At 33.6% G+C, this 40,766-nt stretch carries 37 protein-coding genes and 1 rRNA gene (1 of these 38 only partly in view); 16 read left to right on the plus strand and 22 right to left on the minus strand.

Annotated elements, in window-relative coordinates:
- The 3 genes from infB to rimP form a co-directional block, all read right to left on the minus strand.
- On the minus strand, positions 1-2,672 hold the 5' portion of the coding sequence (infB, locus tag GCQ56_RS14435; protein ID WP_152735195.1) for a translation initiation factor IF-2. It extends 346 nt beyond the left edge of the window; only the first 2,672 of its 3,018 coding nucleotides appear in the window; the start codon lies at positions 2,670-2,672; its stop codon lies off the left edge, out of view.
- A 63-nt stretch (positions 2,673-2,735) separates the two neighbouring features.
- Positions 2,736-3,977 (minus strand): transcription termination factor NusA, encoded by a 1,242-nt coding sequence (nusA, locus tag GCQ56_RS14440; protein ID WP_152735196.1) that lies wholly within the window; start codon positions 3,975-3,977, stop codon positions 2,736-2,738.
- Between the two features lie 11 nt (positions 3,978-3,988).
- Complete coding sequence (rimP, locus tag GCQ56_RS14445) at positions 3,989-4,453, minus strand: ribosome assembly cofactor RimP (RefSeq protein WP_152735197.1); 465 nt, start codon at positions 4,451-4,453, stop codon at positions 3,989-3,991.
- Positions 4,454-4,800: 347 nt separating this feature from the next.
- Between rimP and GCQ56_RS14450 the strand changes: the two genes are divergently transcribed.
- The 6 genes from GCQ56_RS14450 to GCQ56_RS20640 all read left to right on the plus strand — a co-directional run bounded on the left by GCQ56_RS14450 (position 4,801) and on the right by GCQ56_RS20640 (position 10,432).
- A complete protein-coding gene (locus GCQ56_RS14450; protein WP_152735198.1) occupies positions 4,801-6,057 on the plus strand; it encodes an HD domain-containing protein in 1,257 nt (418 codons plus the stop codon).
- Between the two features lie 224 nt (positions 6,058-6,281).
- On the plus strand, positions 6,282-7,322 hold the full coding sequence (gene lpxD / locus GCQ56_RS14455) for a UDP-3-O-(3-hydroxymyristoyl)glucosamine N-acyltransferase (protein ID WP_152735199.1): 1,041 nt from the start codon (positions 6,282-6,284) through the stop codon (positions 7,320-7,322).
- Positions 7,323-7,370: 48 nt separating this feature from the next.
- Entirely contained in the window at positions 7,371-8,762 is a 1,392-nt protein-coding gene (locus GCQ56_RS14460) for a bifunctional UDP-3-O-[3-hydroxymyristoyl] N-acetylglucosamine deacetylase/3-hydroxyacyl-ACP dehydratase (RefSeq protein ID WP_152735200.1), read from the plus strand.
- A gap of 65 nt (positions 8,763-8,827) precedes the next feature.
- Positions 8,828-9,610 carry an acyl-ACP--UDP-N-acetylglucosamine O-acyltransferase gene (gene lpxA, locus GCQ56_RS14465; RefSeq protein ID WP_152735201.1) on the plus strand — a complete coding sequence of 261 codons (783 nt, stop codon included), beginning with the start codon at positions 8,828-8,830 and terminating at the stop codon, positions 9,608-9,610.
- Between the two features lie 346 nt (positions 9,611-9,956).
- Positions 9,957-10,310, plus strand: coding sequence for a transposase (locus GCQ56_RS14470; RefSeq protein WP_227006084.1), 354 nt, complete (start codon positions 9,957-9,959; stop codon positions 10,308-10,310).
- Positions 10,310-10,432 (plus strand): hypothetical protein, encoded by a 123-nt coding sequence (locus tag GCQ56_RS20640; protein WP_255473222.1) that lies wholly within the window; start codon positions 10,310-10,312, stop codon positions 10,430-10,432. The genes GCQ56_RS14470 and GCQ56_RS20640 overlap by 1 nt, the downstream gene beginning before the upstream one ends.
- A gap of 199 nt (positions 10,433-10,631) precedes the next feature.
- On the opposite strand, the gene thiL is transcribed toward GCQ56_RS20640, so the two are convergent.
- The 19 genes from thiL to GCQ56_RS14555 all read right to left on the minus strand — a co-directional run bounded on the left by thiL (position 10,632) and on the right by GCQ56_RS14555 (position 30,499).
- Positions 10,632-11,678: a thiamine-phosphate kinase gene (gene thiL / locus GCQ56_RS14475; RefSeq protein ID WP_152735202.1), complete on the minus strand. Its 1,047-nt coding sequence runs from the start codon at positions 11,676-11,678 to the stop codon at positions 10,632-10,634.
- A gap of 115 nt (positions 11,679-11,793) precedes the next feature.
- Positions 11,794-12,333, minus strand: a complete 540-nt coding sequence (locus GCQ56_RS14480) for a redoxin domain-containing protein (protein WP_152735203.1) — start codon at positions 12,331-12,333, stop codon at positions 11,794-11,796.
- A gap of 12 nt (positions 12,334-12,345) precedes the next feature.
- Positions 12,346-13,125 carry a hypothetical protein gene (locus GCQ56_RS14485; protein ID WP_152735204.1) on the minus strand — a complete coding sequence of 260 codons (780 nt, stop codon included), beginning with the start codon at positions 13,123-13,125 and terminating at the stop codon, positions 12,346-12,348.
- 4 nt (positions 13,126-13,129) lie between these two features.
- Positions 13,130-14,554: a carboxypeptidase-like regulatory domain-containing protein gene (locus tag GCQ56_RS14490; protein WP_152735205.1), complete on the minus strand. Its 1,425-nt coding sequence runs from the start codon at positions 14,552-14,554 to the stop codon at positions 13,130-13,132.
- 14 nt (positions 14,555-14,568) lie between these two features.
- Positions 14,569-15,948 carry a carboxypeptidase-like regulatory domain-containing protein gene (locus GCQ56_RS14495; protein ID WP_152735206.1) on the minus strand — a complete coding sequence of 460 codons (1,380 nt, stop codon included), beginning with the start codon at positions 15,946-15,948 and terminating at the stop codon, positions 14,569-14,571.
- Positions 15,949-16,030: 82 nt separating this feature from the next.
- Positions 16,031-17,422 carry a carboxypeptidase-like regulatory domain-containing protein gene (locus GCQ56_RS14500; protein WP_152735207.1) on the minus strand — a complete coding sequence of 464 codons (1,392 nt, stop codon included), beginning with the start codon at positions 17,420-17,422 and terminating at the stop codon, positions 16,031-16,033.
- Positions 17,423-18,128: 706 nt separating this feature from the next.
- Positions 18,129-18,617: a hypothetical protein gene (locus GCQ56_RS14505; RefSeq protein WP_152735208.1), complete on the minus strand. Its 489-nt coding sequence runs from the start codon at positions 18,615-18,617 to the stop codon at positions 18,129-18,131.
- A gap of 85 nt (positions 18,618-18,702) precedes the next feature.
- The gene (locus GCQ56_RS20790) at positions 18,703-18,930 is read right to left on the minus strand and encodes a helix-turn-helix domain-containing protein (RefSeq protein WP_152735209.1); all 228 of its coding nucleotides are present in this window, start codon (positions 18,928-18,930) and stop codon (positions 18,703-18,705) included.
- Positions 18,931-18,948: 18 nt separating this feature from the next.
- Entirely contained in the window at positions 18,949-20,022 is a 1,074-nt protein-coding gene (locus GCQ56_RS14515) for an efflux RND transporter periplasmic adaptor subunit (RefSeq protein WP_152735210.1), read from the minus strand.
- An 8-nt stretch (positions 20,023-20,030) separates the two neighbouring features.
- Positions 20,031-21,281 carry an ABC transporter permease gene (locus GCQ56_RS14520; RefSeq protein ID WP_152735211.1) on the minus strand — a complete coding sequence of 417 codons (1,251 nt, stop codon included), beginning with the start codon at positions 21,279-21,281 and terminating at the stop codon, positions 20,031-20,033.
- On the minus strand, positions 21,274-23,439 hold the full coding sequence (locus GCQ56_RS14525; RefSeq protein ID WP_152735212.1) for a peptidase domain-containing ABC transporter: 2,166 nt from the start codon (positions 23,437-23,439) through the stop codon (positions 21,274-21,276). The genes GCQ56_RS14520 and GCQ56_RS14525 overlap by 8 nt, the downstream gene beginning before the upstream one ends.
- On the minus strand, positions 23,429-23,965 hold the full coding sequence (locus GCQ56_RS14530) for a peroxiredoxin (RefSeq protein ID WP_152735213.1): 537 nt from the start codon (positions 23,963-23,965) through the stop codon (positions 23,429-23,431). Before GCQ56_RS14530 ends, GCQ56_RS14525 begins: the two co-directional genes overlap by 11 nt.
- 9 nt (positions 23,966-23,974) lie before the next feature.
- Positions 23,975-24,697 carry a hypothetical protein gene (locus GCQ56_RS14535; RefSeq protein ID WP_152735214.1) on the minus strand — a complete coding sequence of 241 codons (723 nt, stop codon included), beginning with the start codon at positions 24,695-24,697 and terminating at the stop codon, positions 23,975-23,977.
- 109 nt (positions 24,698-24,806) lie between these two features.
- A complete protein-coding gene (locus GCQ56_RS14540) occupies positions 24,807-26,183 on the minus strand; it encodes a carboxypeptidase-like regulatory domain-containing protein (protein WP_152735215.1) in 1,377 nt (458 codons plus the stop codon).
- 111 nt (positions 26,184-26,294) lie between these two features.
- Positions 26,295-26,462: a hypothetical protein gene (locus tag GCQ56_RS20320; RefSeq protein ID WP_193323797.1), complete on the minus strand. Its 168-nt coding sequence runs from the start codon at positions 26,460-26,462 to the stop codon at positions 26,295-26,297.
- A 415-nt stretch (positions 26,463-26,877) separates the two neighbouring features.
- Positions 26,878-28,431 (minus strand): carboxypeptidase-like regulatory domain-containing protein, encoded by a 1,554-nt coding sequence (locus tag GCQ56_RS14545; RefSeq protein WP_152735216.1) that lies wholly within the window; start codon positions 28,429-28,431, stop codon positions 26,878-26,880.
- Between the two features lie 87 nt (positions 28,432-28,518).
- On the minus strand, positions 28,519-28,656 hold the full coding sequence (locus GCQ56_RS20325) for a hypothetical protein (RefSeq protein WP_193323798.1): 138 nt from the start codon (positions 28,654-28,656) through the stop codon (positions 28,519-28,521).
- A 162-nt stretch (positions 28,657-28,818) separates the two neighbouring features.
- Positions 28,819-29,016: an HTH domain-containing protein gene (locus tag GCQ56_RS14550; RefSeq protein ID WP_152735217.1), complete on the minus strand. Its 198-nt coding sequence runs from the start codon at positions 29,014-29,016 to the stop codon at positions 28,819-28,821.
- A 235-nt stretch (positions 29,017-29,251) separates the two neighbouring features.
- Positions 29,252-30,499: a carboxypeptidase-like regulatory domain-containing protein gene (locus GCQ56_RS14555; protein ID WP_152735218.1), complete on the minus strand. Its 1,248-nt coding sequence runs from the start codon at positions 30,497-30,499 to the stop codon at positions 29,252-29,254.
- A 636-nt stretch (positions 30,500-31,135) separates the two neighbouring features.
- On the opposite strand from GCQ56_RS14555, the gene sufB reads away from it, so the two are divergent.
- From sufB to GCQ56_RS14605, 10 genes are all read left to right on the plus strand, one after another.
- The gene (gene sufB, locus GCQ56_RS14560) at positions 31,136-32,587 is read left to right on the plus strand and encodes a Fe-S cluster assembly protein SufB (protein ID WP_152735219.1); all 1,452 of its coding nucleotides are present in this window, start codon (positions 31,136-31,138) and stop codon (positions 32,585-32,587) included.
- Between the two features lie 161 nt (positions 32,588-32,748).
- The gene (gene sufC / locus GCQ56_RS14565) at positions 32,749-33,501 is read left to right on the plus strand and encodes a Fe-S cluster assembly ATPase SufC (protein ID WP_152735220.1); all 753 of its coding nucleotides are present in this window, start codon (positions 32,749-32,751) and stop codon (positions 33,499-33,501) included.
- Between the two features lie 71 nt (positions 33,502-33,572).
- Positions 33,573-34,934: a Fe-S cluster assembly protein SufD gene (gene sufD / locus GCQ56_RS14570; protein ID WP_152735221.1), complete on the plus strand. Its 1,362-nt coding sequence runs from the start codon at positions 33,573-33,575 to the stop codon at positions 34,932-34,934.
- A 62-nt stretch (positions 34,935-34,996) separates the two neighbouring features.
- Complete coding sequence (locus GCQ56_RS14575; protein WP_227006085.1) at positions 34,997-36,220, plus strand: cysteine desulfurase; 1,224 nt, start codon at positions 34,997-34,999, stop codon at positions 36,218-36,220.
- Between the two features lie 35 nt (positions 36,221-36,255).
- The gene (locus tag GCQ56_RS14580) at positions 36,256-36,678 is read left to right on the plus strand and encodes a SufE family protein (RefSeq protein ID WP_152735222.1); all 423 of its coding nucleotides are present in this window, start codon (positions 36,256-36,258) and stop codon (positions 36,676-36,678) included.
- Positions 36,679-36,682: 4 nt separating this feature from the next.
- A complete protein-coding gene (locus GCQ56_RS14585) occupies positions 36,683-36,994 on the plus strand; it encodes a metal-sulfur cluster assembly factor (RefSeq protein ID WP_152735223.1) in 312 nt (103 codons plus the stop codon).
- 104 nt (positions 36,995-37,098) lie between these two features.
- Entirely contained in the window at positions 37,099-38,031 is a 933-nt protein-coding gene (gene queG, locus GCQ56_RS14590) for a tRNA epoxyqueuosine(34) reductase QueG (RefSeq protein ID WP_152735224.1), read from the plus strand.
- A 67-nt stretch (positions 38,032-38,098) separates the two neighbouring features.
- On the plus strand, positions 38,099-38,938 hold the full coding sequence (locus GCQ56_RS14595; protein ID WP_152735225.1) for an alpha/beta hydrolase: 840 nt from the start codon (positions 38,099-38,101) through the stop codon (positions 38,936-38,938).
- A 10-nt stretch (positions 38,939-38,948) separates the two neighbouring features.
- Positions 38,949-39,938 carry a GSCFA domain-containing protein gene (locus GCQ56_RS14600; RefSeq protein WP_152735226.1) on the plus strand — a complete coding sequence of 330 codons (990 nt, stop codon included), beginning with the start codon at positions 38,949-38,951 and terminating at the stop codon, positions 39,936-39,938.
- Positions 39,939-40,653: 715 nt separating this feature from the next.
- Positions 40,654-40,766 (plus strand): 16S ribosomal RNA (locus GCQ56_RS14605); the annotation flags it as partial.

A 40,766-nucleotide genomic window follows, 5' to 3' on the forward strand; every position in this document is an offset into this window, starting at 1 on the left:
ATTGCATCGTAGATAATTGAGTACAGACGGATATCAATTTCTTCCTTCTCAGCAAGCTTACGCGCTCCGATAGATGGACGAACCTGGAAACCTACAATAATCGCGTTAGACGCTGTTGCAAGCATCACATCCGATTCTGAAATCTGACCAACTGCTTTGTGAATAACATTCACTTGAATTTCTTCAGTAGAAAGCTTGATTAATGAATCAGAAAGTGCCTCGATAGAACCATCCACATCACCTTTCACAATTACATTCAACTCCTGGAAGTTTCCAATTGCAATACGACGACCAATCTCATCAAGGGTAATGTGTTTCTGAGTACGAAGACCTTGCTCACGCTGTAACTGTTCACGTTTGTTAGCAATGTTACGAGCTTCTTTTTCACTCTCCATTACATTAAAGTTGTCACCGGCTTGTGGAGCACCATTTAAACCAAGAATCAATGCTGGTTCTGATGGACCTACTGTATCAATTTTATTACCACGTTCGTTAAACATCGCTTTAACGTGACCGGTATAACTACCTGCTAGTAATACATCACCAACTTTAAGTGTTCCGGCTTGTACCAATAATGTAGTTACATAACCACGACCTTTATCAAGTGATGATTCAATAACAGAACCAATTGCACGTTTGTTAGGATTAGCCTTAGCTTCAAGCAATTCTGCTTCCAATAAAACTTTCTCTAATAACTCTTCGATGTTAACACCGTTTTTAGCTGAAATTTCCTGACACTGATACTTACCACCCCAATCTTCGGTCATGTAATTCATGTTGGCAAGTTCACTTTTAATGCGATCAACATCAGCACCCGGCTTATCAATTTTATTAATTGCAAATACAATTGGCACACCTGCTGCACTAGCGTGATTAATCGCCTCAATTGTCTGTGGCATCACGTTATCATCTGCTGCTACAATAATAATTGCAATATCTGTTACCTGAGCACCACGAGCACGCATCGCCGTAAAGGCTTCGTGACCTGGAGTATCAAGGAAAGTAATTTTTCTACCATCTTCTAAAGCTACATTATATGCACCAATATGCTGGGTAATACCACCGGCTTCACCAGCAATTACGTTAGCATGACGAATGTAGTCCAAAAGTGATGTTTTACCATGGTCAACGTGACCCATTACGGTAACAATTGGTGGACGATCAACCAAATCTTCATCAGCGTCAACTTCTTCTTCAATTGATTCCTGAAGTTCAACACTTACAAATTCAGCTTTGTAGTTAAATTCTTCAGCAACAATGGCAATGGTTTCTGCATCCAACCTTTGATTGATCGATACAAATAAACCTAATCCCATACAAGTTGCAATAATGTTGGTAACCGGCACCTCCATCATTGTTGCCAATTCGTTAACCGTAACGAATTCGGTCAACTTCAATACGTTCTTTTCTGCTGCTTGCTGTTCAGCTAATTCAGCTTGTTTTGCACTTGCAATTTCACGTTTTTCTCTACGGTGCTTTGATCCTTTCGATTTACCTCCTTTAGAAGTTAATCTTGCAAGAGTATCTTTAATTTGCTTTTGTACATCTTCTTCGGTAACCTCTTTTTTAACAATCTTTTTCTTCTTAAGCTTGTTAAATTTTCCAGTACCTTTTTGTCTGGTGCCTTGCTGATTGCCTTGACCACCTTGCTGGCGACCTTGTCCCTGACCTTGTCCTGGCTTATTTTGTCCCTGGTTAGCTACATTAACTTTTTCGCTATCCTTTTTAATTCTCTTGCGCTTTTTGCGCTGTTGATTACCAGCTTTATCTTTATTGTTACTTGGTTTCTTCTCTACTGGAAGTTCAATTTTACCAACAACAGTAGGACCAGATAGCTTTTGTGTAGAAGACTTAAAAATTTCTTCTTTTCCACCCACTTTATCAGCAGGAGAATTTTCCTGTTTCAAAGGATGTTGTTGAGCTGAAGCCTTCTGCTTTTCTCTTCTCTCCACTTCTTTTTCAGCTTTGGTCTTTTTGGCAGGTCTTGTTTTTTGATTTAGAGCATCTAAATCAATTTTCCCTACCACTTTAAGCTCTTCCTTGCTATCTTGTTTAGAAGTTTGAGCTTTTTCCTCTTTCTTAGGACTTTCCATTTTAACGCTTTGGTCATCTTTAGCGGACTTCTCAGTCGGCTTCGATGGTTTTTCAGTAACTTCTTCTTTTACAGGCTTTGGAGTTTCCACTTTTTTAGGAGCTTCCTTCTTTTTAGGTTCTTCCACTTTTTTCTCAGCTTTTACAACCTTTGGCTTAACTTCTTCAACCTTTTCTTTTTTAACCTCTACTTTTTCCTGTTTTGGCTTTTTCGCTTTTGGCTTTAATGCGTCCAAATCGATTTTCCCTACCACTTTAACAGGGGCTTCAGCAGGAGTTTCCTCCTTAGTTTTTTCAACAGTTTCTTCTTTGGCAGTTTCTTCTGAGTCGGAATCCAACGAAATTGTCTCTTTCTTTTCTCTGGTACTTTTCAAGTTTACCTTTTCCGATTCTTCCTTCAGTTTTAAATCTGAACTGTACTCTTTAGCCAGAATATTATATGCATTCTCTGAAACTTTAGTATTTGGATTTGAATCAATCTCAATACCTTTTTTGTTCAGAAAATCAACTATAGTAGATATTCCAACATTGAATTCTCTTGCTAGTTTACTAAGTCTTATATTTTTATTGACTTTTGCCATATTTAGAAGTTAACTGTTAAAATGTGCCGTTTCAATAATTTATGCGGAATTCCCTAAATTGGTTTATTCAAATTCAGATCTAAAAATATTTAAAATATCATTAATAGTTTCAATTTCTAAATCTGTTCTTTTTTCCAATTCTTCAGCGGAAAGTTCCAATACGCTTCTTGCTGTATCACAACCGATTTTCTTCAACTCATCGATTACCCAAGCTTCAATCTCATCGGTAAATTCTGAAAGATTAACATCTTCCTCTCCTTCTTCCTCTGATTTTTCACGATATACGTCAATTTCGTATCCGGTAAGCTGACTCGCAAGTTTAATGTTTAAACCACCTTTACCAATTGCTAATGATACCTCTTCAGGATTCAAATATACATCAGCACGTCCATCTTCTTCCAAAATTTTGATAGAAGATACCTTTGCAGGGTTTAATGCTCTTGTGATAAACAATTGTTTATTGGCAGTGTAATTTATTACATCAATGTTCTCATTTTTCAATTCACGAACAATTCCGTGAATTCTTGATCCCTTCATCCCCACGCAGGCTCCTACTGGATCAATTCTTTCATCGTATGATTCAACCGCAACCTTTGCTCTTTCACCAGGGATGCGTACAATTTTCTTAATCGTGATTAATCCATCGAAAATTTCTGGTACTTCCAACTCGAACAATCTCTCAAGGAATACAGGAGACGTTCTGGAAATAATAATTAATGGACTATTGTTTTTAACCTCAACACGAATAACAACAGCTCTGATAGATTCTCCTTTTCTGAAATAGTCAGAAGGAATTTGTTCTGTTTTTGGAAGAATTAGTTCATTTCCTTCATCATCCAAAATCAAAATTTCTTTTTTCCAGATCTGATAAACCTCACCAGTGATAATTTCACCAATACGGTCTTTGTAATTGTTAAAGATGTTGTCTTTTTCCAATTCAAGAATTCTTGCAGAAAGATTCTGACGTAGGGTTAGAATTGAACGTCTTCCGAAATCCAAAAACTTAACTTCGTCGGTTACCTCTTCTCCAAGTTCGTAATCTTCATCAATTTTCTTCGCCTCAGACAGTGAAATTTGAAGATTCTTATCTTCAACTTCTCCATCTTGCACAACTTCACGGTTTCTCCAGATTTCCAAGTCACCTTTATCTGGATTGATAATTATATCGAAATTTTCATCGGTACCATAGTTCTTTAATAGAAGATTTCTAAATACATCTTCTAAAACACTCATCATGGTAGCACGATCGATGTTTTTCAATTCTTTAAATTCTGAAAAAGTCTCAATAAGATTCATGTTATTCAGCTGTTTACTTGTTAAAAAGTAATGATATCTTTTGTTGATTTAATTTGATCAAAAGCGAAAGTGTAAGGAGTAAGAATGACTTGCTTTTTCTTTTTGCCTTCTACTTTTACTTTTTCTTCAATCTCAACTGTTATTTCGTTTTCACCTACGGTGATTAATTTGCCTTTTTGTTTTAACCCTTCTGTAGTAAGGACCTCAACTTCTCTACCAATATTTTTGTGGTATTGTTGAATTACTTGAAAAGGTTGACCGATTCCAGCCGAAGCAACCTGAAGTTCAAAATCTTCAATTTCTCGATCAAAGTTTTTTTCAATTGCTCGACTTAACTCAATACAGGTGCTAATTGGTACACCTTTCATGCTATCAATCATTACTGAAATGGCATTGCCAGTTGAAACGCTTACGTCAACGATGAACAGTTCGGTTTCAGCGATTTCCTTTTCAATTATTTCAAGTACAATTTTTTTATCAATCATATATCAGTTAATGTCAATAAAATAGGGGACTTTCTGCCCCCTAAAGTACACGTTATTCTTACTTTTCGATGCAAAATTAGAGATAAATGTTTTAAAAAACAAATGGCATTCCTCTAAATTATTGTATTCTAACCGCTAAAGAAAATTTTTTGAATAAAAATAGCGTTATTATAATGCACTTTTTGATTTTTTGGGAGCTTAATAGTCAGTATGGTAAACAATTAGATTCGAAGCTGTAATTGATCATCATTTTATGTCTTAATAAGCTAACAAACATTTTTTTATATCCATAGGCATTCTTGATGGGATGTTATACATTTGTTCATATCTCATAATATTAAGTGCTTATGTCCGATAACTCTCCAATTAAGAAAAAAATTGTAAATGATCCGGTTCACGGATTTATACACATACCTTCTGGTATTTCTTATCATTTAGTTGAACATCGTTTTTTTCAACGATTAAGAAGAATAAAGCAGTTAGGACTTACCTATTTGGTTTTTCCGGGTACCTTTCACAATAGATTTCAACATGCTTTGGGTGCGACTCATTTAATGGGATTAGCTATAGAAACCTTACGCTCAAAAGGAAATGAAATTACTATGGAGGAGGAAGAAGCGGTTTACGCTGCGATTTTACTTCATGATATTGGACATGGACCTTTTTCGCATGCACTAGAATACAGTATTGTAAATGGTATTACCCATGAAAGGCTTTCTGAATTGTTTATGGAGCATTTGAATGATCAGTTTAATGGAGAGCTAAGTGTGGCAATACAAATCTTTAAGAATAAATATCCCAAGCATTTTTTAAATCAGCTGGTTTCGAGTCAATTGGATATGGATCGTTTGGATTATTTGCGAAGAGACAGTTTCTTTTCCGGTGTTACAGAAGGAGTTGTTGGTTCAGCCAGAATTATTAAAATGCTTGACGTAAGAGATGATAATTTGGTGGTTGAAGCAAAAGGAATTTACTCCATAGAAAAATTTTTAATTGCAAGAAGGTTGATGTATTGGCAGGTTTACCTTCATAAAACTGTAATTGCTGCCGAGGAAATGCTGGTGTATGTTCTTAAGAGAGCAAAATATTTGGCTGAACGTGGTGAGCATTTATTTGCTACACCATCACTGCATTATTTCTTGTATAATAAAGTTGGAGAAGAACAGTTTGAAAGTTCGGATAGAGTATTGGCTAATTGGACTGCTTTAGAGGTGTTTGCGAATTTAGATGATGATGATATAATGGTCTGTATTAAAGTATGGGCGACTCATGAAGATACTGTATTATCGTATTTGTGTAAATGTATTCGCGATAGACAATTGTTTAAAATAGAAATTCAGAAAACGGATTTCACATCGGAATATATTGAGAAAACCAGAAAAAGAATAAAAAATTATTTCGGCTGCTCTGAACACGCACTGGATTTTATTGTTATCAATGGTGATATTAGTAATAATGCCTATAGCTCGGGTGATGATCATATAAGCATCTTGAATAAAGATGGATCTCAATGTGATATTGCTGAAGCTTCGGATATGCTAAATGTTGATTCTCTCTCTAAAACGGTTAAAAAATATTATTTGTGTTACCCTAAAATAGATTGAAGTTAAGTTACCTTAATGTAATTGTTCAAGCGAGTGAATATCAGCAAGTAAACTATTCTGAATAAGGGGTTAATGGGAAAAAAATTTTATGTGCATGAAATATTTGTTAGATTTGCAGAAATTTTTTTCGTATTAATCAGATATATTGGATGATTAGTGCCTGGAAACAAACCGGCATTTCAAATATAAATCTGCTTGATATAAATCTGAAAAAAGCAGAACAAATGAATTTTACAGCCCAAGATATTGCAGAATTTCTTAATGGAGAAGTAGATGGCGACGGAAATGTTGCTGTAAACAATGTATCCAGAATTGAAGAAGGCAAACCAGGTACTCTCTCTTTTTTAGCAAACCCTAAATACGAGCATTATATTTATACAACCGATTCATCAATTGTATTGGTGAATAAAGATTTTAAGGCAGAGAAAGAAATTTCGGCAACTCTGGTAAGGGTTGATGATGCTTATCAGTCTTTAGCAAAATTGCTTGAAATGTATGAGCAAAGTAAGCCTCAGAAAATAGGAATTGAAGAGCCATCGTATGTAAGTAAAACTGCAACGGTAGGCGATAAGGTTTATGTAGGTGCTTTTGCATACATTGGTACCAATGTTAAAATTGGTGAGAATGTAAAAATATATCCTCACTCTTATATTGGTGATAATGTAATTATTGGTGACAATACCATTTTAAACTCAGGAGTGAAAATTTACGAGAACTGTAAAATTGGTTCAGATTGTATTTTCCATTCTGGCGTAGTGATAGGTGGAGATGGATTTGGATTTGCTCCGTCATCAGCCAATGACTATAAGAAAGTTCCTCAGGTAGGAAGTGTTGTTATTGAAGATCATGTTGAAATTGGTGCTAACACTTGTGTTGATAGAGCAACAATGGGAGCTACTATTATCCGTAAAGGGGTAAAGTTGGATAATCTTATTCAGGTTGCACACAATGTTGAGATTGATGAGAACACTGTGATTGCATCTCAAACAGGTATCGCAGGAAGCACTAAAATTGGTAAGAATTGTATGATTGGTGGACAAGTTGGTTTTGCCGGACATATAAGTATTACCGATGAAGTGAAAATAGCAGCTCAATCGGGACTTGGGAAAAATATTAAAAAGGTAGGTGCTGTAGTACAAGGATCGCCTGCATTTGAATTTGGTCCTTACCAAAAATCGTACGTATTGTTTAGAAATCTTCCAAAGATGAGAGAACAGTTGATCGATTTAGAGAGAAAAGTAAAACAATTAGAAGAAGAGAAATAGGGAGATTTCTCTCTGGTAACTAGTATATCAAAAATTATTGTCGAGTTTATGGCAGATAAGCAGAGAACATTAGCGAAAGAATTTACATTAACAGGAAAAGGACTTCATACAGGTTTAGAGGTTTCTATTAAGTTTGTACCTGCTCCTGAAAATCACGGATATCAGTTTAAACGTGTTGATCTGGAAGGTCAACCAACTTTAGCAGCAAGTGCCGAGTACGTAGGAGATACTTCTCGAGGAACTGTTTTGCAAAAAGGCGATTTCAAAGTTCAAACAGTAGAGCATGCCTTATCGGCTTTATATGGTTTAGGTGTTGATAACTGTATGATTGAGATGAACTCTCCAGAACCTCCAATTTTAGATGGAAGTGCTAAATTTTACGTTGAAGGAATTGAAGAGGTAGGTATAGTTGAACAAGATGCTGTTCGTGAATATTACGTAGTAAAAGAAAAAATTACTTATAAGGATGAAGCTCGTGGTTCGGAAATAAGCATTCTTCCAGATAATGAATATAGCGTTGATACGATGATTTCTTTCGATTCGAAAGTGTTGAGAAATCAATTTGCCCGCTTAACATCCTTAAATGATTATAAAGATGAAATTTCAATGTGTCGTACTTTTGTTTTTGTACGCGAATTGGAGTTTTTATTGAATAACAATTTGGTGAAAGGTGGAGATTTGGATAATGCCATTGTGATCATGGATCAACCAATGGAACAAAAAGAGCTTGACCGAATTGCAGATTTATTTGATCACACCAGAGTTGAAGTGAAAGAAGGAATATTAAGTAATCTTGAACTTTACTTCGATAATGAATGTGCTCGTCATAAACTATTAGACGTGATTGGTGATCTTGCTCTTTGTGGCAAGTTTATTAAGGGAAAAGTAATTGCAAGCTGCCCAGGTCACGGTCCAAATACCGAAATGGCAAAATTATTAATCAAACGAATTAAAAAAGAAATGGGAAAAGATTCAGTTCCGGCTTATGACCCAAATAAAGAGCCAGTGTTAGACATTAACGGGGTAATGGGATTATTGCCTCACCGTCCTCCTTTTTTATTGGTTGACAAAATTATAGATATTCAGGATGATAGCATCGTGGGTGTAAAAAATGTATCAATGAACGAACCTTTCTTCGTTGGTCATTTCCCAGGAGAACCAGTTATGCCGGGTGTATTAATGGTAGAAGCTATGGCTCAATGTGGTGGAATTTTAGTTCTTAGCCAGGTTGAAGATCCTGAAAATTATGGTACTTATTTCTTGACTCAGAATAACATTAAGTTTAGAAAGAAAGTAGTTCCTGGTGATACTTTAATTTTTAAATTAAAGTTCTTATCTCCAATTCGTAGGGGAGTTGCTAACATGCGCGGTTTAGCTTTTGTTGGTGATACTATTGTTGCCGAAGGTGAGTTTATGGCTCAGATCGCAAAGAAAAAATAAGAATTTTTAACTACTACCTTGCATAATCTTCATTGAGGATTATCTAGTAAAGAAAATAGATTAAAATGAAGCAACCGTTAGCATATGTACATCCAGAGGCAAAAATCGCAGATAATGTTGTGATAGAGCCGTTTGTTACTATTGACAAAGATGTTGTAATTGAAGAAGGTACTCGTATTGGTTCTAATGCTACCATTATGGAGGGAACTCGTATTGGTAAAAACTGTAATGTTTTTCCAGGAGCTGTAATTGGAGCAACCCCGCAGGATTTAAAATTCCGTGGTGAAAAAACAACTGTTGAAATTGGTAACAACACAACAATTCGCGAGTGTGTAACCATTAATAGAGGAACTGCTGCAAAAGGTAAAACAATTGTTGGTGATAATTGTTTGTTAATGGCATACGTTCATGTTGCACATGATAGCGTTGTTGGAAACAATTGTATTATTGGTAATGCTACTCAAATAGCAGGTGAAGTTGTAATCGACGATTTTGCTATTTTAAGTGGGTTAGTTGCTATTCACCAATTTGTTCACATTGGTTCTCATGTTATGGTTTCAGGAGGTTCTTTAGTTCGTAAAGATATTCCACCATTCGTGAAGGCTGGTCGTGAGCCGGTTTCATATATTGGTGTAAACTCAATTGGTTTGCGTCGTCGTGAATTCGGAAATGAAAAAATTCGTGAAATTCAGGATGTATATCGTTACTTGTACCAAAAAGGTATGAATAACTTTACAGCATTGGAAGCTATTGAGGCCGAAATGCCAGCTTCACCTGAGCGTGATGAAATTATTCTGTTTGTGAAGAACTCTAAGCGTGGTATCATGAGAGGATACTTCCCAGAGTAAACACAATTCAACTAGGATATGAAAAAAGTGAGATCTTCGAAAGAGAATCTCACTTTTTTTGTTTTTAAGCATTTTATAGAGAGCCACAATAAAATATTGATTCTGTTAATTTAAATAATATTGTTAATTTAATGAATGTTTTTTGCACCACGAAGTGGTAGCTTATTTCAGCCCAAAGTAAGGCTTTGGGGTAATTAATAATTGGAATGGGTTCGCCCTGAAAGGGCACTTTAATCTTTATTAATATGGCACAATCATTATCGAAACTATTTGTACACATTATTTTTCATGTGAAAAATAATTCAATCAAAATCAAAAGGAAAATCGTGCAGAACTTTATGCTTATATGGGTGCTGTAATTAAGGATAATGGTTCTATTCCAATAATAATTAATGGGGTTGAAGATCATGTTCACGTTCTTTGTGTGATGTCAAAAAATATTGCTCTTGCAAAATTAGTAGAAGAGATTAAAAGACACAGTAGTCGTTGGATTAAAACTAAAGGGATCAATTATTCAAAGTTTGCATGGCAGGCTGGTTATGCTGGTTTTTCTGTAAGTTCCTCTTTACATGAAAAAACAAAATTGTATATTAAAAATCAGGAAGCACATCATCAAAAATTGAGTTTCAAAGATGAATACCTTTTGTTTTTGAAGGAATATGGCATTGAGTATAAGGAAGAATATATATGGAGTGATTAATGATTGAATTGCCCTTTCAGGGCGAGGATATTGATGATGGATATCCAAAGGTGTTACCTTTGGCTGAATTAAATCAGACTTTCAGTCTGAATGTTGAGATTCTATTTAAACATGATTTATGAACGCCACAACGTGGCAATTTACTTCATTCAAAAGCAGCGCTTTGAGGTGAATGAGAAACGGAATAAGAATCGTCCTGTAAGGACAGTTTAAATATGAAACATTACCTGATTGACAATCAATTATTAATAAAAAACCCGAGTAATTTACTCGGGTTCATGTGGGTTTTCAACCCAATTATTTTTAAAAAGGATGAGGTATTTAATCTTCTTTAATAGGATTCCAACCCTGAGCCTGTAATTCTATCTCTACATTATCACGTGTTACCAAATAATGACCTTTCGATGCTTCGGTAATGTGACCAATTACTTTCACATCTTCAATTTTTTCAATATCGTCGAATTTATCCAAAGGAACGGTGAATAACAGCTCATAATCTTCTCCACCATTAAGCGAAAAGGTACTGTAGTTCATATTTAGCTCTTCAGCCATTTTATGAGTTGCATAGTCTACCGGAATTTTCTCTTCGTAAACCTGGCATCCAACTTTCGATTCTTCACAAATGTGCATCAATTCCGATGACAATCCATCTGAGATATCAATCATTGATGTAGGGACAATTTTTGCCTCTTTTAGTCTTTCGTAGATATCTTTTCTGGCTTCAGGTTTTAATTGACGCTCCAAAATGTAATCGTGACCCGATAAATCTGGTTGCATGTTTGGATTGTTATCGAAAACGCGTTTCTCGCGCTCTAGCAATTGTAATCCGGCATAAGCCGCACCTAAATTACCACTAACACAAACCAAATCATTTACTTTAGCACCACTTCTATATGCCAATTCTTCTTCTTTGGCTTCACCAATAGCAGTTACCGAAATACACATTCCTGTTAGTGATGATGTAGTGTCTCCACCTACCAAATCAACATCGTAATTCTCACAAGCCAAACGGATACCATCATAAATTTCATCTAAAGCTTCAACGGTAAATCGTTTAGAAATAGCAATGGAAACAGTCACCTGTTTTGGACAAGCATTCATGGCATAAACATCTGATACGTTTACCGCAATAGCTTTGTATCCCAGGTGCTTTAAAGGAGTATACATTAAATCAAAATGAATTCCCTCTACCAACAAGTCAGTAGTCACAACCGTTTTTTTGTTGCTGTAATCAAGCACGGCAGCATCGTCGCCAACACCAACATTGGAACTTGAGTGCTTTAACTTGATGTTTTTAGTCAGATGTTTGATTAAACCGAATTCTCCCATAGAAGAAATGTCGGTTCCTTGTGCCTTGTTTTCCTGCATAATAAGCTGATATCTAAATTTAGAATTTGCCTGCAAAGGTAGAAAAAATATTAAACCCTACAGGAATTATTAACCTGTTAGGTTTTGACTACCAGATATGAAAAAATAATTTTAATTATCTAATTCTTGCAGCACGAGTATATTTAATCAATGTACGAGCTGTTACTGCTCCATCAAAATGTTGCACGAATTGTTTATGCTTGTCGAAAATGAAAACACAAGGAAGTGATTTGGAACCAAAAGTTTCTTCAAACTCATTGTTCTCATATCTCAAAACAGTAAGGTTCAATTTTTCTCTTAGCTTGTTTTTCTTCATGAAGATGTTTATGTTTTTTATTTCATCTTTGGTAACAAACAAGAGTTGGAAGTCATTGTACTCTTTGGAATAGTGACTCATAATTTTAGCTTCCTCGTGACAATAGGGGCAAAAATTACCAAAGTGAACCACAACAATAGGTTTATCTTTTTCTAAGTTGACATTGGAAAATGAGTTTCCTAATGTGTCTTGAAAATTGAATTCGGGCAAATAGGTAAGCCCCACTTTAGCTTCCTGCTTTAATTGTTTTTCTTTTTTATCCTTTTGTTTCTTAATAATAGTAACACTTGTAATTGTTAAGATTACGATTATAAAGATTGCAGCTAATTTTCTATTCATGATTTATTTGTATTAAAAAGAGAGATCAATAACAGGAATATTTAGATTTATAGCGAAGATAATATCTCTAACATAAGGCCAAATTATTAAAGAAAAAAGAATTGGAATAAGTGTCATTTTTGTTAATGCCTTAAATGCAAGCTTTTCTGATATTTTAATAAACAATGGAATTAAACCAAGCATTAGCAGTAATTGTATATCAATAAAACTAAAGAAAGAATTATACCAATTGTACTTTTCAGGAGTAGTAAGAAAGGATTGAATAGAAGGGTTGATATACATGTAAAATTTTTCTAAACTTTCTAAGTCATAATCAGTTTGTATCAATCCAAACCATATGGATGCCGCAACATTTTTTAACGGAATAATAAAATAAGCAATAAGTGTTACTTTAAGGATAATGCCATATTTTATTTGGGAATAAGAAGATGTTAACCGAAAAGTAAGATAAATAAACAATGCCAATAGTAGGCAATAGATTATAATACTCGTAACACTATCAGCAAAAAAATATAACGCATCGCTTAAATACTCAGATTTTGCATCTTCATCTTTTACTTCTTCTAAAGCAATTTCAGCTAAATCATCTTTAAAATCAGCCATTAAGTCATCATGTTCGTTGTAAACTTCAGCTTCCTGTTGTGTTTGCATTTTTGTATTATATCTTTCATTTACCTGCTTTGTGTCAATAAAATCGTACATGACAAAATCAGAGAAAATACCAAATAGCAGTAGCGCGATAATTAGATATAGATTCTTTATTTTTAATAGTAACGATAAGAATTTTTGCATGGCTTTATTTTTTTAGAAGTTCTTGTTGAAGGTTTTTCTTTAGATTTTCTTGTTCTGTGGTAGGGAGCATAATGGAGTACTTGTCCCAAAACTCTTTATTGTATGGTAACTTTTCGTAATGATCACCTTTCCAATTCAATTGGTTCAATTGTGTGTTAACAACATTCTGATCGTTGATGATTTCAGTATTCACCAATTCCTGAATGAAACGATCTGACATGTTGTTGTAATCTTTACGTCTAGAATAAAGATAGCTGAGGTAGAGTTTGTTATTGTATTCTTTAAATTTAATTTTGAACAAGTAGAAATAATAGAATTTTCCTTTAAATCCTCCGTGGCGTTCACCTCTAAATCGATATCCTTTATTTTTAGGATTGTTGATATAGCCATAATCCATACTTAAAAAGGCATAATCTTTTACTCTAACATAGCTTACCCCAATTGGTATAAAACTATTTTTTTGTTTTTCTAGTCCAGGGTAGTTCTTATTGGGCAGTATTTTTATTTTATAAGTTGCTTCACCATTGTAAAGTACAATGGTATCCAATTTGAACCGATGTCTTTTCATGAAGGTTTTACTAATTAATGGACCACCATTAACAAACCATGGATTCACTTTCTTGGAACCTCTTCTTTTGTCTTTTTGTGCAGCACGAATCATATTTGTACAAGTGAAAAATTTAGAAAATGAGGCTTTGTTGTTATCGAAAGCATTAATAAGGTGCTCTTGAATGATCGGATCTTTGTGTGAAGAATTCTTTGTAAGAGTGCTATCGGAGAGCATTTTTTTCTTTTTGTTTAGCCTTAGATAATAACTCAGAAGAAAATTATAATCTTGATGTCTACTATCTAAACTCGATTGCAATTCATCAATATTGAATTTGCACTCTTCAATTTTGTGAGATATACCCGGATCGTAAATACTAACTGCAGCTTCAATCAACCGGTTTATGCTGGTTTTGTTGCCATGAGATTGACGAAAATAATATTTGCCAATATGAGGCTGGTTATCCAGTAAATTAGGCAATTCGTTAATGGCATTGGCAAATATCTGTTTGGCATCTTTTAGTATCTCTTGCTTGCCAACAATAATTTCTTGCAATTGGTACGATTGTTTTGCAAGTCTAAGCACAGGAACGGCTCCATTTTTTTGTATTCGTAAAAGGGAATCTATATCGTACTTCTGACTTTTGTAACCAATACATGATATAAAGATTTGTTGGTTCGTATCATCAACAGGCAAAGCCAATTCAAAATCACCATTGGCATTACTAATGGTGCCTAGACTTGTTCCTTTTAGTACCACACTGGCATAGGAAATTGGTTCTTTATCGGAACTGGCAATGTTTGCTTTTAATTTGTTTTGACTGAAAAGTGAAAATGGCGCCATAAATAGTGTGCACAGTATTATTATAACTATTGGTTTCATCTGGCAGGATTTAATTAGTTAATCTGATTAATTCGAATGCTATCTGCAGCATGTTGGTATTGTTCTTTCAAACTTACTTCAGCTTCTAAATCTGTTCTTAGTTTGGCTTCGTCCTTTGTTTCTAGCAGTATGGTGTAATTCTCCCAAAACTCTGGATGGTATTCGCTTGGCTCATAAAGTTTATCGTTCCATTTTTGTGGAAGCATTTTGCTAACTTGATCTGCTTGATCTATGATTTCTGTAAATAAGAACTCCTTAATTAGATGAGGACTTTTTCGTTTTTTATTATTTAGATCGCCCATGTTTGATGTGAATCCAGCAAAATCTCTTCCGAATGATTTGTAGTAAGTTGGATAAAGTTTGCCTTGGTACTTTTTGTATTTAAGAATACAGTAATAGGACATATATAGTCTTGATTTAACTTTAGGATTCTTAAAATCCCCTATTTTTAATTCATACAAAGCAAAATCTTTTGTAGATATTAGAATATGTCCCAATCTTATATCAGATGATTCTTTAAGCTCTTTAGGGGTAGGCAATATCTTTAGTTTATACATTCTTTCTCCATCTAAATCGAGAATGGTATCCAATTTTATTTGGTGAAAGTTGCTTTTGTAAATTTTCTTCAAATCGTGCCACATATCACCAATTTTAGCTTGGTGGGCGGTCTTCAATCTTCGAAGGTTTGCAATTGAATTTCTTTCTTCATCTGTATCTCTAACGAGCTGAAGTAGTTCCTCTTTGCTTGGATTATAATTTTTAGAGTTTTTCTGTGCTTTTTTATATCGAACCTCTTTCCATTGTTTGAAAAAGTAAAGGTTCTTAGCATCAATTTCTCTATTATCGAAAGTGTTTCTTTTTTCAAGAATATGAACTTTTATTTTTGGCTCCTCGGGTGTTGCGTAGGTGAACAGTGCAGCCTCAATTAATTTCATATACTTTTTATCTAGCAAAGATGTTTGTCTTAGAAATCCTTTGTTGATATAGGGCTGATCGGGTTTAAAATTAGGAGCAGCTTTCATGCATTCTTTCAATATTTTTTTTGGATCGCTCATCAGTTTACTGGCACTCACTTTTACTTCTGATATGTCATAAGAAACAGGTATGAGCTCTATTTTATTCCCAATCTTTTTAGGATGTATTGAGATACTTTGGTAGCCTAGACTACTAATTAATACTCTAGTATTTAATCCTACCATGGGAATGTAAAGTTGAAAATCTCCTTCTTTATTGCTTATGGTTCCCTTTGTAGTTTCAGCTACCGATATATTGGCAAAAGGAATGGCTTTTTGGGATTCTTTGTCAATAATTTTTGACTTGACTTGAATTTGAGCCTGAACATTAGTTAGAAAAATAACTATGATCAGACTTGTACTTAGAATTGCTTTCATCATTTTGGTTTCTTATTTTGAGATTTTAACCCATCTCAGCATTAAAACTTATGGTATTTAATTTCGAAAGTTGATTAGTCACTTTTCAATTCACTCTGTTTATCTGAACACTATCTGTAGAATGTTGATATTGCTCTTGCATGTTGGATTCACCTTCTAAATCTGTTCTTAGTTTGGCTTCGTCCTTGGTTTCGAGCAGAATGTTGTAATTCTCCCAAAACTCAGGGTGGTATTCGCTAGGTTGGTATAGTTTGTCATTCCACTTTTTAGGAATAGTATTAGTTATCTTATCCACATCTTCAATAATCTCTGTGAATAATAACTCTCTTGAAATGCGGGGATATTTTTTTTGTTGAATTTGATTTTTTAAGTCGGAAGACATTCCTGTAAAATCTCGCCGGTGCGACTTGTAGTAGGTCGGATATAGTTTTTCTTTATAGCGTTTGTACTTTAAAGTAAAGTTTGAGCTGAATAGGTTTGTAAAGCCTATTAGCCTTTTATCTTTTAAATTAGGATTTTGTACCCTGGCAAATTTAAGTTCGTATAAAGCGAAATCTTTAGCTGAAACAAGTAGATGTCCTAAATCTATTATAACTCCATTTTTCAATGTTTTAGGAGTTGGTAGTATTTTTATTTTGTATACCGCTTCTCCATTTCTGTCGAGAATGGTATCGAGTTTAAATTGCGTGTATTTGTTTTTGTAGAGCACATTAAGATTGTATCGAAGAGATTTTATATTGGCTTCGTAGGCTGTTTCAAGTTGTATTAAATCACATATAGAATTTTTTTCTTCATCTGCACCTTGTATTAATTCTAGTAACTCTTCCTTATTAGGAGTAAAGGTTTCAGCTTCTCTTTGAGCCTTCTTGCGACGCATACTATCCCAATTTTTAAAAAAACTTAAATGTTTAGAGTCAATTTCTCTATTGTCATAGGTATTTCTTTTCTCAACAATATGCACCTTAGATCTGGATTCATTGGGTGTGGAGTAGGTTAATAAAGCAGCCTCAATTAATTTTACATACTTTTTGTTGAGTAGGTGAGTTTGTCGTAAAAATCCTTTGTTGATATAGGGTTGATTGGGTTTAAAATTAGGAGCAGCTTTCATGCATTCCTTCAATATTTTTTTCGGATCACTCATCAGTTTACTGGCACTTACCTTAACCTCCGAAATATCATAAGTTACTGGAATGAGTTTTATAACTTCTCCTATTTTTTTAGGATGTATCGAAACTGTTTGATAACCCAAACTACTAACAAGAACTCTTGTGTTAAGCCCCGAAGTACTAATGTATAGTTGAAAATCTCCCTCTTTATTGCTTATGGTTCCCTTTGTAGTCTCAGCAATGGATATGTTGGCAAAAGGAATGGCTTTTTTGGTTTCTTTGTCAATGATTTTTGACTTAACCTGAATTTGTGCTGTTGCAGAAAATAAGGAGCACAACAAGAGTGTTGCAATAACAATCGCTTTGTTCATATTTGGCAGTTTATGAATGTGATTTGGCTTAATACCAAATTAACTAAAAATTGAGCCTTAAAATTGTTTCTTTTGCGCTTCTGCTTCGTTAAAAAAGATTCACCGTAACTCTGCTATGGCTTACTTTTTCTCCTTGCATAAGCACAAAATATTTCAATTTTTATTTGCTCACCCTTTAATGAAATTGGTATAACCTAATAAAATAATTCTATGAATATATGATTTTTGTGCTAAACATTAAGTCTAAAAAATGTTAAATTATAGACTTTAACTATTAGTTTAGTTTCATTCTGAGATATTAAACGATAATTTTTTAAGATTTTAAGGGTTATTTTTATGAATTGTAGAGGTTGAAGAATCAAAATCAAAGCTTTTTTGAATAAGGGCAGGGGTTTAGGTTTGATTTTAATGCCTCGAAGTATGAATTTGATGCTTTTAGTGTTGAAATTCAATCCTAAAGTATAGAAATTGAATCCTCTACTCTTGTTTTGCAAGCTTCGAAGAGTCAAATTCAAGCTTTTAGCCTTGTAAATCAGATAAAAGGGTATGAAAGTCAAAGGTAGACCTATGGTTTTCTATCCTTTATTTGTCATTTTCGAGCTTCGATATAAGAAAAATAAAACGGAACTTTTAAAGGGGTAAAGTTCCGTTTTCGAAATTGGCGGAATAAATTCGTGCCTTTAATTAAATCAATTGAATTGTATTATTACTTTTCAGTATTAGCGCTTACTTCCTCCTTTTTTTTACCATGAGGAAAAAACTGTTTCATTTCTTCATAAATAGGGATAGCCATTTGTTCCTGCTCTCCTGCATAGTAGCGAATTGCACGATAGAATGCCATGGCATCATTGTAGTTGTCGTTATCCAGAAGAATTTTTGTATCACTCAAGCGGCGTGTGATGAGCTCAAGTTTTTGAATCATTCCTTCAATTTCTTTTCGAGCTTTAAAATCGCGTGCGAATTCTTCCATGCTCACAAAGGCAGGAACCAAACTTGGGTTTTGCTGCATAAACAAATGCGCTTTGCCCACCAGTAACTTGTTCGATCCGCCAATTTTTCCATAACGTGTTCTTTCTTCAGATGATAGCTCGGGAGCATTCTTGGTTACGGCTGTTAGCAAAGCATCTAAATGGGTATTGTTTTCGGTTAATTCTTCTTCGGTGAAAACAACTTGGATTAAATCATTGTTTTTCATTTTGTTTTTTATTTAAGAATTATTGATTTTCAGGAAGGAAGTTAATGTAGCCAACTCGCAGCAGATGAAAGTGAAATAGTTTAAATTAAATCTTAATAAGTTTGGATGCTTCGCTCTCAAAAAAATAATATGTACCCCTGATCCTTGAATATTCTATTTGGAGTCCGCACTGCTTTAATAGCTTAATTGTGCGATATACCGAACTTACCGAGATATGCAGTTTGTTTGCAAGTTCTTGAGGTGTTCCTGTTCGTTCTTTTTCGATTAGCTCAATGAGGTAGATTATACGTTTCAGGAATTCTTCGTAGTTCATTTTAGTAATAAAGGTTTATTAGTTTTTCTGCACTTTTATTTTATCATTAGTGCTTATTCCTTCCCTAATTTCAATCCGTAAACCATCGGATAATCCCGTTTTAACCGATTGCTTTTTCACATTATAATCTTTGTCCAATAATTCCACATAGGTACAGTCTTTCTTAAAGATCAAATTGCGTTCTTTTATGGTTATTGCACTGTCTCGGCTGTCTAAAATTACTTCTGCCACAGCTGAGAATCCTGGGTAGAGCTTAACCTTTTGCGTATTGTTGACTTTGGCCTCGATATCGAATTTCATAATTCCATTTTCTTCTTTGGCCTTTGGAGTAATATGAGTCAATTCTGCCAAAATCTGTTGATCTTTTAAGGCACTAATTTCTATATTAAGATCCATTCCTTTTTTAAGGTAGACAACGTCAGATTCGTTTACTTTAGCCTTGAATATAAGCGATTCTAAATTGGCAATGATCGCTAAACTGCTACCTGCATTAAAATTATTTCGTTCTGTTATACTTGCTCCTTCTTTTAGGGGTATTTCGAGTACCGTACCCGATACTGTGGAACGAATGAAATTAGGAATGTTTTTTTGATCATTGGTGTATCCTTTTTCAATGATCTCCAATTGTTTTTTAGCTGATTTCAATTCTTCCTTGCTAATTAAATAAGCATCTTGGTATTTATCAAATTCTTGTTCGGCAACTACCTGTTTTCGAAACAGATTTTGGTATTGCTTGTATTCCTTTTCGCATTTCGAAAAATTAATTTGGCAGGTGGTAAGGGTATTCGAAGCAGTTTCAATATTTTGTGGGTTGGGTAGAATGCTAACCTCTGCAATTAAATCGCCTCTTTTAATGGTATCACCTGCTTTTACATGCATTTTTTTTAGGATCCCAGATATTTGAGATTTAATTTCGATTTCTTTGTTGGGGATGAGAATGCCGGATAGGTATTGCCTTAATTTAAGATTTACAATTTTTGGTTTTTCAGTAGCAATGTATTTTTCATTGTTTCCACTAAATTTAATTAGTAATAATCCACCAATGATGATAACAATAAAGATAATAACGGTAATATTTGCTTTGTTTTTCATTTTATAATCTATTGGTTGTCTGAATTTAAGGCTTTAATTGGCATTACAGAAGCTGCTTTTTTTGCCGGATAAAGTCCGGCAATAGCTCCGGCAAGAACGAGTAAAATAAGTGCTCCAATGGCAATGGGAATATTAACATCCAAACCTTTAAATATTGAACCTTTGTCACTAATTATTGCACTCATCGAAGCGTTAATTAGAAATACGATAAGCGAAGCGGCTATTAATCCTACCAAACCTGAAATCAAGGTAATGGCGATCGACTCATTTATAATCATAAATAGGATGTTTCCCGGAGGAGCACCTATGGCTTTTCGAACACCAATTTCCTGTGTTCTCTCTTTCACTACTACAAGCATAATGTTACTCACGCCAACTATTCCGCTCAAGAGCATGCATATGCCTACTATCCATAAAAAGAATTGTATGGATTTGAATAGACTATTAAAGGCTTTGGCATCGGCTTGTAAATTTTCTATGTAAATAGCATTTTTATCGTTTTTATGGAAAGAATACCTTTTGGCCAGGTAAGTTTTAAAATATTCTTCGAATGTGATTGGTGAGGTATCTGAGTTTAAAGAAATACTAAAACAATCAATAGTTTTACCGTAATTGTATTGATCTTTTAATGTTTGATAGGGAATATAAATTTGTTGTTGATTGTTCGAAAACATCGATTTTTCAGCTAATATGCCAACAACTCTTAACCAAACACCATCTAAGGATATGAATTTTCCAATGGCATTTTCTTTTCCAAAAAGTGCTTTGGCAATTTGTTTGCCGATAACAACAACCCTGGCATGCGTTTGGTCATCGTTTTTATTAAGTAACCTTCCGTTTTCTACTTTAAAGGTTTTAATCTTAAAATAAGAGCTTACTACACCGTAACATTGGAACCTTTTGTACGACTTGAATTTTGAATGCAGCTTTTTACCAGGATAGTTTATTTCAGGGGAAATTTCCTGTATCTCAGGATATCGTTGAGCAAACATTTTCAATTCATGTTCTTTAAAATCAACAGTTCTTCCCGATCTTTGTCCGGGCTTCGACATGCTTGTTTCTCCCCCGTAAATCCATAAACTATTCTGAGTGTAATCCTTAAAGAGTACCATGATTCCTTTTTGCAAACCACTACCTGCTCCTACCAGTAATACCAAAATGAAAATTCCCCATGCGACTCCAAATCCAGTAAGTAAATTACGGTTTTTGTGCTGTTTAAGCGAATCCCAGGTTTCTTCAAAATCGTATAAGTTAAGCATATAACAAATCGTTCCAGTAATTACTATATAGGTTGTTACCTTTTAAAAGCTGCTCATGATTTCCATTGGCTTTTATATTGCCATCTTCCATAACCAAAATGTTACCATCGAAGGATTTAAGAATGTGCAGACGATGGGTAATGAAAAGAATTGTAATATTTCTTTTCAGATTTTTTAATAAATCAAGTACGAAATTTTCGGTATTCCTGTCCATGGCCGAAGTGGCCTCGTCAAGTATCAAGACTTGGGGGTGTCGATAGAGTGCTCTGGCCAAGGCTACCATTTGTTTTTCTCCGCCCGAAAGATTGATGCCTTCTTCGCCAACCAAGGTATGATAGGAGTGATGTAGTTTGCTAAAATACCTGTCCAGACCCAATTGTTTGCAAAAGGCGATGATTTCCTTCTCCTTTTCTTCTCCATTTTCCATGCAGATATTGTCGAGAATGCTACCATTAAATATTTTAATGGTCTGCGGAACTACACCAATTACATTTCTCCAGCTTACTGTTGATACATCTTTTAAGTCGTCACCATTTACTCTTATCTCACCAGAATAGTTGGTGTAAAATTTTTGTACAATTTGTAGTAAACTACTTTTGCCACATCCATTCTCACCCAATAAAGAGGTGATTTCACCTTTTTTTATGGAAAAGTTGATGTCTTTTAAGAGTGCACCTTGTCCTGGATAGGCAAAATTTACATTGTTGAAGTGTAATTCCTCAAAATGGAAAGGATCAGGTGTATCTTCGGTAGTAAATTCCTTTTCTTCTTCGGTGAATTCAAACATGCGTTCTAAGGCTACTCTGGCACCTTGAATGTTGATGTTTGCAAGAACAAGATTTTCGACAGAATTGATTAAAATATTTGTAATACTTAATGAGGCAATTAGTTCTCCCAATTGAATTTTTCCTTCCATAAACAAAAAGGATGCATAGGCAATGGTTAGTATCAAGCAGAAGGTGTTGATGCTATCAAGCGATAAATCAAATTTGGAAGAAAAGGTTCTAAAAGAAAAAATACTTCTTTGGTATTTTTGATAGATTCTCTGTGCTTTGCTTTGAAAGTATTCTTCTTTCTGGAAACTTTTAATGGAGTGTATGCCATTTGTGGTTTCGATATAATTCGATTCATTAATGGCATGTTGTTGCATTACATCTCTTTGTTTCGATTTAATAGCTTTTAAATAGAGTGAGAGAAGTAAAATTAATAAAGGAAGAATGGTCAATGCAAATAAAGCTGTTTCGCTGTTGTAATAGAACAAAAAAGAAAAAGATACGATCAAGAGTAAAATATCAATTACAGCCTGACCTACCACATACTGAACCGCCGATTGTATGGTTTGACTATCGTTCATTCGTGCGATCATGTCTCCTTGCTTTTTGCTATCGAAGAATGATTTTTGCAAATAAATCAACTTGCCAAGGAAATACTTTATCACTCTTTGATTGAATTCAAACGACTGACGAAACATTAACAGTTGTCGCACATAGGAGAAAAAGTTGCTCAATAAAAGAAGTAAACCCCAACTGGCAATTCCTTTTAACAAAAGGCTAAAGTTTCTTTGTGGTAGTATATCATCAACCAATTGCTCTGTGAAAACGGCCGTTGCCAATCCAAGAACTGCCAGTATTGTGCCTAATAAAATTGATGAAACAAACAGATTTTTATCTTGTACCAAATGATCTTTTAACCATTTTAGACTTCTATTGGGATGAAATCCATTTGCTCTGAATTCCGAATTAGGTGAGAGTTGCAAAAGGTAACCCGATTGCCAGATTTCCTGCAGTTCTTCTTCGGTAAATTTAACGATTCCTTCTGCAGGATCTCCTATTATAAACTTGTTGTGCGTATATTGGAAACAGACAATATAGTGTTCAAAGTTCCCTTCTAAACTTACGTGAAGTATAACTGGCTGATTTAGTTTTTTTAAATCATCAATTCTTCCTTCAAGTCCTTCAGCTTTTAATTGGTTTTGAAGTGCTGACTGATACAATCCCAGTAAACTTGTACCTTTGTTATTTGTACCGCTTTCCCTTCTTAATTTTTCCAGGGAGATATCGTTTCCATGATACCTGATGATACTTTTTAAGCAGGCTACACCACAATCTTTTTCGTCGTGCTGCAGAACCATTGCTTTTTTTATTCTTTTATCGATCATTGGCTGCTCTTGTATATTTAATAAGGGTTTTGGCACTTATGGCTTCATCTATTTTTTTAAGCAGACCAAATTGTGTATCAAAAATAAAAATGGATGGTAACTTACGAGTTCCAAATAGTTCTTGGAATTGATTCTTTTGATATTGTAAAAAATAGATGTTTGGAAATGCATCCAATTCATGTTTTTCCTGAAAATTCTTTATCGATTTTTTACTATGATTAGAGGTGAAAATAACTTGACTCTTCTCGAATTCACTGAAATAGTTTTTAATAATTTTGGCTTCCTGATCACAAAAATCGCAGGTAGGACTAAAATGAATAATAATTGTACTCTTACCTGTTTCCAAATCTAAATTTCCCAACATTTCGTTGTTTAAAGTTTTAAATTCGAAGGTTGGAATTTCTATCAAATTAACGAGCTCCTTTTTAGGAATATTTTTTTCTACATCTATTGCTTTTTTAATGGTTAGCAAAAGCATTAAAACCAGAAAAGCAATAATAGTGATAATTAGAATAGTTCTCTTCATATTACTGTTTTAGATGGTTAGGTAAATCATAATGCTTTCGTATAACAAGAATCCACATAAGACAGGAAGAGAAATTGCTTGTAATAATTTTTTGTAAGGGATGTTACTTGCGATATGAAGGAATAAAGGGATTAGAAAAATATAAGCAAAAACGTAAAGGTTTACATCTGCAATCACATCATTTATCAAAGATGTTTTGTCCTGAATTTCAACAATGTCGTTTAGTGCAAAGGATGAATTGTTGTTAATGTACTGTACATCTTCATATTGGTAATCAGATTTGAATACTAGAAAATAAATAACACTAAAGACATCACTAACGAAAAATATTAGATAGGCTATAATGCTGGAATTTAAGATTTTGTTAAAAGTGAGATGTTTTAAGTATTCTGAGAATTGAAAGGCAATAAAAATTAAAGAGGCTAAGCCAATACAAACAATTATGAAGGGAGCAAGAACCATAATTGTATCCATTAAAAAAAAGTCCCAGCTATAGGAATCATCTTCTTCGGGCAAATCAATTTCCTTTAAATCTTCCTCAAAATCAGCTATATATTCGTCGTATTCATCATTGTATTTCTGATCTTCCTTTTTGGCAAGATACTCATACCAGACCTTATCATTTGTAACAAAATCAGTGTTCAATAATTGCAAGCTAAAAGCAAAGGTGTAAAACAGAATAATTAACAATGCTCCGTTTACATTTAATATATTTTGAATGTATTTTTTCATTATCGTTATTTAATAATTATGCTTTATAGGCGATTTTTGATTTAAAGTAATCCTATTGAAATTCATTTGTGTTAATGAAGCAATAAATAAGATTGATAATTTTTATGAACTATTTTTGTAATTCTATTTCAAGTTTTTCCCTTAATATCCTTTGTTCGTTTGTTTCCACCATGCTCGAGTAATTCGCCCAAAAATCAGAATTGTAAGAATGTGGCGTAAATAAGTTAGAATCCCAAAGTCTGTTTAATTTTTTAGTAATTATGCTAATATCTGTATTAATGTCGTTAAATATTATCTCTTGAGTTTCGTAATAATAATCTTCAGGATTGGTTTTTTTTCCATGAATTTTCTTTTCTATAATATTGAGAGCATTATTGGCTTTTGGTTTTTTTAGAGTAATGTGTTTAGGATACATCTTACCATTAAAGTCAAAGAATTTTATATGAAATGAGGATGTTATTTTTGAGCCATACATATGAGTCAAAATTCGTCCTTTACTTCGTATAAGGGTATAATCCAATTCTATAATTGCATAATCTTTGGCTCGAATATAAATCCATCCAATTGGATATCTCATTTTGCCAAAGTGTTTATTTAATTTTGCTAGTGGGGATTTTGGAGTGATTTTGATTTTGTAGATTTCATCTGAGTTGTAAGCTAAAACTGTATCTATTTTGAAATTATGCTTTTTAAGTATGTTTTTATCAAAAATAGCATCCTTTTGTTTGTAGTAGCGAATCACATTTAAACCACTTGAGAATAATTTACTAGGATTACTTAATCGATTATCTTGAAAATTAATTGATCTTTGAATTTCTTTAGGATCCTCATTCTTTAAATTATTTCCTCTTTCCAATGATTTCTTGAATGATATGTTTTTGATTTTACTTAAATAAAAACCATAAATACTTGCTGTGTCTATACTACGATTATCAATACTTCTTTTAATTTCATTGATATTGAGTTTTATCTCTTTGGAAGAATGGTTAAAACCTGGATCATAAACTTCAATAGCAGCATCTATCAGCCATTTATATTTTGTTTTTGTTTTTTCGGTATGTCGTAAAAAAGCTTTACCTATAAATGGGCTAGTTGGAAAGTTGTCTTCGTAATGATCTAAAGCCTTTTGTACAATTTTATTGGCATTAGTAGCCTTAGTTTTTATAGTGACTTCATTTAAATTTATAATGGCAGTTTCAAGCTTAATAAGATGATTTTCTTGATTTTTAAATGTTTTGATTAAAACTTCTTTAGATTTAAACCCAATGGATGAAAATACTAGAAAACTTTCTATATGTCTATCTGGAATACTAATATAAAACTCACCATTAAGATTGCTAATAACACCAACCGCAGCATTCTTAATATAGATATTGGCATAAGGAATCGGATTATCATTAGTATCAGTTAATTTTCCATTTAATTTTATATTCGAAAGACAAAAAATAGGTATTAATAATATAATTAAGCTTAATGTTTTTTTCATATATAAATTTATCGTAATAAAGAATAATTGAATAGTGTCAGTAAATAGATTTGCTATTTTCTGACACTTAGTTTCATTTAACAATATTTTATTTGAACAAATATTGTTAAATTAATTAACGACAGTTATTTCTCTACCGCTGCAATTTTTTTGAATTCTTCTCCATAATCTTGTATTTCCTCCACCTCTTTTCTCATGTCGGTTCATCATTGCAATACATCTCTCATCTGAGGCTCCACCATTTACTTTTTGCATTTGTTCTAAATTCAAATTTTTCATTGTGTCTAAATTTTAATGTTAATGATAAATTAAACTTTATTTGTGCTCTTATCTCCTTAAGTAAGATATTGAGCGTGAGTTTGGATATGCATAATCTACACCATACTTACTACCTAGGATTTTGGTATTGTGCCGATATACATTCATAAAACTTTTAGGATGTTTCGATCTTTAAGTTTATTTGAAATTATATTTCTTGATTAACTCGATCACTAAATTATGAAAGCTCACCGCCTAAAAATGGCGATGAGCTTATTTATAATAACTCTATTATGTGCGATTTTTTCAAGCGAAAATAAATAATGAAAGATTGGTTCATTTTATACCTATACTCAATGTATGAAAGTATGACTGAAACAAACTATATGTAAATAATGGATTAGGTGTTGAAAGAATTATCGGTAAAATTCCCTTTTCATTTAGTTCGCGTTTCTTTATTCTTGTTCTTCTTTTGAATCTCCTTTATTAAGTTATCTTTTAACAATTGCTCTTCATGTGTAGGAAAAATTTTGGAATAATTATCCCAAAATTCCTTATTGTAAGGAAGGTTTTCATATAAATCACCTTCCCACTTTCGATTGTTATATTCTGTCTCCACATTAATAGAATCTGTAACAATTTCTGTAGAAATCATTTCTTGTCTGCAGAGTTGTCTACCGTGCATTGTGGGTATGTTTAGATATTCACTAAACTCAGATGACAACAGGTTTGCATAAGGGATATTGTTATAGTCACTACGCTCATAATAGAGATAGTTAGTGTAAAGGTTTCCTTCAAATTCTTTTAAACGAATTTGGTATTTAAAATAATAATTAAATTTCCCTTTGAATCTACTATAATGTTTATTTTTGTATTTAAAGCCTTTATGGTTGGGATTTGAGATATATGCATAATCCAATCCAAGAAAAGCAAAATCATTAACACGGATATAGGCCCATCCAATGGGAACATATCTTGATTTTTGATAATCTATTCCAGGATACCTTTTGTTTGGCAGTATTTTTATCTTATAAAGAGGTTCATTGTTATATAAAAGTATAGTGTCTAGCTTAAGTGTATGTTCCTTAATAAATGAATTTGTAATTTTTGGACCACCATTCTTAAATTTAGGATTAATAGGCAATGATCTTTTTCTTCTTCCTTTCTTGATATTTCTAATCATATTTGACTTAATGAAAAAGTTAGGCAGAGAAGCATGATGATTATCAAAAGTTTTTGTTAAATATTTTTGGATCTTAGGATTTTTCCATATTGTATCCGGCTTATTTTTTTTAGGGGCTTTTGGTATTCGAGGATCAATATCCATAGAATAGCGTTTTGATTTTTTTCTTTCAGCATAGTTACGATATAATTGTAAATTTAATTCGTGTGGTAAAGTTCTATTATCTAGACTCGAATGAATTTGATCTATGTTATATTTGCATTCTGTTACATTTTGGTTGATTCCGGGGTCGTAAATGCTGATAGCAGCTTCAATTAAACGATTCATAGATGAATCATCTTTGTGCGTTTGCCGAAAATAATATTTACCAATATGTGGCTTGGATGCAAGTAGATCTTTGGTTTTATAAACTGCTTTTTGGAATATTGAATAAGGGTCCTTAATTATATCCTGATTAGTGATTAAAACTTCGTTAAGCTGATAATTAATTTTTGGTAATTTTAATTTTAAAATTGATTTGCTGATTTTTTGCTTCTTTCGTAATGTATTAACATCATATGAAGTATTGCTATATCCGATACAGGAAATAAGAATGGTGGAATTTGCTAAATTGGGTGAAATCGATATTGTAAATTGTCCTTCTTTGTTAGATATGGTTCCTTTGGATGTGTTTTTGAGTTGTATATTGGCATTAGGAATTGGGGTTTTATCATTATCTATTATAATCCCGTGCAATATAATTTGGGAATACACATTGAATTGCATTGAGAAAATAATAAATACAAGAAAGAATTTAATTGGTTTCATATGAGCTAAATGTTATGTGTTGGGGGGTAAACCTTCTGTTTATTAATAAAACAGAAGGTTTACTTTTTTACTTGTAAAGCTAATATATTAGCATTTAGCTAACATCTTCAATATTAATTTTTGACCTTTTGGATCATTCATGTGCTTAAAGAATCTTCTTTCTAATCTGTCACATTGATCACCAGCATTTACTTTCTCCATTTGTTTTAATTCTAACTTTTTCATTTTGTCAAAATTTTTAGTGTTAATAATAAATTTAACTTTAAATAGACTTTTAATCTCACCAAACGAGATTAAGAGTTTGAGTTTTGAATGCGCATTATTTATAACTCGACGGCTAAATTATGAAAGCTCATCGCCAAATAATGGCGATGAACTTATTTAGAATTACTCTGTTATGTATGATTGTTTTACTCGTGAATAAATAATGGGATGTTTCGTATCTTTTAAAGTTTTTATTAAGCGAGAAAGGCTTCGTTCAGAAATGTTTAATCGGCGTGATAACTCTTTGGGTGTGCCTGTTTTTCCTTTTTTAATGAGCTCTTTAAGGTAGCTTGTTTTTTCTATTAATTCTAAATGTGTCATTTGGTAAAAATTAATTGGCAGTTTGTGATTTCTACCTATTAATTCCTTTTTTGTTAAAAAGGTAACCCTCTTTTTGTTAAAAAAATATAAACTTATTGTTATTTAGATTGATGTTGTGAGCAATTTCATTGGATGAATTATTATGAATATATGAAATTTAAAGGGTGAGCAGGAGTTTTGTATTTTAATTTTAAAAAATGAAATGATTTATTGATCAAAATAATAGAGTTTAAGATTACTTAATTCTAGCATTTTCTTCAAATTGCCTTTGTAAAGAATTTTGCTTTTCTAAATCAGAAATTACCTTATTACCTATGGGATCTTCTAACATGATATTGTAGTTTGCCCAGAAGTTTTGGTCATATTCCATTTTGATATCATACAGGTCAATGTGTTTTGGAATAACATCCTTATAGGCTATTCGCTTAAATGTTTTCTTATTTAAATTGTGATCTACAAACGTTAAGCTATTAATGGTGTAGCCTAAACCTCCTTTGTTCGATCGTATATCCGAAATGGATTCGTAGTTAAAAAATGCCGGATAGTATTTATCACCTATTTGCTTAAAGAGATAGGTTCGTTGGTAGATTAATGCTGTTTTTGATTCAAGTTTATGCTCAAATTTAAGCAGTGCATAATTGCTTTTATTTACATAAAAAGTGCTTGTGTAATCCCTATATGAATATTGCAATACATATATGCTTTCGTCGTTTTCATGAATTGTGCCAATAAGTTTTAGTTGGTCAAGTTTTTTCTCATATATAAACCTAAGATCATTGTGTAATCCACTGTGTTTTGTGGCTTTGTGCGATCTTATTGGATTGTCTCGTAATAAGATATGCAATTGATTCGGGAGGGGAGTATCAAATGAATTTATCAACCTTTTACAACCTGCATGAACGTCGGTGTAGTTGTTTGATTTCCGCAATTGCTGAACGCTGCATTTTATTTTTGAAATTGGAGCTGTTACTTTTTCATCCTGAATGGTAAGAGCTGCTTCAATTAAACGAGAGTAGGTTTTTGTTTTTTTGTCGTACTGAATTTCACGGTAAAAAGCTTTGCTCTGATACATTCCATCCGAATAATTTTTTGAAATGTTGTCAATCACATTTTTAATAATTTTGTTTTTCTCCTTCTCAGGTAGCACAACTACATCGGCTAGGATGTATTGGTTTCGCTTTAGTTGTATATGATTTTTGTTAGCCGTTAGCATTTTTAAAGGAATGCATTGCATTTTGTATTCTATATGCGATATCATTAAGGTATCCTGATCAGGGTTAAAGTTTCCTTTGATCTCAAAATCTCCATTTTTATTAGAAATAGTACCGATACTGCTTCCAAGAATTCCAATGTGAGCATAGCTAACGGATGTTGAATCTTTTAAATTTGTGATGCGTCCGGTTATTTTCTGAATGCTCTGTGAGTTTGCTGTGCTAATTAAGATTAGTAGGAAGGATATAAATATAATTGTCTTTTTAATCATGTAAAATGGTGTATTATATACTCTTAGTATTTGTTTGATTTCACAGTTTTTAAATCAGAAACATCTTAAAGACTTTGATATGATGATCTTATAAATTGTGTAAAAGTTTATTTAATATTAGTAAAATAATTCCAATTTAGTTAAATCAAAACGAAATTATTGTTTTGTGTTTTATAAGTGGGAACTGATTTTTTTTGAAATATGAACTAGATTTTGATTTCGGTATGGATAAAAGAGGGAGATTGATTAATCGCTGCCAGATATAATGTAGAGCGCAATTGAAGTTTTAATTTTTGATAGTTTTATTGTTTGTAAAAATGTTTTATCATCAAAATAAGGTGGTTTAAAAAACTCTTTTATGCAAACGTATCCTTTCAAAATTCTTTACGTTTGATCTAATACGGACTTGGGAGTATTTTATTGAGGCTATATCAGTAAGATATCTAAATACTTTGTTATATTTGCAGGGAATTTTATAAGGGTGAACAATAGCACGTTCAAATTGTTTCTAGACTCCTACATTAATGGGAGCTAATCGAATAAATTTAATCCCTTGAATTTTAAATGTTGGATTCTTTTGAAAGGGTTCTTTATTCTACAAAATAAGCGAGCCTTTCTACTTGATACTTAAACGACATGGCGAAAGAAGAACAAGATAAAATATTAAGTGAGGTTACCGAAAGCGAATACAAATATGGCTTTGTAACCGACATTGAGAACGATGACATTGGGAAAGGTCTGAATGAAGATGTAATTCGCATGATCTCGGCTAAAAAGAAAGAGCCTAAATTCATGCTTGATTTCAGATTGAAAGCTTATCGTCATTGGAAGACTATGAAAATGCCTGAATGGGCATATCTGAAGATACCTGAAATTAATTATCAGGATATCATATACTACTCAACTCCAAAGCAGAAAGCAAAATTGGAGAGTATGGATGATGTTGATCCGGAAATTCGTGCAACTTTCGACAAGTTGGGAATTCCTTTGGATGAGCAAAAGATTCTATCCAATGTAGCAGTTGATGTTGTAATGGACTCTTCGTCTGTTAAAACTACATTTAAAGAAGCTTTAGCTGAAAAAGGAATTATTTTCTGTTCGTTTAGCGAGGCAGTTCAAGATCATCCAGATTTGATTCAGGAGTATATGGGAACTGTTGTACCTATTCAGGATAACTTTTTTGCGGCTTTAAATTCTGCAGTGTTCTCGGACGGTTCGTTTGTTTACATTCCAAAAGGCGTTCGTTGCCCAATGGAATTGTCAACTTACTTCCGTATTAATGCGGAAAACACAGGTCAGTTCGAGAGAACATTGATTGTATGTGAAGATGAATCTTACGTAAGTTACCTTGAAGGTTGTACTGCACCAATGCGTGACGAGAATCAGTTACACGCTGCTATCGTTGAAATTATTGTAAAAGATAATGCAGAGGTGAAATATTCAACTGTTCAGAATTGGTATCCTGGAGATAAAAATGGTGTAGGTGGTATTTACAACTTTGTAACCAAGCGTGGTATTTGCGAAGGTGAAAATGCCAAATTGATGTGGGCTCAGGTAGAGACCGGATCGGCAGTAACCTGGAAATACCCTTCAACCATATTAAAAGGTGATGGTTCTTCAAGTGAGTTTTACTCGGTTGCAGTAACCAACAATCATCAGCAAGCCGATACCGGAACCAAAATGATACATATTGGTAACAATACCAAGAGTACCATTATCTCGAAAGGGATTTCGGCAGGTAAGAGTAATAACTCGTACCGTGGATTGGTGAAAGTGGCTAAGAATTGTGAGGGAGCTCGTAACTTTTCGCAGTGTGACTCTTTATTATTAGGTGATAAGTGTGGAGCACATACTTTCCCTTATTTAGAGATTGGAAATCCAACTGCCAAAGTAGAGCACGAAGCAACGACCTCTAAAATTGGTGAGGATCAGATTTTCTATTGCAACCAGCGTGGAATTAACACCGAGGATGCAATTGGATTGATCGTGAATGGTTATGCCAAGGAAGTGATTAATAAAATGCCTATGGAATTCGCTGTTGAAGCTCAAAAATTGCTTCAAATCAGTTTGGAAGGATCTGTAGGATAATTAGATATTAGCTGTTAGCTTTTAACCTTTTGTTTTGGTGATTTAGTTGATAGCATTTTAAGTAAATAGATTGTTGGGTGTAATAGCATTACAGATCTATAAAATAATTACAATGTGAATAGCCAGGAGCTTACAGCTAGTGGCAAAAAGCTAAATATACAATGTTAAGCATTAAAAATTTACACGTTTCCATTGACGGAAAAGATATCTTAAAGGGAATTAACCTGGAGATTAAACCAGGAGAAGTTCACGCTATCATGGGACCTAATGGTGCCGGAAAAAGTACACTTGCTGCAGTTTTAGCAGGTAGAGATTTGTATGATGTAACCGAAGGTGAAGTTACTTTTCAGGGAAAAGATCTGTTGGATATGGAACCTGAAGATCGCGCTAAAGAAGGTGTGTTCTTAGGATTTCAGTATCCTATCGAGATTCCTGGAGTTTCTACGGTTAACTTCATGAAAACTGCTGTGAACGAGCATCGTAAATATAAAGGATTAGAGCCATTTACAGCTTCTGATTTCTTGAAATTGATGCGTGAGAAAAAAGCATTGGTTGAAATCGACTCAAAATTGACAAACCGATCGGTAAACGAAGGTTTTTCAGGTGGAGAGAAAAAGAAAAATGAGATTTTCCAAATGGCAATGTTAGAGCCAAAATTAGCCGTGTTGGATGAAACTGATTCAGGTTTGGATATCGATGCTTTGCGTATTGTAGCAAACGGAGTGAACAAATTGAAAACTCGCGATAATGCTACTATCGTAATTACTCACTATCAGCGTTTATTAGATTATATTGTTCCTGATGTTGTTCATGTATTGTACAACGGACGTATTGTAAAAACTGCAGGAAAAGAGTTGGCTCTTGAACTGGAAGAAAAAGGATACGATTGGATTAAAGAAGAGACTGGAAAATAGTTGATAGTATAGAGATTGGAGAGGGAGATTTAATCTCATTACTCACATCTCAAATCTAATATCTAAAAAACATGGCCGATATTAATACAATAAATAAGGATTTCGCTGACTTGTTCAATCAAGGAAATGAATTGTTGTTGGAAGGTTCGTCAGATGTAATGAACGAAACTCGCAAAAATGCATTTCAGGATTTTGCAAAACTAGGCGTACCTACTCGTGCCAACGAGAATTACAAGTACACCAACTTGATTCCAGCTTTCGATCATCCATACAATGTAAATCTTAAATATCAGAAAGTTGATGTTGATTTAAATGAGATTTTTCAGTGTGATGTGCCTGAGTTGGATACCAATATGGTATTGTTGACAAATGGTTGGTACTACGGAAACAATAAAGAGTTGACTGAATTGCCTAACGGGGTAATCGTTTGTGGCGTTCAGGAAGCAGCAGAAAAATATCCTGAAATTTTTAATGCACACTATGGCAAATATGCCAAAACCGATGATGATGGTATTGTTGCATTAAATACTTCATTGGCAAAAGATGGATTTTTCATATATGTGCCAAAAGGAACTGTAATTGAGAAGCCAATTCAGGTTGTGAACCTTTTGCGTTCTGATCGTGATTTAATGGCAACCCAAAGAAATTTAATTATAGTTGAGGAAAATGCTCAGGCAAAAATTATTGTTTGCGATCATACCTTAACTCACCATAAATATCTCTCGAATTCGGTTACTGAAGTAAATGTTGCAAGAAATGCAGTGTTCGATTTGTACACTTTGCAAAATCAGCATTTGAATTCGGTAATTTTGAATTCTACATTTATCCGTCAGGAAGCACATTCAAATGTTCTTACAAATACAATTTCATTGTATGGTGGAACAATTCGTAACAATCATCATGTGATTATGGATGAGGAACATTGCGAGAACAATACGTTCGGAATGTACTTGATGGATAGAGAACAGCATGTAGATAATTTCACATCGATTGATCACGCCAAACCAAATTGCTTGAGTAATGAGCATTTTAAAGGTGTGATGGATGATAAAGCTTCAGCGGCATTTGCCGGTCGTATTTTTGTACGTCGCGATGCTCAGCAAACTCAAGCTTATCAGTCTAACAACAACCTGTTACTTTCAAACGATGCAGTTATCAACACAAAACCTCAGTTGGTTATTGATGCTGATGACGTGAAGTGTAGTCACGGTGCAACTGTTGGACAAATGGATGAGGATGCATTGTTCTATTTGCGTGCAAGAGGAATTGATGAAAAAGAAGCTCGCCAGATGTTGATGTTTGCTTTTGCTCACGAAATTATCGAGAAAATCAGAGTTGAGCCTTTAAAAGAAAGAATCGACGAATTAGTTGATATGAGATTGCGTGGAGAAATTTCGAAATGCAACACTTGTGCAATTGCTTGCAATCATTAAAAACAGAAAATGATATCGTAAAGGCGTAGCATTGCTGCGTCTCTACCATATAATAATATACAATGACGCTGGACATAAATAAAATACGTAAAGATTTTCCAATTCTTGGAGAGAAGGTACATGGTAAGCCATTGGTTTACTTCGATAATGCTGCAACGACTCAAAAGCCTCGCCAGGTAATTGATGAAATGGTGAAGTATTATTACAAGTACAACTCGAATATTCATCGTGGGGTTCATTATTTAAGTAATAAATCAACAGATGGAAACGAGAATGCCAGAAAAATTGTTCAGCAATTTATTAATGCAGAACACTTGCATGAGATCATCTTTACTGGCGGAACAACCGAATCGGTAAATCTTGTTGCAAATTCTTTTGCTGATAGATATATTGGTGAAGGCGATGAGGTAATTGTTTCGGAATTGGAGCATCACTCTAATATTGTTCCCTGGCAATTGGTTTGTGAAAGAAAAAAAGCAAATCTAAAAGTTATTCCTTTTAATGATAAAGGAGAATTGCTTGTTGAAAAGTTAGATGAGTTAATTACTGATCGAACTAAAATTGTTGCTGTCAATCACATTTCCAATTCATTGGGTACCGTTAATCCAATACGCCAAATTATTGATATCGCACATGCTAAAAATGTGTATGTATTAATTGATGCAGCTCAATCTGTTCAACACAAGAAAATTGATGTTCAGGATTTGGATGCAGATTTCCTTGTATTTTCGGGACACAAACTTTACGGACCAACAGGAATTGGCGTATTGTATGGTAAAGAGGAGTTGTTGAATGAGATGCCTCCTTGGCAAGGTGGTGGTGAAATGATCAAGGAAGTGAAATTTGAAGGAACCACTTTTAATGAATTGCCATTTAAGTTTGAAGCCGGAACTCCTAATTATATAGATGCAATTGGTCTGGGTGCTGCAATCGAGTATGTTGAAAATATTGGCTTGGAAGCTATTGATGCTCACGAACAAGAATTGTTGAAATACGCAACAAAGAAATTGTTGAGTGTGGATGGTTTGAGAATTTATGGAACAGCAGACAATAAAACATCGGTGATTTCATTCCTGGTTGAAGGAATTCACTTTTATGACATGGGGATGTTGTTGGACCAGATGGGAATTGCAGTTAGAACCGGATCTCATTGTACCGAACCGATAATGCAACATTTTGGAATTGACGGAACAGTTCGAGCTTCGTTTTCATTCTACAACACAAAGGAGGAAATCGATGCCTTGTATAATGGAATCTTGAAAGTTTGTAAAATGTTTGTACATTGAACCGATTTTTAAGAATACAATAAGGATAGAGAAACATGACTATAAACGAGATTCAGGAAGAAATTGTTGAAGAATTTGCAGGATTCGAAGATTGGATGGATAAATATGCATATCTAATCGAATTGGGAACTGATCTTTCCGGCTTGGATGAAAAATATCAAACCGATAACAACTTAATTAAAGGTTGTCAGTCGAAAGTGTGGTTTAATGCAAGTTTAGAAAATGGAATTGTGAAGTTGGAAGCTGATAGCGATGCAATAATTGTAAAAGGTATCGCAGCTTTATTGATTCGTGTTTTCAATAATCAATCCCCTGAAGATATTATGAATGCTGATCTTAATTTTATTGATGAAATTGGGTTGAAGCAACACTTATCTCCAACCAGATCTAATGGTTTGGTTTCTATGGTAAAACAAATTAAGATGTACGGAATTGCGTTTAACCACGTAAATAAATAAGAAGATGGGAAAAAAGGAAACAGAATCAATAATCGTTGAGGTATTAAAGACGATTTACGATCCGGAAATTCCAGTGAATATTTACGATCTGGGATTGATTTACGAAGTAGATATGTACGAAGAGGATGAGGCAAAAATCCTGATGACTCTTACAGCTCCTAATTGTCCAATGGCTGATCAGATTTTGGAAGAGGTGAATGAAAAAACAAAAGCATTGCCTATGATCGAAGATGTAACGGTTGTATTAACTTTCGATCCACCTTGGGATAAGGATATGATGACTGAAGAAGCGAAACTCGAATTGGGTTTTCTTTAAAATATTATCAAAAGGGCTGTTTAGCCCTTTTTTTGTATCTATGTATATAATATTATTGTAAAGACGTAGCATTGCTACGTCTCTATCAAATGTGAAAATAATCAATGAATCTCACTTTAACAGCAAAATCAAATCTTATAAAATCTAAAGCTATTGAACTTGGATTAGATTTGTGTGGTATTGTAAAAGCTGAATATCTAGAGAAGGAAAAAGAAAAGTTTCTTTCTTGGTTAGATAAAGATTATCATGGTGAGATGGGATATATGGCGAATAATATTGAAAAACGCCTTGATCCTCGATTGTTGGTCGAAAATACTAAATCAATAATTGTTGTTGGTTTAAATTATTTCCCAAAAGAACAACAAAAAGATTCTGAAGCTCCTGTTATTGCCAAATATGCCTACGGAAAAGATTATCATTTTGTCTTAAAAGAAAAGCTCAATAAACTTCTTGAATATATCAATTCAGAAATTGGCGAAGTATCTGGTCGTGCTTTTGTCGATTCGGCTCCTGTGTTGGAGCATGCCTGGGCAAAAAAGGCCGGATTGGGTTGGATTGGCAAAAACTCACTTCTAATTAATCGAAAAATTGGTTCATTCTTATTTCTAGGTGAACTTTTTGTTGATATCGATCTTGAATATGAAAATCCTGTTGATCAGGATTTTTGCGGAGGATGCAGCAAATGTATTCGTTCCTGTCCAACAGGAGCAATTACAGAACCTTATGTTGTAAATGGTAGCAAGTGCATATCTTATTATACCATTGAATTAAAAGGAGATATTCCTGAAGAGGTAAAAGGTAAATTTAAAAAAAGAGTTTTTGGTTGCGATATTTGTCAGGATGTATGTCCTTGGAATCGAATGGCAAAACCGCATCAAGTTTCCGAGTTTGATCCAAATCCTAATTTGCTTTCTTTTTCAAAAAATGATTGGTTAGAAATGGATGCTCATCAATTTGGTGAGATATTTCGAAATTCTGCAGTAAAGCGAACCAAATTTAAAGGAATCAAAAGGAATCTTGATTTTTTAGATTTATAAATGTCTCATTTCTTTTTACATTTATAGTTTAGTTGTTTTTAACAAGCATTATTTAACTATTCTATTAATGATTCACAATATTTCTCACATCAATTCATTTGATAATACAAATTTATTTGTTCAATCATGGAGACCTCAAAGTGAGGCAAAAGCTGTAATTGTGTTGGTTCATGGTATTGGAGAACACAGTTCCCGGTATTACGATTGGGCTTCTCGATTTACAAATATTGGATACGCTGTTATCGCTTTCGATCAAAGAGGACATGGTTTGTCATCAGGAAAACGCGGAGTGATTTCATCTTACGATGGTTTTATGAAAGACATTGATCTGATATTGGTGGAGGCAGCAAGTATATTCTCTGATATACCTGCGTTTTTATATGGGCATAGTATGGGAGGAGGTGAAGTCTTGAATCATTTACTTAGAAAAAACTCAAATTACATTGGAGTAATATCTACTTCACCTTGGATCATAACACAGGCGGCACCACCAAAATTTGTTATTCCATTGGTTAGGGTTTTAAGTAAGTTTCTGCCAAAGGTATGTATTGAAACCAAGTTTGATACTACAATGTTATCTCATGATAAAGAAGTTGCACGTAGATATAATGAGGATGATTTGGTGCATCACAAGGTTTCATTTCGATTATTTGAGAGTGCTTATGATGCAGGTTATCACGTTTTAAACTCAAAACAAAAAATAAAAAAGCCCTTGTTGTTGTTGCACGGAGATGAGGATGAAATTACCAACTATAAGGCGAGCCAATATTTTGCTGCGAAAAATGAAGAAAACTGTACCTTTAAATTGTGGACGGAAGGATATCATGAATTGCACAATGAAAATTTTAAAGAGGAAGTTTTTGATTTTATTTGTGATTGGATGATTGATATTTTAAATAAGAAATAATAATTGAAAAATGGATCGATTTAGAACTGTTGTTGATATACCAAAATCCGAAAACCAAATTAATTATCAATCTAAAATATTGATGTTGGGTTCCTGTTTTGTTGAGAATATTGGAAATATAATGACCCAAAATAAATTCAATACAACAGTTAATCCATTTGGTGTTATTTACAATCCGATAAGTGTTGCCAATAGTTTGAATATTTTAATTGAGAACAAAACTTTTGATGAAAATGATCTCAATTTTGCAAATGGATTGTATTTCAGTTATTATCATCACGGTAGTTTTTCAAATGTTAATGCAGATGAGTGCTTAGAGAATATGAATGCTAAAATGCAATCAGCTTCGCTCGATTTAGCTGGTGCAGATATATTATTCATCACTTTTGGTACTTCCTGGGTTTTTGAATTGATAGATTCAGGTAAGGTTGTTTCGAATTGTCACAAACAATCAGCGGGTGCTTTTAATAGATATCGTTTGGAAGTTGATGAGATCGTGAAATTGTACAAGGAATTGATTTTGTCACTGTCTCTTTTTAACCCGCAATTAAAAATTGTATTCACACTTAGTCCAATCAGACATTGGAAAGATGGCGCGCATGGTAATCAATTAAGCAAATCTACTTTACTTCTGGCTATAGATTACTTGGTACAACTTTTCGATCAGGTTTCTTATTTTCCATCGTACGAGATAGTTATGGATGAGTTGAGAGACTATAGATTCTATCATGAAGATATGATTCATATGAATTCAGCTTCAGTAAACTACATTTGGTCTAGATTTGAAGATACTTTTATGCGTAAAGAAACGCTCGATCAGATGAAGAAAATAAAGAAATTAATTCTTGCAGCTAAGCATAGACCTTTCAATCCCAACTCAGAATCACATCAAAAATTTATTTCTACGACTCTATCTAGTATGGAAGATCTTGAGAATCAATTCTTAAATCTATCTTTTGATGTGGAGCGAACTTTAATGAGAAAAAATCTTTTAGAATAGTATGGACTTTTATCCTGAAATTTCGTAATTTGTTTTTCCCTTTCCACATGAAAAAATAGCTACTGATTTTCAGGCAGCTATTTCTTTTTGCAAAAATACTTTGCTCTTTGATTAGGAATAGTGGAATTACTTGCGTTATCTTTGCACCCGCTTTACAACGGTAGAGTGTTAGAATTTTGAGGAAATAAGTTAGCGATAACGGAATTAAAATTCGGCTTTAAATTTTTTGAAACTTTTTCAAGTTTGCATTAGGAAATGAGGAATTAAATTCTTTATCTTTGCAGCCGCTTTTGGAGGGAGAAGATCTTGTGGAGCACTAGTATTTGTAAGGCTTTGACAAGTATTCGATCTCAAAAAAAAAGTTCAAAAAATTTTTGCAATTGTAGATGTATTTTATTTATCTTTGCAGCCGCTCTTCTAGCGAGGGGAGTTTGAAAAAAGTGAAATTCTGGGGTGATGATTTAGGTTTTGAGTTTAAAAATCTTTTTTAAAATTATTTTGATTTTGATTAGGATTTAGAAATAAAAATTCTTTATCTTTGCACTCGCTTTTCCGCTCAGATTTTCTGGGTAATTAAAAGGGAAAAACAGAACGATACGTTCTTTGAAAATATTGAAAACGAAAAAGTTAGGTAAATACAAGAATAATACCTTGTCAATTAGAATTTACGAAAACTTTGATACATCCAACGAGCAGAATTATTAAAAACTTTTATACAACGAAGAGTTTGATCCTGGCTCAGGATGAACGCTAGCGACAGGCCTAACACATGCAAGTCGAGGGGTAACATTTCAGCTTGCTGAAGATGACGACCGGCGCACGGGTGAG

Source organism: Marinifilum sp. N1E240 (genome assembly GCF_009295825.1).
Lineage (GTDB): Bacteria > Bacteroidota > Bacteroidia > Bacteroidales > Marinifilaceae > Marinifilum_A > Marinifilum_A sediminis.

Excerpts from the sequence above, each read along its gene's own strand:
- GCQ56_RS20640 (WP_255473222.1), top strand. The coding sequence starts at position 10,310 with ATGATTGAATTGCCCTTTCAGGGCGAGGATATTGATGATGGATATCCA.
- GCQ56_RS14470 (WP_227006084.1), top strand. The coding sequence starts at position 9,957 with ATGGGTGCTGTAATTAAGGATAATGGTTCTATTCCAATAATAATTAAT.
- GCQ56_RS20325 (WP_193323798.1), bottom strand. The coding sequence starts at position 28,656 with ATGAAAAAGTTAGAATTAAAACAAATGGAGAAAGTAAATGCTGGTGAT.
- GCQ56_RS14595 (WP_152735225.1), top strand. The coding sequence starts at position 38,099 with ATGATTCACAATATTTCTCACATCAATTCATTTGATAATACAAATTTA.
- GCQ56_RS14480 (WP_152735203.1), bottom strand. The coding sequence starts at position 12,333 with ATGAATAGAAAATTAGCTGCAATCTTTATAATCGTAATCTTAACAATT.
- GCQ56_RS14550 (WP_152735217.1), bottom strand. The coding sequence starts at position 29,016 with ATGACACATTTAGAATTAATAGAAAAAACAAGCTACCTTAAAGAGCTC.
- GCQ56_RS14580 (WP_152735222.1), top strand. The coding sequence starts at position 36,256 with ATGACTATAAACGAGATTCAGGAAGAAATTGTTGAAGAATTTGCAGGA.
- GCQ56_RS14535 (WP_152735214.1), bottom strand. The coding sequence starts at position 24,697 with ATGAAAAAATACATTCAAAATATATTAAATGTAAACGGAGCATTGTTA.
- GCQ56_RS14525 (WP_152735212.1), bottom strand. The coding sequence starts at position 23,439 with ATGATCGATAAAAGAATAAAAAAAGCAATGGTTCTGCAGCACGACGAA.
- rimP (WP_152735197.1), bottom strand. The coding sequence starts at position 4,453 with ATGATTGATAAAAAAATTGTACTTGAAATAATTGAAAAGGAAATCGCT.
- GCQ56_RS20320 (WP_193323797.1), bottom strand. The coding sequence starts at position 26,462 with ATGAAAAATTTGAATTTAGAACAAATGCAAAAAGTAAATGGTGGAGCC.
- GCQ56_RS14485 (WP_152735204.1), bottom strand. The coding sequence starts at position 13,125 with ATGCAAAAATTCTTATCGTTACTATTAAAAATAAAGAATCTATATCTA.
- sufC (WP_152735220.1), top strand. The coding sequence starts at position 32,749 with ATGTTAAGCATTAAAAATTTACACGTTTCCATTGACGGAAAAGATATC.
- sufB (WP_152735219.1), top strand. The coding sequence starts at position 31,136 with ATGGCGAAAGAAGAACAAGATAAAATATTAAGTGAGGTTACCGAAAGC.
- GCQ56_RS14520 (WP_152735211.1), bottom strand. The coding sequence starts at position 21,281 with ATGCTTAACTTATACGATTTTGAAGAAACCTGGGATTCGCTTAAACAG.
- GCQ56_RS14575 (WP_227006085.1), top strand. The coding sequence starts at position 34,997 with ATGACGCTGGACATAAATAAAATACGTAAAGATTTTCCAATTCTTGGA.
- GCQ56_RS14495 (WP_152735206.1), bottom strand. The coding sequence starts at position 15,948 with ATGATGAAAGCAATTCTAAGTACAAGTCTGATCATAGTTATTTTTCTA.
- GCQ56_RS14555 (WP_152735218.1), bottom strand. The coding sequence starts at position 30,499 with ATGATTAAAAAGACAATTATATTTATATCCTTCCTACTAATCTTAATT.
- GCQ56_RS20790 (WP_152735209.1), bottom strand. The coding sequence starts at position 18,930 with ATGAACTACGAAGAATTCCTGAAACGTATAATCTACCTCATTGAGCTA.
- GCQ56_RS14585 (WP_152735223.1), top strand. The coding sequence starts at position 36,683 with ATGGGAAAAAAGGAAACAGAATCAATAATCGTTGAGGTATTAAAGACG.
- GCQ56_RS14545 (WP_152735216.1), bottom strand. The coding sequence starts at position 28,431 with ATGAAACCAATTAAATTCTTTCTTGTATTTATTATTTTCTCAATGCAA.
- sufD (WP_152735221.1), top strand. The coding sequence starts at position 33,573 with ATGGCCGATATTAATACAATAAATAAGGATTTCGCTGACTTGTTCAAT.
- GCQ56_RS14500 (WP_152735207.1), bottom strand. The coding sequence starts at position 17,422 with ATGAACAAAGCGATTGTTATTGCAACACTCTTGTTGTGCTCCTTATTT.
- GCQ56_RS14505 (WP_152735208.1), bottom strand. The coding sequence starts at position 18,617 with ATGAAAAACAATGATTTAATCCAAGTTGTTTTCACCGAAGAAGAATTA.
- lpxD (WP_152735199.1), top strand. The coding sequence starts at position 6,282 with ATGAATTTTACAGCCCAAGATATTGCAGAATTTCTTAATGGAGAAGTA.
- GCQ56_RS14450 (WP_152735198.1), top strand. The coding sequence starts at position 4,801 with ATGTCCGATAACTCTCCAATTAAGAAAAAAATTGTAAATGATCCGGTT.
- queG (WP_152735224.1), top strand. The coding sequence starts at position 37,099 with ATGAATCTCACTTTAACAGCAAAATCAAATCTTATAAAATCTAAAGCT.
- thiL (WP_152735202.1), bottom strand. The coding sequence starts at position 11,678 with ATGCAGGAAAACAAGGCACAAGGAACCGACATTTCTTCTATGGGAGAA.
- GCQ56_RS14540 (WP_152735215.1), bottom strand. The coding sequence starts at position 26,183 with ATGAAAAAAACATTAAGCTTAATTATATTATTAATACCTATTTTTTGT.
- GCQ56_RS14460 (WP_152735200.1), top strand. The coding sequence starts at position 7,371 with ATGGCAGATAAGCAGAGAACATTAGCGAAAGAATTTACATTAACAGGA.
- GCQ56_RS14600 (WP_152735226.1), top strand. The coding sequence starts at position 38,949 with ATGGATCGATTTAGAACTGTTGTTGATATACCAAAATCCGAAAACCAA.
- GCQ56_RS14515 (WP_152735210.1), bottom strand. The coding sequence starts at position 20,022 with ATGAAAAACAAAGCAAATATTACCGTTATTATCTTTATTGTTATCATC.
- lpxA (WP_152735201.1), top strand. The coding sequence starts at position 8,828 with ATGAAGCAACCGTTAGCATATGTACATCCAGAGGCAAAAATCGCAGAT.
- GCQ56_RS14490 (WP_152735205.1), bottom strand. The coding sequence starts at position 14,554 with ATGAAACCAATAGTTATAATAATACTGTGCACACTATTTATGGCGCCA.
- GCQ56_RS14530 (WP_152735213.1), bottom strand. The coding sequence starts at position 23,965 with ATGAAGAGAACTATTCTAATTATCACTATTATTGCTTTTCTGGTTTTA.